This window comes from Thermomonas sp. (assembly GCF_020850895.1).
Lineage (GTDB): Bacteria > Pseudomonadota > Gammaproteobacteria > Xanthomonadales > Xanthomonadaceae > Thermomonas.
This window is the reverse complement of the sequence record NZ_JADZDS010000078.1, coordinates 1-57,671: the sequence shown is the minus strand read 5'-3', so window position 1 is coordinate 57,671 and position 57,671 is coordinate 1. Positions and strand designations below refer to the sequence as shown.

General features: G+C 65.3%; 46 protein-coding genes and 2 pseudogenes (1 of these 48 running past the window's edge). 16 read left to right on the top strand and 32 right to left on the bottom strand.

The window, feature by feature from the left end; translation table 11 throughout:
• Positions 1-298 carry the 5' end (the start) of a pyridoxal-phosphate dependent enzyme gene (locus tag IT472_RS07355; protein ID WP_297180434.1) on the bottom strand. Its footprint begins 671 nt before the window's first position, so the window shows 298 of its 969 coding nt (coding positions 1-298); it begins with the start codon at positions 296-298; its stop codon lies beyond the left edge, outside the window.
• Between the two features lie 513 nt (positions 299-811).
• Between IT472_RS07355 and mnmG the strand changes: the two genes are divergently transcribed.
• Both mnmG and IT472_RS07345 read left to right on the top strand, forming a co-directional pair.
• Positions 812-2,701, top strand: coding sequence for a tRNA uridine-5-carboxymethylaminomethyl(34) synthesis enzyme MnmG (gene mnmG / locus IT472_RS07350; protein WP_297180432.1), 1,890 nt, complete (start codon positions 812-814; stop codon positions 2,699-2,701).
• Positions 2,702-2,795: 94 nt separating this feature from the next.
• Positions 2,796-4,118 (top strand): sialidase family protein, encoded by a 1,323-nt coding sequence (locus IT472_RS07345; protein ID WP_297180430.1) that lies wholly within the window; start codon positions 2,796-2,798, stop codon positions 4,116-4,118.
• A 23-nt stretch (positions 4,119-4,141) separates the two neighbouring features.
• Here IT472_RS07345 and IT472_RS07340 read toward each other — a convergent pair whose 3' ends face one another.
• From IT472_RS07340 to glyQ, 4 genes are all read right to left on the bottom strand, one after another.
• Positions 4,142-7,975: a translocation/assembly module TamB domain-containing protein gene (locus IT472_RS07340; protein ID WP_297180428.1), complete on the bottom strand. Its 3,834-nt coding sequence runs from the start codon at positions 7,973-7,975 to the stop codon at positions 4,142-4,144.
• A complete protein-coding gene (locus tag IT472_RS07335; RefSeq protein ID WP_297180426.1) occupies positions 7,975-9,909 on the bottom strand; it encodes an autotransporter assembly complex family protein in 1,935 nt (644 codons plus the stop codon). Before IT472_RS07335 ends, IT472_RS07340 begins: the two co-directional genes overlap by 1 nt.
• Positions 9,910-9,977: 68 nt before the next feature.
• Positions 9,978-12,149 (bottom strand): glycine--tRNA ligase subunit beta, encoded by a 2,172-nt coding sequence (glyS, locus tag IT472_RS07330; RefSeq protein ID WP_297180424.1) that lies wholly within the window; start codon positions 12,147-12,149, stop codon positions 9,978-9,980.
• On the bottom strand, positions 12,146-13,057 hold the full coding sequence (gene glyQ / locus IT472_RS07325) for a glycine--tRNA ligase subunit alpha (RefSeq protein WP_297180422.1): 912 nt from the start codon (positions 13,055-13,057) through the stop codon (positions 12,146-12,148). Before glyQ ends, glyS begins: the two co-directional genes overlap by 4 nt.
• Before the next feature lie 188 nt (positions 13,058-13,245).
• On the opposite strand from glyQ, the gene IT472_RS07320 reads away from it, so the two are divergent.
• Positions 13,246-13,959 carry a glutamine amidotransferase gene (locus tag IT472_RS07320; protein WP_297180421.1) on the top strand — a complete coding sequence of 238 codons (714 nt, stop codon included), beginning with the start codon at positions 13,246-13,248 and terminating at the stop codon, positions 13,957-13,959.
• 42 nt (positions 13,960-14,001) lie between these two features.
• Positions 14,002-14,928 (top strand): hypothetical protein, encoded by a 927-nt coding sequence (locus IT472_RS07315; protein ID WP_297180419.1) that lies wholly within the window; start codon positions 14,002-14,004, stop codon positions 14,926-14,928.
• A 10-nt stretch (positions 14,929-14,938) separates the two neighbouring features.
• On the opposite strand, the gene IT472_RS07310 is transcribed toward IT472_RS07315, so the two are convergent.
• The 5 genes and pseudogenes from IT472_RS07310 to IT472_RS07290 form a co-directional block, all read right to left on the bottom strand.
• The gene (locus IT472_RS07310; RefSeq protein WP_297180417.1) at positions 14,939-15,643 is read right to left on the bottom strand and encodes an RDD family protein; all 705 of its coding nucleotides are present in this window, start codon (positions 15,641-15,643) and stop codon (positions 14,939-14,941) included.
• Complete coding sequence (gene tatC / locus IT472_RS07305; RefSeq protein ID WP_297180415.1) at positions 15,630-16,379, bottom strand: twin-arginine translocase subunit TatC; 750 nt, start codon at positions 16,377-16,379, stop codon at positions 15,630-15,632. The genes IT472_RS07310 and tatC overlap by 14 nt, the downstream gene beginning before the upstream one ends.
• Positions 16,380-16,503: 124 nt before the next feature.
• Positions 16,504-16,722, bottom strand: a pseudogene (gene tatB, locus IT472_RS07300) (Sec-independent protein translocase protein TatB); the annotation flags it as partial.
• A 51-nt stretch (positions 16,723-16,773) separates the two neighbouring features.
• Positions 16,774-16,959, bottom strand: a pseudogene (tatA, locus tag IT472_RS07295) (twin-arginine translocase TatA/TatE family subunit); the annotation flags it as partial.
• A 48-nt stretch (positions 16,960-17,007) separates the two neighbouring features.
• Entirely contained in the window at positions 17,008-17,814 is an 807-nt protein-coding gene (locus tag IT472_RS07290) for a lipid-binding SYLF domain-containing protein (RefSeq protein WP_297180412.1), read from the bottom strand.
• A gap of 109 nt (positions 17,815-17,923) precedes the next feature.
• Here IT472_RS07290 and hemH point away from each other — a divergent pair, with 109 nt between their 5' ends.
• Together hemH and IT472_RS07280 are read left to right on the top strand one after the other, a co-directional pair.
• Positions 17,924-18,892 carry a ferrochelatase gene (gene hemH, locus IT472_RS07285; RefSeq protein ID WP_297180410.1) on the top strand — a complete coding sequence of 323 codons (969 nt, stop codon included), beginning with the start codon at positions 17,924-17,926 and terminating at the stop codon, positions 18,890-18,892.
• On the top strand, positions 18,892-19,749 hold the full coding sequence (locus tag IT472_RS07280) for an alpha/beta hydrolase (protein WP_297180408.1): 858 nt from the start codon (positions 18,892-18,894) through the stop codon (positions 19,747-19,749). Before hemH ends, IT472_RS07280 begins: the two co-directional genes overlap by 1 nt.
• 31 nt (positions 19,750-19,780) lie before the next feature.
• Here IT472_RS07280 and IT472_RS07275 read toward each other — a convergent pair whose 3' ends face one another.
• The 6 genes from IT472_RS07275 to ttcA form a co-directional block, all read right to left on the bottom strand.
• On the bottom strand, positions 19,781-20,038 hold the full coding sequence (locus IT472_RS07275; RefSeq protein ID WP_297180407.1) for a hypothetical protein: 258 nt from the start codon (positions 20,036-20,038) through the stop codon (positions 19,781-19,783).
• A 72-nt stretch (positions 20,039-20,110) separates the two neighbouring features.
• Positions 20,111-20,626 carry a hypothetical protein gene (locus tag IT472_RS07270; protein WP_297180405.1) on the bottom strand — a complete coding sequence of 172 codons (516 nt, stop codon included), beginning with the start codon at positions 20,624-20,626 and terminating at the stop codon, positions 20,111-20,113.
• A gap of 81 nt (positions 20,627-20,707) precedes the next feature.
• A complete protein-coding gene (locus tag IT472_RS07265) occupies positions 20,708-21,505 on the bottom strand; it encodes a SprT family zinc-dependent metalloprotease (RefSeq protein ID WP_297180403.1) in 798 nt (265 codons plus the stop codon).
• A gap of 2 nt (positions 21,506-21,507) precedes the next feature.
• Complete coding sequence (locus IT472_RS07260) at positions 21,508-21,879, bottom strand: hypothetical protein (protein WP_297180401.1); 372 nt, start codon at positions 21,877-21,879, stop codon at positions 21,508-21,510.
• Between the two features lie 242 nt (positions 21,880-22,121).
• Positions 22,122-23,027, bottom strand: a complete 906-nt coding sequence (locus IT472_RS07255) for a recombination-associated protein RdgC (RefSeq protein ID WP_297180399.1) — start codon at positions 23,025-23,027, stop codon at positions 22,122-22,124.
• Between the two features lie 178 nt (positions 23,028-23,205).
• Positions 23,206-24,081: a tRNA 2-thiocytidine(32) synthetase TtcA gene (gene ttcA / locus IT472_RS07250; RefSeq protein ID WP_297180460.1), complete on the bottom strand. Its 876-nt coding sequence runs from the start codon at positions 24,079-24,081 to the stop codon at positions 23,206-23,208.
• Positions 24,082-24,171: 90 nt separating this feature from the next.
• Here ttcA and IT472_RS07245 point away from each other — a divergent pair, with 90 nt between their 5' ends.
• Together IT472_RS07245 and IT472_RS07240 are read left to right on the top strand one after the other, a co-directional pair.
• A complete protein-coding gene (locus IT472_RS07245) occupies positions 24,172-24,390 on the top strand; it encodes a YdcH family protein (RefSeq protein WP_343231818.1) in 219 nt (72 codons plus the stop codon).
• Between the two features lie 130 nt (positions 24,391-24,520).
• A complete protein-coding gene (locus tag IT472_RS07240; protein WP_297180397.1) occupies positions 24,521-26,209 on the top strand; it encodes a hypothetical protein in 1,689 nt (562 codons plus the stop codon).
• A 66-nt stretch (positions 26,210-26,275) separates the two neighbouring features.
• Here the strand turns inward: IT472_RS07240 and plsB are convergent, their stop codons facing one another.
• The 4 genes from plsB to IT472_RS07220 all read right to left on the bottom strand — a co-directional run bounded on the left by plsB (position 26,276) and on the right by IT472_RS07220 (position 33,032).
• Positions 26,276-29,023, bottom strand: coding sequence for a glycerol-3-phosphate 1-O-acyltransferase PlsB (plsB, locus tag IT472_RS07235; RefSeq protein ID WP_297180395.1), 2,748 nt, complete (start codon positions 29,021-29,023; stop codon positions 26,276-26,278).
• A gap of 77 nt (positions 29,024-29,100) precedes the next feature.
• Positions 29,101-30,057: a hypothetical protein gene (locus tag IT472_RS07230; RefSeq protein ID WP_297180393.1), complete on the bottom strand. Its 957-nt coding sequence runs from the start codon at positions 30,055-30,057 to the stop codon at positions 29,101-29,103.
• A 93-nt stretch (positions 30,058-30,150) separates the two neighbouring features.
• Positions 30,151-30,984, bottom strand: a complete 834-nt coding sequence (locus IT472_RS07225) for a DUF2608 domain-containing protein (protein ID WP_297180391.1) — start codon at positions 30,982-30,984, stop codon at positions 30,151-30,153.
• Between the two features lie 53 nt (positions 30,985-31,037).
• Entirely contained in the window at positions 31,038-33,032 is a 1,995-nt protein-coding gene (locus IT472_RS07220) for a UvrD-helicase domain-containing protein (RefSeq protein WP_297180458.1), read from the bottom strand.
• Positions 33,033-33,108: 76 nt separating this feature from the next.
• Here IT472_RS07220 and IT472_RS07215 point away from each other — a divergent pair, with 76 nt between their 5' ends.
• Complete coding sequence (locus tag IT472_RS07215; protein WP_297180390.1) at positions 33,109-33,732, top strand: thymidine kinase; 624 nt, start codon at positions 33,109-33,111, stop codon at positions 33,730-33,732.
• A gap of 252 nt (positions 33,733-33,984) precedes the next feature.
• Here the strand turns inward: IT472_RS07215 and IT472_RS07210 are convergent, their stop codons facing one another.
• The 3 genes from IT472_RS07210 to mutM form a co-directional block, all read right to left on the bottom strand.
• The gene (locus IT472_RS07210; RefSeq protein WP_297180388.1) at positions 33,985-36,852 is read right to left on the bottom strand and encodes a serine/threonine-protein kinase; all 2,868 of its coding nucleotides are present in this window, start codon (positions 36,850-36,852) and stop codon (positions 33,985-33,987) included.
• Positions 36,853-36,873: 21 nt separating this feature from the next.
• The gene (locus tag IT472_RS07205; RefSeq protein ID WP_297180386.1) at positions 36,874-37,455 is read right to left on the bottom strand and encodes an ECF-type sigma factor; all 582 of its coding nucleotides are present in this window, start codon (positions 37,453-37,455) and stop codon (positions 36,874-36,876) included.
• Positions 37,456-37,519: 64 nt separating this feature from the next.
• The gene (mutM, locus tag IT472_RS07200) at positions 37,520-38,347 is read right to left on the bottom strand and encodes a bifunctional DNA-formamidopyrimidine glycosylase/DNA-(apurinic or apyrimidinic site) lyase (RefSeq protein WP_297180384.1); all 828 of its coding nucleotides are present in this window, start codon (positions 38,345-38,347) and stop codon (positions 37,520-37,522) included.
• A 35-nt stretch (positions 38,348-38,382) separates the two neighbouring features.
• Here mutM and IT472_RS07195 point away from each other — a divergent pair, with 35 nt between their 5' ends.
• Together IT472_RS07195 and IT472_RS07190 are read left to right on the top strand one after the other, a co-directional pair.
• Positions 38,383-38,709 carry an EF-hand domain-containing protein gene (locus tag IT472_RS07195; protein ID WP_297180382.1) on the top strand — a complete coding sequence of 109 codons (327 nt, stop codon included), beginning with the start codon at positions 38,383-38,385 and terminating at the stop codon, positions 38,707-38,709.
• A 78-nt stretch (positions 38,710-38,787) separates the two neighbouring features.
• Positions 38,788-39,678, top strand: coding sequence for an FkbM family methyltransferase (locus IT472_RS07190; protein WP_297180380.1), 891 nt, complete (start codon positions 38,788-38,790; stop codon positions 39,676-39,678).
• A 111-nt stretch (positions 39,679-39,789) separates the two neighbouring features.
• On the opposite strand, the gene IT472_RS07185 is transcribed toward IT472_RS07190, so the two are convergent.
• A complete protein-coding gene (locus IT472_RS07185) occupies positions 39,790-41,892 on the bottom strand; it encodes a M13 family metallopeptidase (protein WP_297180457.1) in 2,103 nt (700 codons plus the stop codon).
• A gap of 163 nt (positions 41,893-42,055) precedes the next feature.
• Here IT472_RS07185 and acs point away from each other — a divergent pair, with 163 nt between their 5' ends.
• Positions 42,056-44,002 carry an acetate--CoA ligase gene (gene acs, locus IT472_RS07180; RefSeq protein ID WP_297180378.1) on the top strand — a complete coding sequence of 649 codons (1,947 nt, stop codon included), beginning with the start codon at positions 42,056-42,058 and terminating at the stop codon, positions 44,000-44,002.
• Between the two features lie 66 nt (positions 44,003-44,068).
• Here the strand turns inward: acs and IT472_RS07175 are convergent, their stop codons facing one another.
• The 4 genes from IT472_RS07175 to IT472_RS07160 all read right to left on the bottom strand — a co-directional run bounded on the left by IT472_RS07175 (position 44,069) and on the right by IT472_RS07160 (position 48,396).
• Positions 44,069-45,181 (bottom strand): HD domain-containing phosphohydrolase, encoded by a 1,113-nt coding sequence (locus tag IT472_RS07175; RefSeq protein WP_297180376.1) that lies wholly within the window; start codon positions 45,179-45,181, stop codon positions 44,069-44,071.
• A gap of 209 nt (positions 45,182-45,390) precedes the next feature.
• Positions 45,391-46,983: a hypothetical protein gene (locus IT472_RS07170; RefSeq protein ID WP_297180374.1), complete on the bottom strand. Its 1,593-nt coding sequence runs from the start codon at positions 46,981-46,983 to the stop codon at positions 45,391-45,393.
• A 97-nt stretch (positions 46,984-47,080) separates the two neighbouring features.
• Complete coding sequence (locus IT472_RS07165) at positions 47,081-47,476, bottom strand: hypothetical protein (protein WP_297180372.1); 396 nt, start codon at positions 47,474-47,476, stop codon at positions 47,081-47,083.
• 140 nt (positions 47,477-47,616) lie between these two features.
• The gene (locus tag IT472_RS07160) at positions 47,617-48,396 is read right to left on the bottom strand and encodes an SDR family oxidoreductase (protein WP_297180370.1); all 780 of its coding nucleotides are present in this window, start codon (positions 48,394-48,396) and stop codon (positions 47,617-47,619) included.
• 64 nt (positions 48,397-48,460) lie between these two features.
• Between IT472_RS07160 and IT472_RS07155 the strand changes: the two genes are divergently transcribed.
• Positions 48,461-48,703, top strand: a complete 243-nt coding sequence (locus IT472_RS07155; RefSeq protein WP_297180368.1) for a hypothetical protein — start codon at positions 48,461-48,463, stop codon at positions 48,701-48,703.
• A 15-nt stretch (positions 48,704-48,718) separates the two neighbouring features.
• Here the strand turns inward: IT472_RS07155 and sppA are convergent, their stop codons facing one another.
• Positions 48,719-50,614 (bottom strand): signal peptide peptidase SppA, encoded by a 1,896-nt coding sequence (gene sppA / locus IT472_RS07150; protein WP_297180366.1) that lies wholly within the window; start codon positions 50,612-50,614, stop codon positions 48,719-48,721.
• 87 nt (positions 50,615-50,701) lie between these two features.
• Entirely contained in the window at positions 50,702-52,087 is a 1,386-nt protein-coding gene (locus tag IT472_RS07145) for an MATE family efflux transporter (RefSeq protein WP_297180364.1), read from the bottom strand.
• A 55-nt stretch (positions 52,088-52,142) separates the two neighbouring features.
• Here IT472_RS07145 and IT472_RS07140 point away from each other — a divergent pair, with 55 nt between their 5' ends.
• Positions 52,143-53,309: a DUF3667 domain-containing protein gene (locus tag IT472_RS07140; protein WP_297180362.1), complete on the top strand. Its 1,167-nt coding sequence runs from the start codon at positions 52,143-52,145 to the stop codon at positions 53,307-53,309.
• Complete coding sequence (locus IT472_RS07135; protein ID WP_297180361.1) at positions 53,306-53,617, top strand: DUF4286 family protein; 312 nt, start codon at positions 53,306-53,308, stop codon at positions 53,615-53,617. The genes IT472_RS07140 and IT472_RS07135 overlap by 4 nt, the downstream gene beginning before the upstream one ends.
• A gap of 72 nt (positions 53,618-53,689) precedes the next feature.
• Here IT472_RS07135 and IT472_RS07130 read toward each other — a convergent pair whose 3' ends face one another.
• Entirely contained in the window at positions 53,690-55,048 is a 1,359-nt protein-coding gene (locus IT472_RS07130; protein ID WP_297180359.1) for a hypothetical protein, read from the bottom strand.
• Positions 55,049-55,622: 574 nt separating this feature from the next.
• On the opposite strand from IT472_RS07130, the gene IT472_RS07125 reads away from it, so the two are divergent.
• The gene (locus IT472_RS07125; protein WP_297180357.1) at positions 55,623-56,663 is read left to right on the top strand and encodes an RHS repeat-associated core domain-containing protein; all 1,041 of its coding nucleotides are present in this window, start codon (positions 55,623-55,625) and stop codon (positions 56,661-56,663) included.
• Positions 56,664-57,434: 771 nt separating this feature from the next.
• Here the strand turns inward: IT472_RS07125 and IT472_RS07120 are convergent.
• Positions 57,435-57,671: hypothetical protein (locus IT472_RS07120; RefSeq protein ID WP_297180355.1), on the bottom strand; the 237-nt coding region annotated here is incomplete at its 5' end.

The window sequence follows — 57,671 nt, the reverse complement described above, 5'->3', positions numbered from 1 at the left end:
AGGGAATTCCGCGCAACCGCGCCGCCAGTGCCAGTGCCGCGCCGTGGTTGCCGGAGGAATGTGTCACCACCCCGCGTGCAGCGTCGTGGTCGGAGAGCGAGAACACCGCGTTGCAAGCGCCGCGAAACTTGAAGGCACCGACCCGCTGCAGGTGTTCGGCCTTGAAGTGCAGCGCGGCGCCCGCGTCGGCATCGATCGAACGCGCCTGCAGGACCGGCGTCACCGTTGCATGCGGCGCGATCCGTGCCGCGGCGTCGAGCACGGACTCGGGGGCGAGCGTGTGGTCGGAGTCTGTCATCGGCAAATGCTAGCGCGGCGTCTGCACGGCAACAGCACGGATGAGGAGGGGGGCCTCCCATGCTGCATCCGGGTAAAATCGGAACGCCGTCACAGTCTGAACCGCAGCTTGTCGAAAACCTGACAAACGGCGTCACATCGCGTCGGAACGGGGTAATCTAAACCCGCCGGTGCCTGGCGGGACTTCCCGGATCCCCCCTGTTCCGCATGTCCTGCAGGCACCGGCACTTTCGGTCGCGGACCATTCGCAGACGAAAAAGAGGGCCGGCTGTCCCCCGACAACCGGCCCTCGGGCTTTCTCGATGTGCGCAGGATCGGCCCCTGTTCAGTCCGACCATCGCCCGGGGAGTACGGGCGTGCCACGTCGAGCGCTATCGGAGATTTCGCAGGAAGCGTGCCAAGCAACGTGCGAAAATCCCATCCGATCCAAGACAGTGTTTGAAACGTGACCAAGGCCACACCGGCGTCGGGATCGGGCGCACGAAATGGCCGACGCGGTCGGCAGGGCGATGCGATGAACAACGATTTCCACAGCCATGACGTGATCGTCATCGGCGGCGGCCACGCCGGCACCGAAGCCGCGCTCGCCTCCGCGCGCAGCGGTGCGCGCACCCTGCTGCTCACCCATTCCATCGAAACCGTGGGCGCGATGAGCTGCAACCCAGCCATCGGTGGCATCGGCAAGGGCCACCTGGTCAAGGAAATCGATGCGCTGGGCGGGATCATGGCCAAGGCCGCCGACGCCGCCGGCATCCAGTGGCGCACCCTCAATGCATCGAAAGGCCCGGCGGTGCGCGCCACCCGCTGCCAGGCCGACCGCAGCCTGTACCGCGCCTTCATCCGCCGCGCGGTCGAAGCCCAGGCCGGCCTGACCGTCTTCCAGGCCGCAGTCGATGACCTGCTGATCGAACAGGGCGCCGTGCGTGGCGCGATCACCAACACCGGCCTGCGCTTTCACGCGCCGGCGGTGGTGCTCACCGCCGGCACCTTCCTCGCCGGCAAGATCCACATCGGGCAGACCCAATACGCCGCAGGGCGCATGGGCGAACCACCGTCCACCACGCTCGCGCACAAACTGCGCGAAGGCCGCTTCGTGGTCGATCGGCTGAAGACCGGCACCCCGCCGCGCATCGATGGGCGCAGCCTGGATTATTCGAAAATGGACGTGCAGTCCGGCGACGATCCACGGCCGGTGTTCTCGTTTCTCGGCAGCCACGCCGACCAGCCGGCGCAGGTGAACTGCTGGATCGCCCACACCAACGAACGCACCCACGAAATCATCCGTGCGTCCTTGCACCGCAGCCCGCTGTATTCGGGGCAGATCGAAGGCATCGGCCCGCGCTACTGCCCGTCGATCGAGGACAAGGTGGTGCGCTTCGCGGAGAAAACCGCACACCAGATCTTCGTCGAGCCGGAAGGCCTGCACGTCACCGAGATCTACCCCAACGGCATTTCAAGCTCGCTGCCTTTCGACGTGCAGCTGGCGCTGGTGCGCAGTATCGAGGGCTTCGAAAACGCGCACATCACCCGCCCCGGCTATGCCATCGAATACGACTTCTTCGACCCGCGCGGTTTGAAAGCGTCGCTGGAAACCAAGGCGGTGGCCGGGCTGTTTTTCGCCGGCCAGATCAATGGCACCACCGGCTACGAGGAGGCCGCCGCACAGGGCCTGCTGGCCGGCGTGAACGCGGCGCGTTTCGTGCGTGAACAGGACGCCTGCACCTTGCGTCGTGATCAGGCGTATCTGGGCGTCTTGGTCGATGACCTGATCACCCACGGCACCAGCGAGCCGTACCGGATGTTCACCAGCCGCGCCGAATATCGGCTGCAGCTGCGCGAGGACAATGCCGATGCGCGGCTGACGCCGCTCGGGCGTGAACTTGGCTTGGTGGACGATGCGCGATGGCGGGCCTTCAGCCGCAAACACGAAGCGGTGGGGGCCGAGACCGCACGCCTGTCCGCCATCTGGGCCGCACCGAACAACGCGCTGGGCCAGGCCATCGCGCGCCAGTTGGGCGTGGAACTGACGCGCGAAAACAGCGCGCTGGACCTGCTGCGGCGGCCCGAGATCGACTACGCCGGTTTGATGCAAATCCCCGCGCTCGGCCCCGGCGTGGACGATGCCAAAGTGATCGAGCAGATCGAGATCGAAACCAAATACGCCGGCTACCTGAACCGCCAGCGCGAGGAAATCGCCCGCCAGCAGCGCAACGAAGACACCGCGATCCCCGGTGATTTCGACTACGCGCAGGTGCGCGGGCTGTCGGCCGAGGTGCAGCAGAAGTTCGAGCGCGTGCGTCCGCAAACCGTGGGACAGGCGCAGCGCATCCCCGGCGTCACCCCGGCGGCGGTCTCGCTGCTGCTGGTGCACCTGGAGCGCGCGCGCAGGGAGCGCGCTGCGTAAACCGCAGGACTCGAAAAGAGATTGATTCGCATTTGGATTGCCGCAGACTTGGCATCCGCGCGACAATGTCGGCATCCGTCCTGCAGGTACGCCCATGAACATCCGTATCGCCACCGTGCTGGCTGTCGCCGCGCTGTCGTTGGCCGCCTGCGGCAACAAGCCACCGGCCAAGCCAGCCAATGGAAAATTCACCGCGCAGGTGTGGCCGTTGCCGGCCGAGGCCGGTTCGATGGCGCCGGATCTGGTGCGTACGCCGGACGGACGGATCCTGCTGAGTTGGATCAACCGTCGCGAAGGCCGGCGCAACGTCCTTCAGTTTTCTTCGTATACCGAAGCCGATGGTTGGCAGAGCCAGCCGCGCACGATTGCCATCGGCAATTCGCTGTCTGCCAGCGCGGCGAACACGCCGCACCTGCTGGCCACCCGCGACGGCGCGCTGTGGGCGCAATGGCTGCAGTCGCGTCCCAACGGCGCCAAGCACGATGCCGACGTGGTGTTGGCGCGCTCGCGTGATGGCGGCATGACCTGGGCGCAGATGACCCGGGTCAATGACGATGGCGCACCGGCCGAGCACGGCTTCGCGGCGCTGTGGCCAACCGGCGATGACAGCCTCGGCATCGCCTGGCTGGATGGGCGTGCGCCAGCGGATGCGACGGAGACGCAGCCGGAGTCCGCACCTGCGGCAGCAGCCGACGCGTCTGCCACGCACGCGATGGCCGGCATGGGCCACGACGGCGGGGACGCAGGCAAAAGTACCCAACTGCGGGTCAACGGCTTCGACTTGAACTTGCAGCGCGGCGCCGATGTCGTGCTCGACCCGCACAGCTGCGACTGCTGCCAGGTGACGGTCGCAGCGACCGCCCGGGGCCCGCTGCTCGCCTACCGCGCGCGCAACGCGGAGAACGTCCGCGACATCGCCACGCTGCGGTTCGAGAACGGCGCCTGGAGCGCGCCGAAAATCGTCCATGCGGACGACTGGAAGATCGACGCCTGCCCGGTGGCCGGCCCGGCGCTGGCCGCGCAAGGCAACACCGCGATCGTGGTTTGGTACAGCGAGCGCGACGGCAAGCCGCTGCTGCAGCTGGCGCGCAGCACGGACGCCGGCGACAGCTTCTCGGCGCCGGTGGAGCTGGACGCGGGCGAGCCGGTGCTGGGCCGCGCCGCGGTCGCCTTCGACGGCCAGCAGGTGTGGGTGGCGTGGCTGCGCGAGAACGCGCCGGGGCAGACGCTGATGGTGGCGCGCTACAGCCCGGATCTGCAGCGCCGGCTGCAAACCATCGAAGTGGCCCGACTGGGCGCACGCGGGATGGCCAGCGGCTACCTGAAGCTGCTGGCCGGCGACGGCATGGCCTGGCTGGTGTGGACCGACAGCGTAAGCGGCGTGGCCCACCTGAAGGGTGCGCGGATCACGCGGTGAGCCACGCTGTCGAAGGCGCTGCCCTACTTCTCCATCCGCCAGTTGATCGAGCCGCGGTTTTGCACGCTGCTGGATTCCACTTGGATGTCGAAGCCTTTCTTCAACAGGTATTTCAGCGTGACCACTTGCCCGGTGCCGAGCAGCGAGACGCCGTAGCTGACGTACAGCCGTGGCGACAGGTATTTGCCGATGCCCAGTACCTCGCCGCCGAGTGCGCGCGATTGGCTGACGCCGGCATCATCGAGGCCGATGCGGTTGCCGAGTTCCGCCGCCAGCAGGCCGGCACCGGCATTGAGCGCGGAGCGTGCGGCGCCGAGTTGTTGCGCCTCGCGTCCGTTCAAGGTGGACAGCGGGCGGCCGAGGGTGAGGTAGGCCAGTGCTTCCGACTGGCTCATCGCCGGGTTGGAATACACGCTGGCCTGCGGCGCGTTGGCGCGCCCGGCCACGGCCACGCCTGCCACCACGTCGCCAACGTGGCGCTCAGCGCGGATGTCCAAGCGCGGATTGCCGATGGCGTCGTTCGACCAAGCCAGTCGACCACGGGTGATCTGCAGGTTCTGGCCATAGGCGCGGTAACGGCCTGCGACATCAAGCGTGCCGGTGGCACGGCTCTCGCGGCCGGGCGGCTGGAGCACGCGCAGGCCACCGGACAGGCTGCCGGTCAGCCCGTAGCCGTCGATGCGCACCTTGTCGCCGACGCGCAGGCCGAGGTCGAGATCGACCGCGAGCGGCGTCACTGCCGACGTCGGCTTGTCCGGATCCAGCACCACCACGTCGGGCGAGGGCGAAACACCGGACTGCAGGCGTTCCAAATGCAGATCGGCTTCCGGCACCAGCACCTCGCCGCGTACTTCGACCGGAGTACCGGAGCGCCAGCGCACGGTCATGTCGGGGGAAGCCAATAGACGCAATTGGCGGGTGTCGGCCAGCAACACCTCGTTGCCGCGGATCGACACTTGCAGCGGCGTGCTGTCGTCCAGCCAGCCCAGATTGCCATCGACATGCAACACGCCCTTGCCGGTCGCAAGGCTGCCGCTGATGCGGGCGCTGCCGTCCTCGCGCGCCTGCAGTTCGACCTCGCCCTGCTCGATGCCGATGCCCAGTGCCGGCAGCTCCGCACTGAAGGCCTGCAACTGCGCGCTGCCGCCGAGGCGGGGATGGCCGCGGCTGCCGGCAAGCTGCACATCCAGTGCGAGCAGGCCACCGGGTTCAGCCAGATCGGGGGAAAGCAATTCCAGCCAGGTCAGTTCCTTGGTGTTGGCGCGCAGGCTGCCGGTCAAGGGCGCAGCGGCATCCCAGCCGGTGGCCAGTTGCGCGTCGATCCTGCCACCACCACTCAGCGCGGCGGCGAGCTCGCCTTCGATGCGTTGCGGGTTGGCCTGCAGTGCGAGCTTCAAATCGCGATAGCCGAACAGCACGCGGCGTGCGCGTGCGCCGCTGCGCAAGCCGCCGCTGCTGGATTGCACGCGGGCGCTGGCCGTCCAACCCAGGGCAGCGGATGCGATGTGAGCATCGAGGTCGAGCGTGCCATCCAGCAACCAGCGACGGCCGTCCTCGCGTGCCGGCAGCCAGTCGGCCAGCAATGCCAGTGGCAGCGCATCGCCTTTCAGGGCGATGCCAGCACGTGGCCAAGCACCGCTGGCACACAGACTGCCGCCCAGCGTGACCTGCAGGCAGGTGTCGCTGATGCTGATGGCGTGACCATCCCACCCCCAACTACTGGGGGAACGCAAAGCCCATGCGCTGCCTTGTGTGGGTGTCAGCGACAGCCGCGTGAGCTGGCCTTGCCAACGTGTGCCTGTTTGACGCGCACTGCCGGCAATGTTGAGTGCACCTGCCTCGCCACGGGCGTCAAGTTCAACAACGAGCCGGCTCAATGCGCCGCGCAGATTTGCATGCAGGGATGCCAATACCACCCCAGCGTGCACATCCTCGGCCGCAACGGACAGCGTGCCGTCGCCTTGTGACCACGGCAGCTGGCCATGGAGCTGCAATGCACTTGCGCGGAATTCACGATAGACGAGGGACTGGCCCTGCAGATCGACGCGCAGGTCCGGCATCGCGGGCGTACCGCGCAGGGACACCTGACCCTGCAGGCGACCGCTTGCACCCGGCAACAGATCCTCCAGCTGCAGCGGATCGAAACGCGCATCGACCGCCAGTGTCGTATCAACCTTGCCCTTGGCTTCGATTCTGCTGCCACCCAAGCTCAGCGCCAGTTCGCCGGAATAACGCGCAGCATCGATGGCAAGCTGCGCATGTCCGGAGAGCGGGCGACCACGCAGCTGGCCGCCGAGATCGCGTGCATCGAAGCGTGCAGTCAGCGTGCCATTGCGTTGTTCGCCGCTGGATGTGACGCGGCCGCGCAGTGCGCCCGGCCAGTCCGGCAGGAAATTGCCGGGATCGAAGTCGCGCAGATTGGCATCGGCTTGCCAGCGCAGTGCGGGCGACCACGCCAGCATGCCGGTGGCGGAAAGTTTGCCGAGGTTGGTGCCGGCATCGAAGCGTTGCAGACGCATGCCGTTGCGGTCGCCGCTGCCCGTGAGATCGACCGTCGCACGATCCTGGTCGCGTGCCAGCCGCGCCTGGCCGCGCAGTGTCCATTGATCGAGACGTCCGCTGAGATGTAGATCGGCATCGCCGGCAACGAGGTTGCGACCATTGGCATCACTCCAGCGCAGCCCGCGCGCCGCCAGCGCCAGTGCCACGCTGGCTTGATCGGAATCCTTCAGTTCGACATGGCCATTGGCGGTGATACGCCCATGCAGCAGATCGACCACCAGCGGTTGCAGGTCGATGCGCTGGTCGTTGACGCGCAATTTCGATGGCTGCAACTGCGCGGTGAAATCGCCGGCACTGAATCTGCCGCGCAGGTCTGCCGAACCACCGATGCCGCTGGCGACGAAGCTGAATCGCAGTGGCGTTCCACTGGCCGTGTGGCCCATGAAAACATCCGGATCGAGCCCTTCGCTGCTGGCCTGCAACTGCCAGCGCGGAGCCGTGGTGTCGCCGCTGAGCGTCAGATTCAGGTGCGTGGCACCGGGCAAGCGACCTTCGGCAGTCGCCTGCAGGTTGGATAGATCGCCCTGCACGCGCAGCTTGAGTGCGGGTGCCGCTTGCCCAAGCTTGGCTGGCAATTGTGCCGAGGCGGTCAGGTCGGTGCGAAAGTTGTCGCGTGGTGCGTAATCGCCGTGGGCGTTGAAGACGCCGCGATCACTGTCGATCCGCAGCTGTTCGACATGCAGCGCGCCTTCACCCACGCGCAAGCCACCGCGCACGCTGTGCACGGCGATCAGGGCCTCGCCTTCACGGGCGATGCGGGCGTCATCAAGCACAAGCGCATCGGCTTGCACGGTCAGCGGAAGGTCGAGTGTCGGCAGCAGGTCTGGCCAGTGCGGCAGCTCCAGCGGGGTGTCGTCGCGCGGCAGGTCCAACTGCACGCCACGCACGGACAGCGTGTCCAATCGCAATCGACGCGCCAACAAAGGCAGCAGTGCCGGGTCGAGCTGGAGTTGCTCAATCTGCAGTCGCAAGGTGCCGGTGGCGCACTGTGCTGCGAGGGTTGGCTTGCAGTGCGCGTTGCGTTGCACCGGCGTTGCGAATTGCACGCCTTGCAGTGTCAGCGGCCCGGCGAGGTCGCCTTGTGCGGATTTCCATTGCAATGTGCTGCCGGTCGGCAGCCGTGCAACGAGTTGGCGTAACGCGAAGTCGCGACCGCTTGCGGTATTGAGCAGCCACAGCAGGCCAATGGCAGCGAGCAGCGCCACCGCAACAAACGCGACAAGAATCCTGCGCAGGCGTCGCCGCGTCGGCGCGGACTGTGGCGTGGTCGTGTTTGCGTCAGGCGTCTGCTGCATCACAGATCCGCCCCGATATTCAGATGCAGCGTCACCGGCGAATCCGGGTCATTCAGACCGTGCGCCAGGTCGATCCGCACCGGGCCGACCGGCGAGCGCCAGCGCAGGCCAATGCCTACACCGGTGTGCATGTCGGGCCTGCGGCCATCGAAGGCACTGCCGCTGTCGACGAATACGGCTGCGCCCCACGGGCCGTTGAAATAGCGCTCGTATTCGAGGCTGGCGGTCAGCAGGTTCGGCGCGCCGGTGAAGAAATCGCCACCGCTGGTGACGATGCGCGGGCCGATCTCGTGCCAGCCATAACCGCGCACGCTGCGGTCGCCGCCAGCGTAGAAGCGCAGGCTGGGCGGCAGGTCGAGCACGTCGTCGGTGAAGGTGTGGCCAAACTCGCCGCGCACGATCAGGCGACTGTCGGCATCGAAGCCATGGAACCACTGCGCTGACAGGTAGAGTTGGGCGAAGCTTGCATGGCCATCGCTGCCGCCTTGACCGCCACGCAGGATGGCACTGGCACCGAAGCCGCGGCGCGGTGCCATGCGATCATCGACGGCGATGTAGTCGGCTTGCAGTGCCGGATACAGGAAGCTGGCAAAACGGAAGTCCTCGGTGGGCTTGAGGATGGAACGATAGGCCCAGCGCTCGCGCAGCAGATGCAGCGAGGCGATCAGGTTGAGGTGGTCGTTGTATTGCCCGCTGCGGCTGGCCACGAATTCCAGCCGCCGGCTGTTGACGTAATCGGTCTGCTCGTCACTGGCCTGCAGGCTGGCGGTGTACCAGCCGTCCAGCCAGGCGAAGGCGGGGATCCGGTATTGCAGGGTGACGGCCTTGCGCAGGCGCGCCCAGTCGACCTGTGCCAGCGCCTTGTGCCCGCGGCTGTTGAGGTAGCGGCGCTCGACGCTGGCGCTGATGCCGGGGCCATCCAGCGTGCCGTAGCTCAGGCCGAGGGTGTAGATGCTGCGTTTGGCGGGGGTCAGTTCGACGGCGACGGGTGTGCGGTGGTCGCTGGCCTGATCGGGCTGGGCTTGCACATCGACCAGCGCGAAGTAGTCCAGTGCCACCAGCGAGCGGCGCAGCCGTTCCAGCTCGGCGTCATCGTAAGCCTCACCGACCTGCCACGGCACCAATTTGCGCAGCAGGTCGTCGCGCAGGAAGGGCGTTGGTGTCTGGTTGAAGCGTGCCTCACCGAGCGTGTAGCGTTGGCCGGAATTCCAGCGCAGTTGCAGGTCGGCGGCCTGCGCCTCGCGGGTCACTTCGACCCGGTGTTCGTCGAGGCTGGCATCGAACCAGCCATGCGCGGACAGCGCCCGACTGATCCTGGCTTTGCCATCCTCGTACAGCGCATGGTTCATGACCTCGCCGGCACGTGGCTGGAATTGCGCGAGCGCAGCTGCCACGGTCGGGTCGGTGCTGGCCGCGCCATCGACGCCAAGATCGAAGCCGCGCACGCGCACAGGTGGCCCCAGGTTGATCGTGATGGTGACGGTCAGGGCATCGCCACGGCTGCGGATCGTGCCCTTCGCCTCCGGATCGGGCGGGTCGACCGCGCTGTCGTCATCCTCGAGCAAGGGGCTGTCGGATTTTGCATCGCCGCTCGCCACGTCATCGGCGCTGCCCTCGTCGGCCTCATCGTGTGCAGTCGATGTGATGCCGCTGCGATCACTGCGCTGGATGGTGATGGTCGGCGCGTAATAGCCGAAGGGTTCCAGCGCCGTCCGGACTTCGTCATTGGCGGTTCGCAGCAAATAGGCCAGGCGGCGCGGCCGCAGTTCACGATCCAGCGCGTCCTGCAGCGACAGTGCGCTGCGCACATTGGCCTCGACGGCGGGATCGTGCAGGCCTTCGATCCGAATCTGACGCACCTTGACGGCAAATGCAGGTGCGCTGGCGATCAGGCAGGCGAGGGCGACGGTGATGCGATACCGGGTGTTCGGCATGCTCTCAGGATAGCGGGCTGCGGCGTAGGTCTGCCCGCCCGCTGCTGAACGCGGATACGGACGGGCGATCAGATCGACAGGAACTCGATCGCCGCCACGCTGCCCAGCCGCTGTGCCAACCGGTGCAGCAATGCGAGGCGATTGGCGCGGATGGCGGGGTCATCGGCGTTGACCATCACGCCGTCGAAGAACGCGTCCACCGGTGCGCGCAGCTGAGCGAGTCGCGTCAGCACACTGACGTAATCGCCCTGCGCCAGCGCCGGGCCGGTTTCGGCGTAAGCGGTTTCCACCGCCTCGGCCAGCGCCAGCTCGGCTGGCTCCCGCAGCAGGGCGGCCTCGTTCATCGCCGGGATGGTGATGTCGGCTTTCTTCAGGATATTGCCGATGCGCTTGTTGGCGGCGGCCAGTGCGGCGGCTTCGGGCAGCTGGGCGAACTGGCCGATGGCGTCGAGACGGCGGGCGAAATCGTGCAGTGAGGCCGGCTTGAGCTCGGCGACGGCGTTGAAATGTGCGGCGGGGACGCCACGGTCGGCGTAGTAACCGCGCAGGCGGTCGAGGATGAAGTCGTACAGATCAGTGGCCACGGTTTCCCCAACCGGCATCCACGTGCCTGTGCTCGCGCCCACTGCCTTGACGCCCTCGCTCTTTGCGGCAGCCAGCTTCGCATCCAGCGTGCGATGAATGACCGTCTGGATGGAGCCGATGGCGCCCTGTGCAGATGTTGCCAACAGTGCCTTCAAATCCAGTTCGAAACCGGATTCGATGATGGTGCGCGCCAACCCCAAGGCATTGCGGCGCAGCGCGAACGGGTCCTTGTTGCCGGTGGGCTTCAGGCCTGCGGCAAAGCCACCGGCCAGCGTGTCGAGCCGTTCGGCAATGGCCAGCAATTTTCCCAATGGCGAGGCCGCAATGTCGTCGGCGGCAAATCGCGGGCGATAGGCCTCGTCGATGGCCAGTGCCACCTCCGCGGATTCGCCCGCACGCTGTGCGTAATAGCGTCCTGCGATCCCCTGCAATTCCGGGAATTCGTTGACCATGCGCGATTGCAGGTCGTTCTTCGCCAGCATCGCCGCACGCTTGGCTTGCGTCGGATCGACGCCCACCTGCGCGGCGATGGTTTCCGTCAGCGCGGCCACCCGTTCCACCTTGTCGGCCACGCTGCCGAGCTTGGCTTGATAGGTCACGGCCTTCAGGCCCGCGCCCATCGCGGCCAGGCCTTGCTTCAGGTCTTCATCGAAGAAGAACTTGGCATCGGCGAAGCGTGGGCGAATCACCCGCTCGTAGCCCTTGCGGATCTCGCCCGGCGCCTTGGATTCGATATTGGCGATGCCGATGAAATGCTCGGTCAGGCGGCCGTCTCCATCGAGCACCGGAAAGAATTTCTGGTTGCTCTCCATGGTCTCGATCAAGGCTTCCTGCGGCACGCCCAGGAAGTCGCGTTCGAAGGCGCAGGCCACCGCTACCGGCCATTCGTTGAGGCAGTTCACCTGCGCGAGGTTGTCTTCGCTGATGCGTGCGCTACCACCGACCGCCTTGGCGGCGGCCTCGACTTCGGCGATGACCCGCGCGCGGCGTTCGCCCGGATCAACCAGCACGAAGGCGCTGCGCATGGCCTGCACATAGTCCTGCGGCTGGGCGAAGCTGATATCGCCCGGCGCATGGAAGCGATGGCCACGGGAATGGCGGCCTGCACGAATGCCCAGCACCTCGACGCTGGCCACGGTGCCGCCGAGCAAGGCCACCAGCCAGTGCAGCGGGCGTGCAAACCCGTAGGCGTGATCGCCCCAGCGCATCGGCTTGGGAATCGGCATCCCCGCCAGTGCGTCCTCCAGCACGCCCTGCAGCAGGTCGATGGTCAGCGCGCCCGGCGTGACCGCGCGATGCACGAAGCGCTCGCCCTTGGCGTCGGAGGTTTTCTCCAGCGCGGTCCAATCCACCCCGGCCTTGGCGGCGAAGCCCTGCAGTGCCTTGGTGGGATTGCCGTCGGCATCGAGCGCGATATTCAAGTACGGGCCCAGCACCTCGCTGCGCTGTTCCGGTTGTTGCATCGCCACGCCCGGCAGCAGCACCGCCAGCCGACGTGGTGAATACAGCGGCTTGGCATCGCCGCGTTCGATCACCACGCCGCGCTTGTCCAGCGCCGCGAGCACGCCATCGAACAGGGCCTGCGCCAGACCCGGCAGCGCCTTGACCGGCAGTTCCTCGGTGCCCAGTTCGATCAACAGCGGCTGCATGCTCATGCCTGTGCCTCCTTGGCTGCCGTCTTGCTGGCAACGGCGTCCAGCCGCTTGGCCTCGTACAGCTTCGCCACCGCCTGCGCCAACGTGCGCACGCGCAGGATGTAGCGCTGGCGCTCGGTGACGCTGATCGCGCGGCGTGCGTCCAGCAGGTTGAAGCTGTGGCTGGCCTTGGTGACCTGCTCGTAGGCGGGCAGCGGCAGGCCAGCCTCGACCAGCTTCATGGCCTCGGCTTCGCAGGCGTCGAAGCGATGGAACATTTCGTCGACATTGGCATGTTCGAAGTTGTAGGCGCTCTGCTCGACTTCGTTCTGGTGGTAGACATCGCCATAGGTCACCGGCGCGCCGTCGGGCCCGTAGGTCCAGACCAGGTCGTAGACGTTGTCGCAGTTCTGCAGGTACATGCAGAGGCGCTCCAGGCCGTAGGTGATTTCACCCAGCACCGGCCGGCATTCGAGCCCGCCGGCTTGCTGGAAATAGGTGAACTGGGTGACTTCCATCCCGTTCAACCACACTTCCCAGCCGAGGCCCCAGGCGCCCAGTGTCGGCGATTCCCAGTTGTCCTCGACCAGGCGCAGGTCGTGCACCAGCGGATCGATGCCGAGGCTTTTCAGCGAATCGAAATACAGCTCGACGATGTTGTCGGGGCTGGGCTTCATCACCACCTGGTATTGGTAATAGCGCTGCAGGCGATTGGGGTTGTCGCCGTAGCGGCCGTCGGTGGGGCGGCGCGAAGGCTGCACGTAGGCCGCGTTCCAGCTTTCCGGCCCGATCGCGCGCAGGAAGGTGGCGGGATGGAAGGTGCCTGCCCCGACTTCGAGGTCGAGCGGCTGGATCAGCACGCAGCCCTGCTCCGCCCAATAGGCGTTGAGGCGCGAGATGAGTTGCTGGAAGGTGATGGCGACGGTCATGGAGGTGGAGGTTGCAAAAGCAGCGAGAGAAGGATGGGCGGACGTGTGCGCGATGCCGACATCGGTCGGGCAAGGCCGATGATGCACGCAGGACATGGCCTGCTGCCATCTGCGCTCGAATGCGACGAGCGATTGTCTAGTATAAATGCGCCTGCCCCGCGCCCCGGCGGGAACCGGATGAAACGCCCATGCCCGCCCCGTTCCTGATCCTGCAGACCGGCCACCCGATCACCTCGATGCATCGTTATGGCAGCTTCTCGCACTGGATCCGGGTGGCCTCCGGGCTTGGTCGCGACGAGGCCATCGTGGTCGATGTCGAACATGGTGAGGCGCTGCCCAGCCGCGAAGGCTTCGCCGGCGTGCTGGTCACTGGCTCGGCGGCGATGGTGACCGATCGATTGGACTGGAGCGAACGCAGTGCCGATTGGCTGCGCGAGGCCGCACAGGCCGGGTTGCCGGTGCTGGGCATCTGTTACGGCCACCAGTTGCTGGCGCACGCCTTCGGCGGAGAGGTGGACTACAACCCGAAGGGACGCGAGATGGGGACCGTGGATATCGAGCTGACCGCGGCGGCGTCAGGCGATCCCTTGTTCGCCGGGCTGCCGATGCAGTTTCCGGTGCAGGCCACCCACATGCAGAGCGTGCTGAAGCCATCGGCCGATGCGGTGGTGCTGGCCAGCAATGCGCACGACGCCTGCCACGCGCTGCGTTGGGGGGATTCGACTTGGGGCGTGCAGTTCCATCCCGAGTTCGGCACTGCGCACATGCGCGGCTACATCAATGCCCGCGCTGACGACCTGGCCCGTGCCGGACGCTGTGCCGACAGTCTGCATGCGGCGGTCAAGGCCACGCCATTGGCGCGCCGCGTACTGCGCAGGTTCGTGCGCCACACCCGGCGTTGACGCGCCATCCGGTATCCTGTCGCGGTGATTTCGGGGCGTTGAATGGACATTCGCAGGTTGCCGGCCGGTCAAGGCCTGGTGTGGTTCCGGCAGGCCATCGACCTGGGGGCAAAGAACCCGCGGGCGGTGTTTGGTGCAGGCATGTTGCTGGTGTCGAGCTTGTACATGGCAGTGTCGGCAATGGCTCTGGTGTTGTCCTTGTTGATCGGCGACGAGCGTGCGGATGGACAACTTCCGGACATGAAGCTGTTGATGCTCGTCGCGCTGGCCTTGGCCCTGTTGATCATGTTCTTGGTGCCGATCCTGCTTGGTGGCCTGATGCACGTGGTGCGTGCGGTCGAAGCCGGGCATCCGGTGCGTGCGCGCGACCTGTTTGCGCCGCTGTGCAGCCAATCTGGGCAGGGCTTGGCTTGGCTGGGGCTGGTGCAGGTCGTGCTCGCCGTGGTGGGCGGGGGGCTGGTGGTGGCGCTGGCAGGAGTCGGGTACTGGCAGGACTACCTGAAGGCGGTGGAAGTGGTGATGCGGGGCGGGACGCCCGAGATGCAGGGTCCGGCGCATCCGGGACTGCTGTTCGTGGTGCAGATGGTCTTCAACTACTTCAGCTATGCGCTGTTGCTGTATTCCATCCCTTTGATGCTGTTTTCCGGGTGCCGCCTGCTTCCGGCACTCGGCTTGGCGTTGCGCGCAGCGGTATGCAATGCCGCGGCCAACCTGCTGGCTGCCACCTTGTTCGTCGGTGCGCTGGTCATTGGCGCACTGGTCGCGGCACTGGTGTCAGCACTGCTGGCTGTTCTAGGCGGAGCGATCCATCCGGTGTTGGGCAACCTGCTGGCGGCGCTGGTGATGCTGGGTTTTGCGTGCGCCGCGCTGGTGCTGGTGTCCGGCGCCGCCTTCCTGGCGTGGCGCGACACCTTCGGAGAGGGCGGATCGCCGGTGCCGAATTCCCCGCCGCATCAGATCGAAGCTTGATCTCAGTCCATCACGGACCGGTCAACGCCTGCCCCAACAGGGATTGCATCCAGGCGTACAGGGCCATCAACAGCCAGGCGCATGCAATGGTTCCGGCAACTGCCTGCACCAGCAGCCACAGCCGTGCCCAGGTTGGCAGCACTCGCCGCGTTGGATCGGCAAGTACGCGGGTGCGGCTGAAACGGTCGTGCAAGGCCAGGTGCGGCGCAAACAGGACCATTGCATGGCCGAGGTTGAGGGTGAGCCAGGACAGGCTGGCAGCGGCAAACCGTATCAGCGCTTGGGCGATATCGAGTCTTGCGCCCCCGGCATCAGTGACGCGTAGACCCAACGCGCGCTTGCCCGGCGTGGCCTGCCAGGACGAGCACTCGAAAGCCAACGACCACAGGCAGGCGAGTGCCGCGTAAAGCAATGGGGGCACGATGAGGAGGGTGGTCAATGCCGCCGACAGCTGATCCACGCTGGCATTCAGGCGTGGATCCCCAAGCAGGGTGAGGGCCATTTCCAGCGGCGTCTGTGCCTGTGCCACGGCGGTGTCCATGCCATGCGCCATGGCTGCGGCCAACGCGTGCAGTGCCGCCTGTGCGTTTGCCAGCGCGGCACCCAGCGGAGCCAGCCCTAGCAGGGCGGCAACCGGCAGCAGGCAGGCGGTGTCGAGTGACCATGCCGTGTAGCGCATCCAGAAGCCGGCTGGAATGGGTTCAGGGGGAGGCATCGGCGGGATAGCGTGGCGTGACGAACTGGGCGGCGAGGATACCGGCCTCGTACAGCAGGCACATCGGGATCGCCAGCATCAGCTGGCTGACCACGTCCGGCGGCGTCAGCACGGCGGCGACGATGAAGATGCCGACAACCGCGTAGCCGCGTCCCTCGCGCAGTTGCGCCGGAGTGATCCAGCCGAGCAACACGAGGATCACCAGTGCCACCGGCAATTCGAAGGCAAGGCCGAAGGCAAGGAACAGCACCAGCACGAAATCGAGGTAGGCGCTGATGTCGGTCATCATCGCCACGCCTTCGGGCGTCACCCGGGTGAGGAAACCGAACACCATTGGCAGCACCAGGAAATAGGCGAAGGCACAACCTGCGTAGAACAGCAGCAGCGCCGACGACAGCAGCGGCAGTGCCAGTCGCTTCTCGCGCTGGTACAACCCCGGCGCCACGAATGCCCAAGCTTGGTAGAGCAGCCACGGCATCGAGAGCAGCAGGGCGACGAAGAACGCCAGTTTCATCGGCGCAAAGAACGGGCTGGCGACCTGGGTGGCGATGATGTGGCTGCCCGCGGGCAATTTGGCCAGCAGCGGCTTGGCCAGTTCCGCATACAGCCGATTGGACAGGGGCAGCAGGCAGACCAGCACCAATCCCAGCCCGGCGATGCCGCGCAGCAAGCGCGAACGCAGCTCCAGCAAGTGGGCGATCAGCGGGCGTTCGCTGTCGCCGTCAGCCTCGGTCATCGCGACGGTCTCCGGCTTCGCTGACGACGACAGGCGGGGACGTGCCTGCAGGCGGGACCGCGGGCGAGGCAGCGTCCTCCAGCGCATCGCTGGCTGTGCTTACGGCCGCCAGCGTGCTTGCGTGCGATTCTTCGAGGGTCGTGCGGGCGTCGGCCAGGCTACGGCGCAATTCTTCGCTGGCCAGTTCCTGCTCCAGCTCGTTCTTCATCGAATACCACTGCGCACGCGCCTTGCGCACCCACAGGCCGGCAAAGCGTGCGGCCTTGGGCAAGCGTTCTGGCCCCAGGACCACGAGGGCCACCAGCGCCACCACCAGCATTTCGCCGAAAGAAAAATCGAACATCGGCGGTGCCTGAAAGGATCAGTGGGCGCTGTCGTCCGGCCCGCGCGAATCCGCTGCCGATGCGGACCTGTCGCCTCCGGTGGGCGCTGTCGGCTTGTCGTCGCCGTGGACGCCTTTCTTGAATTCGTTGACGGCCTTGCCGAGGTCGCGCGCGCCCGAGGTCAGGCGCTTGGTGCCGAACACGAGAAGGACGATGAGCAGCACGATCAGCCAGTGCCAGATGCTGAAACCACCCATGATTGCACCTGTGTGTGTGGACGCGGCGATTCTACCCCACGTGGTCGCTTACGGCCGTGTCGCCGGCTCCGGGAGTGGGGTGCTGGATGCCGGCGCCTGGGAGTCCAGCGGATGCGCGCTCGTGCTGCTGGAGGCTGCTGGCGGCGCAGAGCCGCGGCGCGAGTTCCGTGCCGCGGTCGTGGCTTCTTCCAGTTCGTCGCGGAAGGCAACGATCGGGGGCGAGGCGGCCTGCGGCGTGCGCCCCTCGAATACCATCCGTGGGGTGATGCCATAGCCGTAGGCACTGCGGTTGGCGCCGTGGTCGATCTGCAGGATCGCGCCGTCCAGTGCGACTCCAGCGAACAATCCGCGCGCGCGCGACCATGACCAGATCTCGGCCTTGAGCGAGCCATCGGTGGCGGCGGCGGCATTGCGGCCGACCGGGCCGGCGGCGACCGAGGCATCGGCGCCGAGGGTGACTTTGCCGTTGATGATGTTGTCCAGGCCGCGTTCGCTGCGGAACACCAGGATCACGTCTGCCGACTGCACACCGGCCTGGAAGCCGACGCTGGCGCCGGTGAGTTTGACGAACACCGGATTCGACCAACTGCCGTCCGGGTTCTTGACCGACATCAGCCCCAGCCCGCGGCGACCACCGATCACGAAGCCGGCCTTGATGGTGTCCGGAATCACGATAATCCCGCGGGCTTCATCGAGCAGGCGATCCGGGATCGAGTTGTCCGGAACCGCTTGGATCTCGCGCATGACACGCAGTGCATTGTCGGCGCGGTTGTCCTCGCGTTCGCCGGCAATGCCGCTCGTGGCGACCAGCAAGGCGGCAAGGGCGAGGGTCAGGCGCAAGGGACGTGCAGTCATCGTGGATCTCCGTCGAAAGCGGGCGGGGGATGCTGGCATCCTCGCGCGGTGGCCATGAATCGCAAGTTAAGCCGGGCTCCAGCCCGGCCATGCATGCGATTCTATGCGCATGTCCGCCCCTTCCGACGCGCCGCCGGCGCTGATCCTCGTCAATCTCGGTACGCCGGCGGCCGCCACGGCCGCTGCGGTGTCGGCCTATCTTGCCGAATTCCTGTCCGATCCGCGCGTGGTGCAGCTGCCGCGCTGGCTGTGGCAGCCCGTGCTGCGCGGGACCATCCTGCCGCGACGCAGCCCGAAGGTCGCACACAAATACGCGGAAATCTGGCTGGACGGCGGCTCACCATTGGCCGTGCATACGGCGGAACTGGCGCGGGTGGTGCAACAGCGCTTGCCGGAGCGAACCGTCGTCCACGCGATGCGCTACGGCACGCCGTCGCTGGCGTCGGTGCTGGCGCAGTTGCGCGCGGCCGGCACCCGCGCTGTGCGCGTGCTGCCGCTGTATCCGCAGTATTCGACCACCACCACCGCCAGCGTGGCCGATGTGATTTCGGCCCACGGCGACGGCTTGCGGGTGGAGATATTGCACGACTACCACGCCGACCCGGCGTGGGCGTCGGCGGTGGCGGCCTCGATCCGTGCGCATTGGGCGTCGCAGGGCCGCGGTGAGCGCCTGTTGCTCTCGTTCCATGGCATTCCCCAGCGGCTGGTGGACCAGGGCGATCCGTATGCCGCCCAGTGCGAGGCCAGTACCTGGGCAATTGCCGAGGCACTGGGACTGGACAGGGACGACATCCTGCTCACCTTCCAATCGCGCTTCGGTCGCGCGCGCTGGCTGCAGCCGTACACCTTGCCGATGCTGCAGCAGCTTGCTTGCGCAGGCGTACGCAACGTTGACGTGGCCTGTCCGGGCTTTGCCGTGGACTGTCTGGAAACACTGGAGGAGATCGCCATGCTGAATGCCGAGGCCTTCCGCGCGGCGGGCGGGCAGGCGCTGCGCTACATCCCCTGCCTGAATGCAAGCGCTGCGCATGCCGATGCTCTGGCCGCGTTGGCGCGCGCCGACACAGGATGGAACTGATGCGCGAGGTTTCCCTGCACACCGCGCTGGGCCCACTGGCTGCATTGCGCAATCACGGGCAAGGCCCGCGCGTGCTGGCGCTGCACGGCTGGCTGGACAATGCCGCCAGTTTCCTGCCGCTGGCGCCATACCTGGAGGACGTCGCGGTGGTGGCGCTCGATTTGCCCGGGCATGGGCGCAGCGCACACCTTGGTGCCGGCGGCGATTATTCGTTTGCCGGCAGCATTGCCGCCGTGCTGGATGCCGCTGATGCCTTGGGCTGGGAGCGCTTCCGTTTGCTTGGACATTCGATGGGCGGTGCGATTTCCTGCATGGTCGCGGCGGCCTGTCCGGAGCGGATCGAACGCTTGGTGCTGATCGAGGCCGTGGGCGTACTGACCGAAGCGCCGGCGCGTACCCACCTGCGCCTGCGCGAGGCGGTGACTGCGCAGCGTGTGCTGAAGGGCAAGCAGTTGCGCGTGTTCCCCGACATCGACACGGCCGTGCGTGCGCGCATGCAGGCCGGGCGCGTGCCGGGCAGCGGACTCGATGCCGAGCTGGTGCGGTTGTTGGTGGAACGCGGATTGCGCGAGGTGCCGGGCGGCTACGTCTGGAGCAGCGATCCGCGGCTCACCCTACCCAGCTTGGTGCGGATGACCGAAGCACAAGTGGACGACTTGCTGGCCGGCATCCAATGCCCCAGCCTGGTGTTGTTCGCCGATCCGGCCCAGCCGTATCTACCGGATGCAGCGCGTCGCCATCGGGTTGCGCAGTTGCAGGATGGGCGGATGGTGGTGCAGCAGGGCGGGCATCACCTGCACATGCAGCAGCCGGAACGGGTGGCCGCGGTGATCGCGCCGTTTCTGTACCAGGAATGATCTGCATCGGAGATGAGCCATTCGGCAACGCTCAAAGCAGGCCATGCTTGCGGGCGATGCGTCGGTGGAGCCAGACACTTAGCCCGCAAGCGAGTGGAAATGGCCCAATCAAGAACAATATCTGGCGCAGTGGCACCTTCGCGGAACCCTGTACCCACAGCACGACGCAGAAAAACGCGAGCAGCAGCGTCATCACGCCAAAGATCATGATCCACTGTTCGGACAGACGATACCAGCGCGCGTCACGCGGGCTCACTGCATGGATTTGCTCGAATCCGCCCTGGGACATCTGAGCCACCTGACACCTTGATCCTCGGGATGACCTTGCTGCAAGCGCAGAACGCATGCCGCGACCGTTGCCTCACTGCGCGCTGGAGATCGAGACGTTGATGTTCAGGTCGGTGCTGCCGTTCTCGTTCCTGGCGATGTAATACGCCACGTTGTGGTTGTCCTTGCTGAACGACAGCGCGCCGCCATCACTGGTCTGCGTCGCCAGTTCGCGCTTCCAGCCCTTGCCTTCCATGCCACTGGACAGCGAATTGAACAGCGTGTCCATGGTATCCGGGGTCGACAGGGAAACGATCTGCGCACCACCCACCTCCATCACGCTGTCGACCTTGTACTGGGCCGGCAACTGGACATCCTTGGGGAAGCTGGCCGGTAGTGCAACGCTGGCACCATTCTCGGCGGTGGCGAAATGCATATCGCCCTGTGCGGTCTTCACCGTGACTTCGTCGCCGTTGTGCTCGATCTCGGCGCCGGTGGCATGTTCGATCGCGGCATCGACCGCCGCATCCTGGGCTTTCTTGCAGGCGGGCAGGATGAGCATCAGGGCAGTCAGGGACAGGGCGATGGCAAGGCGGGGCGAGCGTGTCATGTGTGGGGTCTCGTGTTCGGAAATCTTGGTGGGGTTGGATCAAGCCGGAACCCGGCCGGTATCCCAACGCCGAAAATCGCATTATCCGGCCAGCAGGCCACGCAGGCGGGCTTTCAGGGCGCGTCCTTCGCCATGCAGGTAATCGCGTTCCCGCCGCCAGTCCGGGAAGCGGGCCTCGACTTCGCGCCAGAAGCGCGGCGAATGATTGGCCTGCAGCAGATGGCATAACTCATGCACCAGGACGTATTCGAACGCCGCAGGTCGCGCAAGGGGCAGCGCCAGGTCCAGCGCCATGGTGCCATCGGGTGCCATCGAGCCCCACAGTGACGTGGTGCGCTTGAAAACGATCCGGCCGGGCGCGCGCGGCAGGCCCGGCACGTAACGCGGCAGCCAACGCCCGATCGCTGCGCGCGCCTGGGCTTCGTAGAAATCCCTCAAGGCGCGACGCAGTGCGGGATCGCCGGCATGGGCGGGCGTGATGAAGTGCAGGCAGCCGTCATCGGCCAGGTCCAGCCGGGTCGTGCGCCCGCGTTCCCATCGCAATGGCAGTTCGGCGCCATGCAGGGGCAGTGACGATGTGTGATCGCGGCGCAGGGCCATGCCAGCAGCGATCGCTTGGGTGGCGAGCTGTTGGGTCAGCCAGTCGATGTGCGCATGCAGGAATCGCTCACCCGAGGCGCGGCTGGCGCGTTGTGGCAAGGTCAGCCGTGCGCCGCGTTCGTCCACGCTGAGCTTGATGCGGCGGGCGCGCGGATCGCGCCGCAGTGCCACGTCGACACGCTTGCCATCATCCAGCACGACATCGATGCGGTCGTGCTGGATGGTCGGGTGTCTCGGTGCTGCGCGTACAGCCCTCAACAAGCGCAACAGGGAATGCATTCCTAGCGTGAGCGACAACCACCGGTGGCGATGTTCTCGCGGTCACCATCGTCATAGAGGATGTCGATCCGCGTGCCATTCCTGCTGACGCCGGTGATCTTGCCCGCATACCAAATCGTGCCGCCTTGCCATCGACACTCTACGCGCGTGCCCAGTGTCCAGGTGTAGGGACGGACGAGTTTGCTTGACAGCGTTTCGCGCGTGCCGTCGTCATACAGGATGGTGATGTTGTCGCCCACGTGCGACTGCACCACGCCAGGGAACCAAAATTCGCCCCCGCGCCATCGCCCCAGCACCCAGTCACCACGCGATTGCGCCGCGGCCGACGCACAGGTCAGCACGCCGATTGCTACAGCCAGAAGTTTCACGTTCATATCACGTCTCCCCGAGTGCCGGAACGAGTGTCCAAAGGTGGACGTGGCCAGTGTATACCTGCCGCGGGCGTGGTCGCGGCGTGGATTAGGGCAACGCTGATGTAGTCGGCGTTGCCATGCCGACCATGGATGGTCGGCCGCGGATCGATCACCGAAGTGATTGATCCGCGTGAGCTGCGTCCGGGCATGCGCCGGACGCAGCGTGTGCTGACAAGTCCAGGAGGGACTTGTTCAGCACTGCCTCAGGCGTCGGCCTTGCTGAGCTTGAAGGCCGTCTCCAGCACCGTAAACAGGCGCTTGAACTCACCGGCCATCAATGCAAAGCGGGTCTCCAGTTCGGCGACGATGTCGTCATCGTTGCCGGCTTCGAGTTGATCTACCGCGCCGTCGAGCAATTTGAACTTGCGCACGATCAGGTCCTCGCCGATCACGAAGCTGACGTGGTCATCCAGGGTCAGCGCCAGCCGTGTTGCCTGCTTGCCGGATTCCAGGTGTTTGGCGATCTCGTCACCGGACAGGTCCATGCGCTGGATCTTCACCACCGCGCCGGTGTCGGTGGGATCGCGCAGTTCGCACTCATCGCCAAGCGCCAAGCCGTCGGGCAGCGGATCGCCGGCGATCCAGCCGGTCAGGATGGCGCGGGGCGCGACTTCGGCGTTCAGCGGCAGCGCGGGGAAGCTGCCCAGTGCGCGGCGCACTTCCGACACTGTGCCCTCCGCGCTCTTGCGTGATGAGGTGTCCACCGCGATCACGCCGAAAGCGGTGTCGATCAGCGCATCGGTGCGCACCGGCCGCACGAATGCACGCGGCAGCAGTTCGGTGACCAGATCATCCTTGATCCGCTTGCGGGTGCGGCCGCCGGGCTTGCGGCCTTCCTTTTCCTCGATCGCCGCCAGTTTCTTCTGCAGCAGGTCATTCACCACCGCGCCGGGCAGCAATTTGTCCTCGCCACCGACGGTCAGCCACAGCGCATCGTCACAGGCGTGCTGGAAGGCGGCGTGATGCTGGCCCATCGGCGGGATGAAGCCGCGCGAGGAAAGCTCCAGCGCGCCGACCGGCTTGAGCGCGCACTCGGTCAGTTGGGTTTCGAGGTCGGAAAGATCGAGCGAGGTGGGGAAACGGAACAGGGTGAGGTTGCGAAAGAACATTCGGGATTCCAGTATCGAGAGAGGCGCTGCGGACGCCTGAGGCTTGCCGCGACACGCCGTGAATCCATCCATGGAGGCTCATCGGCGACGTCCCTGTCGCCGATGGTCGCGGCAAGCCTCAGGCCTCCGCAGCACCCGCGGTGTCAGGCCTCCGCAGCGCCTGCGGTGATATCAACCTTCAGGCATCCACATCGCCTGTGGTCGAGGAGGACAGCCACGCATGCGCATCCGGCAGATCGCCGTCGCCGCGTTTGCCCAGCGCAAGAAAATCGAACAACTTGGGGTCGGAGAGTTGCGACGGGCGGATATCGCCCAGCGCCCGCGCCATGGTTTCGATGCGGCCCGGCGAGTCTTTCTCCCACTGCGCCAGCATCTTCTTGACCTGCTTGCGCTGCAGGTTGTCCTGCGAGCCGCACAGGTTGCAGGGAATGATCGGAAAACCCCTGGCCTCGGCGTACTGCTCGATATCGGCCTCGCGTACATAGGCCAGCGGCCGGATGACCACGTGCTTGCCGTCGTCACTCAGCAACTTCGGCGGCATCCCCGACAGCTTGGCGTGGAAGAACAGGTTGAGGAAAAACGTGTTGACCAGGTCATCGCGGTGGTGACCCAGCGCAATCTTGGTGTAGCCGTGTTCCTCGGCATAGGTATACAGCGCGCCGCGCCGCAGCCGCGAGCACAGTGAGCACATCGTCTTGCCTTCCGGGATCACCCGGGTGACGACCGAATAGGTGTCCTGCTCGATGATGTGGAAGTCCACGCCAATCGAATGCAGGTAGTCGGGCAGGACGTGTTCGGGGAACCCGGGCTGCTTCTGGTCGAGGTTGACCGCGGTGATGGAAAAATCGACCGGCGCCTTCTTCTGCAATTGCAGCAGCACGTCCAGCAGGGTGTAGCTGTCCTTGCCGCCGGACAGGCAGACCATCACCTTGTCGCCGTCTTCGATCATGCCGAAGTCGGCAATCGCACGGCCGACCTGGTGGCGCAGGCGCTTGGCCAGCTTGTCGGTCTCGCGCTTGGCTCGGGCGGCGGACTCCGAAGCGGACCGGGGCATGGAATCGAGAATCGGCAGAATGTTCATTCCCCGCCATTTTACCTGCGCCGGGCAAATGCCTGCGGTCGAAAGGCGCGCTATGCTCTGGCCATGGGCCGAATGCTCGAATCCAGTGAATTGGCCAAGCTGGCGCGGCTGGTGATGGAGCTGCGCGAGGAGCACCGCGATCTCGACGAGGCCATTGCCCGCCTGCAATCCGATTTGCAGTCCGATGAGCTGCTGCTCAAGCGGATGAAGAAACGCAAGCTGCGGCTGAAAGACCAGATCGCCTGGATCGACAACCTGCTGATCCCGGATGAGCCGGCATGATCCGGTAGCGGTGCGCTGATCGCCGCAAGCCGCATTCAGGTGCTTTCCACGGATGTGATGTCCTCTCGCCTCCTTGTTTCCCGCTAGACCTCGGGAAGCCGGCGTTCGCCGGTGTCAGCGAGAGTGGGTGATGAACAAGATTCCGTTGTGGAAAACCAGTCTCGGCGCCTTGTGGCTGGCCGTGGTGGGCTTGGCTTGGGCGCCGATGGCACTGGCGCAGACCAGTTCCGGCGCCATGCCGGACGGGCGTGGGCGGGTGGTGGCGTTGGCGACAGCGACTTATCACAGTTGCGCACTGCGCGCCGATGGCTCGGTGGCATGCTGGGGCGCCAATTGGGTGGGGCAGAGTTCGCCACCGACGCGCGGGTATTTCACCGCCGTGACGACGAGTTATGACCATAGCTGCGCATTGCAAGCCGACGGTAGCGCCGTTTGCTGGGGTAGCAATGCCTACGGCCAGTCCACGGTCCCTGCAAGAGAAACATTCATCGCGATCACGGCAGGCGATGGGCATACCTGCGGTCTTCGTGCTGCGGGCACCCTCTTGTGCTGGGGCCGGAATGACTATGGGCAAGCCACCCCGCCGTTGAGGGGGCGCTACGTCGCACTGGTCGCGGGCGACACCCATACCTGCGGCCTGCGCGCGGATGGCGTCGCTGAATGCTGGGGAAGCAACCTTGCGGGTGAATCCACGGTTCCCGGTGGTGAGGTGTTCACCGCGCTTGCTTCGACCTACATGCACACCTGCGGCCTGCGGGCGAATGGCACGTCGGTCTGCTGGGGCAATGCTGGCGGATACAATCCGCCTGCGACGCAGCCGTTCACCGCGCTGACCGCCGGCGGCAACCATACCTGCGGCCTTAGCCCCAGTGGCGCGGCGATTTGTGCTGGCGACAATACGTACGGTCAATCCCGCCCGCCCTCGTCTCGCATGAACCGCTTTACGGCATTGGCGGCAGGTTACCGACACACGTGCGCGCTCAATCAGAATGGCAATGTCGTTTGTTGGGGCGACAACAGCTACGGCCAACTCAATGTGCCGCGCGGTCCGTTCGGCATGGGCACCGTGGCTGCGGGCTACGCGCATGCCTGCGACCTGGATGCCGATGGCAGCCTGGTCTGTTCTGGCAGCAATGGCAGCGGCGAAGCCACGCCACCTGCGGGCAGCTTTGCCGACGTGGGTGCGGGCGGCGCTTTCAGTTGCGCCCGCAGTGCCGCCGGTACGCTCGCGTGCTGGGGCTTCAACGACAGCGGTCGCGCCAGCCCGCCCAGAGGCCAGTACGCTGACATGCGCGTTGGCAGCTTGGGTGGCTGCGCCCTGACTGGCGCAGGTGGCTACGGTTGCTGGGGGGCGAATACCTATGGACAAACCATGCCCTCGTACCTGCCGATCGGCATCGGTATGCATTACCGCCAACTCAGCCGGGGTTCTTTCCACGGATGCGGCATCGTCAATGATGGCAGCGCCCGCTGCTGGGGATACAGCGGCACGGGTGCCACTGCGGTGCCGGGTGGCAGCTGGCTTGCTATCGGCGAAGGCGACCAATTCAGCTGCGGCCTGCGCCCAAACGGCACCCTGGCGTGTTGGGGTGGCGCGATGGCGGCCACGCCGGTGCCCACCGGTGGCTTCAAGGCTCTGTCGGTCGGGGAGGAACACGCCTGCGCGATCCGCGACAGCGGCGAGTTGGCCTGCTGGGGCAGCAATACCTACGGGCAGGCAACGCCACCGGCGGGACGCTTCGTGCATGTCAGCGCGTCGTACAAGCAGACCTGTGCCGTGCGTGATGATGGCAGCCGGACCTGCTGGGGTGCGCCCTGAAGGAAGCGAGGTCGAGGCGCCAGCGGAAGGCACAAGGACGGGGCTTCGGCCCCGTCCTTGGCTTGTTCAATCCTCGGCGTCGACCGAGGTCATGGCCGGATGCTCGCCGGTGGTGCGCCCAGTATCCGGACTGATCTTCTCGATGGTGTGGCGCAGTTCGCGGCCCAGCACCACGCGGGCGTCCTTGACCCAAGCCTTCAGGCGATCGTCGAAGGCGAGCTTGCTGACTTCGTTGGACCAGACCAGTTTCATCTCACGCAGCTTCTGGATGAAGCTGCGGAACAGTGCCTTGTCGAAAAATTCCGGCGCGGTGTTGGCGTACAGCAGCGACAGTCGCTGCGCCGCAAGCTGGCACAGGCTCTCCAATTCGCCGGCGCCAAGCGTGCCGGAACCGTTCTTCACCAGCACGCTGATGGCGATGTAGTAGCGCTCGAAGGCCTGCTGCAGTGAATGCCCGATCGCGCGCAGGCGGAACACTTCATCAGTCTGGCCCGCGAAACGCTGCAGGATGCCGCCTTCATCGTCGCTGACCTGTTGCAACAAGCCTTCGCGGATGAACACCTCGATGGTGCGATCGATGCGCTCGGCAAACTCGTCTTCGTTCCAGGGCAGGAACAGCTCAGCCTGCAGGAATGGGTACAGCGAGCGACCGATCTGCTGCAGCTGGCGCCGGCCCATGCGACGGTTGTTCTGCAGGCAGACCGCGATCCACGCCGAGGCGGTGAACAAGTGCAGGACGTTGTTGCGGAAATAACTCAGCAGCACCGCCTTCTCGCCCTCCACCCCAAGCACGTCGCCGAGCGGGTGCGGGGTGCGCTCGATCAGGCCGATCTCCTCACCATGGGCGATGATCTGCTCTGGTGTGTGCGGCGTCACCGTCACCCAATCCGAATACGGCACGTCCGCCAACAGGGTCTTGGACAGCGCGATCTGCGCACGCAGGTCGGCTTCGCCCATCGCGTTCTTCGGCGTCGACAGCAGGGCCAGCGCCAGCAGGTTGATCGGATTGACGTCAGCGGCGCGGTTGACGTTGACCTGGATCCGCTGCGCCAGTGCGTCGATGGCGCTGGCGAACCAGCTCGGCTTGGCGTCATCGGGAATCGGTTGGCCGTCCCATTCGGCGGCGTGCTCGGCCAGCACGTCCTTGAGCTGGATGCGTTCGCCGAAGTTCACCACCACCTGGCCGTAGTTGCTGCGCAGCACCTTGGGGATGCCCAGCAGCACCCGCCAGATCGACTCCTTCTCCTTCGGCTTGCCGGACAGTTCGTCGAGATAACTGTTGCCCTCCATCAATTTTTCATAGCCGATGTAGACCGGCTGGAACAGCATCGGGCGGCTGGGTTGGCGCAGGTAGGCGCGCACCGTCATCGCCAGCGAGCCGCCCTTGGGCTGCAGCAGACGGCCGGTGCGTGAGCGCCCGCCTTCGATGAAGTATTCGATCGAATAGCCGCCGGCCACCAGCTGCGCCATGTATTCGCGGAATACCGCCGAATACAGCGCATTGCCCTTGAAGCTGCGACGGGCGAAGAACGCGCCGCCCTTGCGCAGCAGGGTGCCCAGCACCGGCAGGTTGAGGTTGATGCCGGCGAAGATGTGCGGCGCCACGATGCCGTGGGAGTAGAGCAGGTAGCTCAGCAGCAGGTAATCCATGTGGCTGCGGTGACTGGGCACGTAGATGACTTCGTGCCCGGGCGCGTCCCGCTTGAACTGGTCGAGGTGATGCACCAGCACGCCGCGGTAGATGCGGTTCCAGACCGAGGTCAGGAAGAAACTGGCCGAGCGCACCACCGTGTTCGAGTAATCGGCGGCGATTTCCCAGAAGTAGCCGTTGGCTTTCTTCCATGCAGCCGCTTGCTTGCCGCCCTCGCGCTTGGCCTGGTCGTCGATCGCCTCCTTGACCAATGGCGAGGACAGCACCTGGTCGGCCAACATGCGGCGGGTGGACAGGTCCGGCCCGATCACCACTTCGCGCACGCGCCGGAAGTGGGTGCGCAGCACGCGCGAGAGCTTGCGCACGGTGCGTTCGGCGTCGAGACCTTCGGCCACGCTGCTGCGCAGGGACACCGGCGCCGCGAACTGGACGAGGGTATCGCGGCCGTTCAGCAACACCGCCAGCAGGCGTCGGAAGCGGCCGACCAGGGCCCAGTTTTCCGAGAACAGCACGCTGAACCAGCCACTGGTGCGTTTGGGCGCCTGGCCCACGAAGATCGACACCGGCACCAATTGCACGTCCAGCGTCGGGTTGTCGCGATGCGCTTGCAGCAGCCGAGCCAGCGAGCCGGAATGGGTCCTGTGTTCGGCGCCCGGCAGCAGGCCCAAGGCATTGGAATGGCGGCGCGACAGCGCGACATACGCACGCTTGCGGCCCAGCAGATCGCCGGTGATTGGCTGCAGCGGTGCGGGCAGCCCGGATTCGCGGCAGGCGCGCTGCAGGATCAGCGCATTGGACAGGCCGTAATCTTCCAGCACGTAGCAGATCGGGCGTTCCGGATCGATCGTGACCTGCGCACCATTGCCGATATCGAGCTTGAGCCAGGGATCGAGCAGCCAACCCAACAGGCTCGCCCACAGGGGCGTGCGTGCCCTGATGGGCTGGGGTGCGGCAGCGTGCGCGGCGGCGGGATCTTCCGCGTTGCCAGTGCCTGTTGGCGGCGTGGATTCAGCGAGAAACCCGGGCAGCGGCAACGGCACCTCCGGTGTGGCCGGGGCGTTGGCCTCGCTTGCAGGGATCGTCTCGGTGCCGGACGACACTGGCGTCGTGGCGTTGGTCTGATCGAACAGACCCACCTGCTGGGGAGATTGGGGATCGGGCATCGTCTTCATTATGGCCGAGCGCCCCGCGTGGCGCTTCTGGCCGTGGGTTCAGGCCGCCACGGGAATTGCGACCGCGGTCACGGTTTTGGCGGTGGTGCGGCCGAGGGCACGGCGACGGCGGGCGGGCTGGCCAGCGAACGCCGCGCATCGGCCACGTAGTCGGCGAGGTACCAGTGCCCGTCGATGCGCACCACCGGGATGATGGCATCGACTGGCTGGCCGGCGAATTGGTATTGCAGGCGCAGCCGCGCGGTGTCACCGGTCTGCTGCAGCAGGCTCACCTGCGCGCTGCGCAGGCTGGCGTCGAAATCCAGGCCGTATTGCAGGCGCATCTGGGTAAGCAAGGTGGCGTAGAAGCGCGACAGCCGGGCGAGTCCGGCCGTCATTCCGAGCCGCGCAAGATCTGTCTTCGCGTGGCGACCGTCGATACCCGTGCGCGTGGCGGACGCAGCAAGTGCCGAGAACAGGTGTTGTGCGCGGTTCGGATCGGACAAGGGCGCGGCCAGCGCCCAATCGCCCAGTGCCATCATTGCCTGGTCGATGTGCTTGCGCTGTTCGTCGTTGTAGTCCGGGTCCTTTTGCAGGTAACTGCGACCGAACACGACCAGCGTCCGCACGGCTTGGTCGATGTCGCCATCGGCCCCAGCGAACTGGCGATGGAAGCTGTCCATCAGGCTGCGCGTTGCACCGGGCTCCTGCAATGCGGCAAGCATGCGCGGAATGTCGCCATCCAGCGGCAATTCCTCCAGTGGCCAGCGGCTGCGGCCAGCGCGCCAGGCGGTTTCCACCTGTGCGTGCAGCGCAGGCGGCAGGGCCACGTGCGCAAAGCCGGCACCGTCGCGCGCCAGCAGGCGGTCGCGCAGCACAAGCACGGCATCGACCGGGCGTTCGGCGGCGGCATTGCGCAGACCGGATGCATCGGTTGCGGCGGTTTCCGGCGTTGGTCGGCAGCCTGACAGCCAAGATAGGACCAACGCACCGCACAACAGCAGTGCAAATCGGGGCGCGGTTCGGAGGTGGTCCGGGCCGGTCATGCAAGCGAGTGTCGTGGCTGGGCGGGGCATCGCGCAAGCCGCTGCCGGATCAAGCAACGCACTCGGTGTTCAGCAGCCAAGGCTGGACGCCGCTCACTCGTTGCACTTGCCCTGCTCCATCGCCTGCAGGCGATGCGGGTAGTTGGCCTCCAGCAAGCTGCGCCAGTGTTGCCAGCCGGCGCGCGCAGCGGCGATCCGTTCGGGGGTAACGGATTTGTCGACGTGCACGTAGTGCAGGCCGAGATAATCGATGCCGGCGTTGAGCAGGGCGGCGCGCATATTGTCGATGTTCTGCTGGCCGTCATCGACCAGCACCACGCGGTCGTAGTGGATGCGCAGTTCGCGGAACAGATCGAGCAGGACCTTGCCCTTGTCCTGCCCGGTGGTCATGAACAGGCCCTGGTCGTAGACCACCCGCATCGGCTTGGCGTCGGGCGCTTTGCGGAAATCCCAGCTGCGACCTTCGCTGATGCCGCCAAGCATCGCCGGGAGTGCGTAGCCCGCGCTGGCCAGCGTGCGCAGGGTGCCACCGCGGTAGAACGCGCTGCGCGAGGTCAGCAGCAGCTTGTCGGCATGGATGGCATTGATCAGCGCGGGGCCATCGGGCTGGGTCGGCAACTGGGTGCCGGCTTCGTAATTGAGGGCGATCAGGGAAAAGATGCAGGGCAGCTTGTCCGGGTCGCTGGCAGGCAGTTTGCTCTGCCATTCGTACCAGGTGTCGCTGCCGTAGAAGCCCTCCGAGGTCAACAGGGTGTCGTCGATGTCGAGCACCAGCAAGGTGCGTGCGTGGCTTTCCGCAAACGCCGGTGCGACCGCTGCAAGATCGGTGATATCGCGCACCTCGGAGGCCGCGGCATCCGGGCGCAGCGCCGGCGCGGTACAGGCCGTGAGCAGGGTGACGAGGACGACGGCGAGCAGGCGGCGCATGGGTCGACTCCAGGGTTTGCTTCCCGCAGTGTAGCGAGTCGGCGCGGGCGGTCCTATTTGGCCAACAATGCGCGAATATCCTCGATCGCCATGCGCCGGCGTTCGTTTTTCTGTTCGGCGTCGGCCTCCGGATCGGCACCGTCACGCTGCAGTTCCGCGGCCGGCAGTTCGTCGATGAAGCGGCTCGGCTGCAGCCGCAGTTTGTCGCCCCAGCGCTGGGCTTCCTTCGCATGTGACAGCCACAAGCGTTCCTTGGCGCGGGTGATGCCGACGTAGAACAGGCGGCGCTCCTCGTCGAGGCGGCCTTCTTCAATGCTCGCCTCGTGCGGCAGGTTGCCGTCTTCCACGCCGACGATGAACACGAAGCGGAATTCCAGCCCTTTCGCCGCATGCAAGGACATCAGCCGGACCTGGTTGCCGGCATCGCCCTTGTCGGCATGCGACAGCAAGGCCAGCGCGGCGGCAAGGTCACCCGGTCCAGAGGTCTTCGGGCCATCGAACCAATCCGCCAGTTCGTCGAGATTGCGTCGACGTGATTGGAATTGCGCATCGCCCTTGCATTGCGCACGCAGCGCAGTCAACAAGCCGGAGTCTTCGTTGAGCTTGCGCACCAGTTCGGCAGGCGGCAACACATGCGCGGCCTTGCGCAGGCTGTGGACGATATCGTTGAAGCCTTGCAGGGCATTGCCCGTACGCGCGGGCAATTGCTTGCACAGGCTGATCGATTCGGCGGCGCGTGCCAGCGGCAGGTGCGCGTGCGCGGCCATTTCGCCGAGCTTGGCCAGTGTCGTGGCACCGACGCCACGGTTGGGCGATTGCACCGCGCGCAGGAAGGCGGCGTCGTCCTCGGGATTGGCCAACAGCCGCAGCCAGGCCAGCGCGTCCTTGACCTCGCCGCGGTCGAGGAAGGCGGTGCCGCCGGACAGGTGGTAGGGAATGCGCAGCAGTTGCAGCGATTTCTCCAGCGCGCGGCTCTGGTGGTTGCCGCGGAACAGGATGCAGAAGTCGCTCCACGGCGGAACGTCATCGACGACGGCGTGCTTGCGTGCAGTGAACTGGATCTCGGCGGCGACCTTGTCGGCCTCGTGGCCGGCATCGCGACATTCCCAGACGCGGATGCGCTCGCCGTCGGCGGCGTTGCTCCACAGGGTCTTCGGATGTTCGTGCGGGTTGTGCGCGATCAGCGCATTGGCGGCGCGCAGGACGCGGCTGGAGCAGCGGTAGTTCTGCTCCAGCTTGATGATGCGCAGCGCCGGATAATCGCTGCCCAAGGTCATCAGGTTGTCGGGATTGGCACCGCGCCATGCGTAGATGCTCTGGTCGTCATCGCCGACGCAGGTGAACTGGCCCGCCTCGCCCGCAAGCGCCTTCAGCAGGCGGTACTGGGCGTCATTGCTGTCCTGGCATTCGTCGACCAGCAGGTAACCGATGCGCTCACGCCAGCCGGCCCGCGCCTCGTCATCGGATTCGAGCAACTGCAATGGCAGCCGGATCAGATCGTCGAAATCCACCGCATTGAACGACGCCAGCCGCTGCTGGTAACGCGCATACAGCGCCGCTGCTTCACGTTCGCGCGGGCTGCGTGCGGCTTCGAGCGCCTGCTCGGGCGACAGCGCCGCGTTCTTGGCGCGGCTGATCAATTGCTTCATCGCCTCGATCACATCGGGCTTGCTGCCGGCGGGCAGCAGGTCCTTGATCTGGGCGCTGGAATCGTCGGCGTCGAAGATCGAGAAGCCGCGCCGCAGGCCGAGCTTGGCGTGCTCGATCTGCAGGATCTTCAGGCCCAGCGCGTGGAAGGTGCAGACAGTGAGTTCCTGCGCGGCCTCGCCCTTGATGCGCCGGGCCACGCGCTCGCGCATCTCGCGCGCGGATTTGTTGGTGAAGGTGATGGCGGCGATACGCTTGGCCGGATAGCGCCCGGACTGCACCAGGTGCGCGATCTTCTCGACGATGACGCGGGTCTTGCCGCTGCCGGCGCCGGCCAGCACCAGCAGCGGGCCTTCGACATGGAGGACGGCCTGTTGCTGCGGAGGGTTGAGGCCGTGCAGGGCAGCGTGGTGCATGCGGCCATTGTCGATGCTGGCTGGTCGCGGTTCCAGCCTTGTGCGCGGGTAGAATCCGTGCATGGCCAAGCTCTATTTCTACTTCTCGGCGATGAACGCCGGCAAGACCACGACCTTGCTGCAAAGCGCCTACAACTACCGTGAGCGCGGGATGCGGGTGGCGATCCTGACCCCGCGGCTGGACGACCGCGCCGGGGCCGGCACCGTGGCCTCACGGATCGGTCTGCGTGCGCCGGGCATCGTGTTCGAGCGCGAGACCGACCTGCAGGCGCTCGTTGAGGCCGACATCGCCGCCCATGGTCGTCTGCACTGCGTACTGGTGGACGAAGCGCAGTTCCTCACCAAGCCGCAGGTCTGGCAGCTCTCCGAAGTGGTCGATGTGCTGAAGATCCCGGTGCTGTGCTACGGGCTGCGCACCGATTTTCGCGGCGAGTTGTTCGAAGGCAGCCAGTACCTGTTGGCTTGGGCCGACGAGCTGTCGGAGATCAAGACCATCTGCCACAGTGGCAAGAAGGCCACCATGAACATGCGGGTGGATGAAAGCGGTCGTGCAGTGTGCGACGGTCCGCAGGTGGAGATCGGCGGCAATGAGCGCTACATCTCGGTGTCGCGTGCCGAATTCAAGAAGGCGCTACGCGGCGAAGGCACCATCGAGCCGCTGCAGGTGCCACTGCCCCTGGAATGAACGTCAGTCATGGGCTGCCTGTGGCCATGCACTGATCGACCGCTGGTGTCTGGAGCGTGTTGGCCAAGCTTGCTCACGGGAATCAAACACTTGGGTGATTGATTCCCGGTCGACCGTCCATGGTCGGCAGGCAACGCCGACGAATTCAGCGTTGCCCTAAATCAGCGTTGCCCGAGATTCCGGTCGAGCCCTCGTTGTGCGATCCAGTGGGTCGACGGTGCGGGCATTCGTACCTGCCCGGTGGGGTGAAGCTCAGCGCTGTGCGGGACGTGCGCTGCGCGCCGGATCCTGTCGCGCAGCGACCGGCTTCGGAGTGGCCGCCGACCGTGCGCAGGTATCGCGGATCTGCTTGATCTGGCGTGGCACTGCGCCACCTTCGGGCAGCGCACTGTGGACCTGGATCAGCAATGCATCCAATTGCGCGGTGGCAAGGACGGCGTCATCGTCGCGGCACTGCGCTTCGGCCGCATAGGCCCCGGCCAGCCAAGAGGCCTTGTGCTGTTCGATGTCACCTTGGTTGCGTTGGCTTTGCGTGACCAGTTGGGCAATGGCGGCACTGTCGCCGTCCTGTGCGCGCAAGCGTTCCAGCGAAATCTCGGCGCGGCGGGTATGGGAATGGCCGGTGCGGTAATCCCGGGAGGTGATCCTCACGGCCTGTTCAAGGGCGGCACGCGCCGCCGTGCGTTCGCCCAACGCAGCAAGGATCTCACCGCGCAGGCGCTCACCATCGCCGACCAGCCCGTTGTCCACGCCGAACTGACGGGCGCGCAGCTGGATCGATTCCAGCACCGGTTCCAGTGCTTCGCGTTCGTGTCGGGCATCGTGCAGGATCATGGCGAGGTTGTAGAGTCCATTGGCAATCGCCACGGGGTTTCCGGACTTGCGCCAGGCAGCCACGGCCTGCCGCTGGAAACGCAGTGCGCGCTCGATATCGCCACGCTCCCAGGCGACGATGGCAAGGCTGTTGTAGGCGCGCGCCATGTCGGGATGGTTGGGGTCGAGTCGAGTGCGCATCCAGGCCGTGGTGTCGAGGAAGATCACTTCCGCTTCGTTGAACCGGCCAAGGTCCACGTACAGCGCGGCCAGCTGGCGGCTGGCGTCGATGGTGGTGCGGTGGCTGCGTCCGTGCAATTCCTGGGCCAGCGCAAGTGAAGCGCGGCAATCGCGCAGGGCGTCGTCGAGTGCGTCGGTTGCGCGTTCCAGCATGCACAGCGCGCGACGCATGTCGATGGCCATCGGATGGTGGTCGCCGGCGCGCTGACGGAGCTGGTCCAGCGCCAACTTGAGCGTGCGGATTGCCTCCTCGGGCCGGCCGGCATCGGATTGCAGGATGGCCAAGTCGAGTCTGGCTTCGGCAACGCCGCCAACATCGTCCTCCTTGCGCCGCAATTCCAGTGCGCTGGTAAACAGCCGTCTTGCCGCGTCAGCTTCGCCTTGGTCGCGATGGCATCGTCCCAGCTGCGAGTAGAAGCCGGCCACCACCAGCGCAAGCTGCAGTTCATTGCGGCGTGCCGAGGGTTCCAGTGGCTGCATCTGGAGGGTGCATTGGGCGGACTCGCCCAACTGCTGGTGGACGTTTCCACGCAGGGTTGCGGCCTCCAGCCGCAGGCCGTCGGGCGCATCCGGCAGTTGCGCGAGCAGCCGAGATTGGCGCTCCAGCAAGTCTCCGGCTTCGCGGTAATCGCCCAGCCCCAGGCGCAGCCGTGCGACGACGCCATAGAGTTCGGCGCGAGCCTGCGGCTGCCGCGCGAGGCTGCGCTCGCCGCGCAGGATGCCCATGTCCAGCAGGCTGCGGACGTCAATGGGCGTGTTGGCCGAACTGCCGGCGTCCTCGAACAGTTCGGTGACGAAATGCTGCATGGCTTGTGCGCGATTGGCTTCGCGCAGGGCGCGCTGTGCTTGCCAGCTCACCAGGCCGAGCGCAGACACCAGCACGACGAGGATGGCTGCGGTGGTCGCCAGTCCCCAGCGATGCCGATAAATGTATTTGCGCATGCGGTAGCTGACGCTCTCGCCGCGTGCGATGACGGGCCGCCCATTCTGGTAGCTGAGCAGGTCCTGCGACAGTGCTTCGGCCGACGAATAGCGCTGAGAAGGTGCCTTGGCCAGCGCCTTGAGGACGATGTTGTCGAGGTCGCCGGACAGTAACTTGGCAAGCCGGGCCGGGGTGTATGGCCGAACCTGCTCGACCGCTGCCCGGGCGGCTGCCAGCGAAGGCCGCATGGGCTCGCCTTCGATGATCGCTTCTTCCCACTCGGCGTCGGTCTCGCGCTTGAGTCGATAGGGTTTGCTGCCGGTCAGCAGTTCGTAGAGCACGACCCCGAGCGAATAGACGTCGGTCATGGTCGTCACCGGCTCGCCCCGGATCTGTTCCGGCGCTGCGTAGTGCAGGGTGAAGGTGCGCACACCGGTGCGGGTCTGTTCGACCGGGACCGGCTCGGCATCCAGCAGCTTGGCGATGCCGAAATCGAGCAGGCGCACATGCCCGGCCGGGGTGACGAGGATGTTCGACGGTTTGAGATCGCGGTGGACGATCAGGTTGGCGTGGGCATGGCTGACCGCGGTGCAGACGTCACGGAACAGCGCCAGCCGCGCGGGGATATCGAGCTGGCGCGTTTGGCAGTAGCTGGCGAGGGGCTCGCCCTCGACATACTCAAGTGCCAGATAGGGTTGGCCGTCGGTTGCGCTGCCGGCGTCGAGCAGGCGTGCGATGTTGGGGTGTTCGAACCTGGCGAGGATTTCGCGCTCGCGGATGAAGCGCTGGTGCAGGCGTGGGTCGGCAAGGCCGGGACGAAGCAGTTTGAGCGCAACCTTGCGTTCGTACAGTCCGTCGGCGCGTTCGGCCAGCCACACTTGGCCCATGCCCCCTTCGCCAAGCAGGCGTTCCAGCCGGTAGGGTCCGATCCGCGATCCGGGGATTGGCCCGCAGGACATCGACAGGGCAGGTGTGCCGAGAAAGTCCGGGGTTTCAGCATCGAGCTGGAGCAGGTGTTCGAGTTCGGCCGCCAGCGTGGGGTCCTGCTCGGACAAGGTGCGCAAGTGTTCCGAACGCGCGTCCGGATCCAACTCGAGCAGTGCATCAAGCAGGGGAGAAAGGCGTAGCCAGCGTTCGCTGTCCATGCGCGCGTGCGCTGCCGGCGGTCAGGCCGCCGGCGCCTCCCCCAGCGAGGCGAGCAGGAACATGCGCGCCTTTTGCCAGTCACGCCGTACGCTGCGCTCGGAGCGCTCCAGCAGGGCCGAGATTTCAAGTTCCGACAGGCCGGCGAAATACCGCAACTCCACCACCTTGGTCAGGCGCGGATCGACCGATGAAAGCCGTTCCAGGGCGCGATCGAGGCCGAGCATGTCCTCGTCCAGGCTGAAGCCTCCCTCGATGTCATCCGGCAGGTCGGTGACGCGGTGAAGGTCGCCGCCGCGCTTTTGTGCCAGCCGCTGGCGTGCGTAGTCGACAATCACCGAACGCATCGCCGAGGCCGCGTAGGCGAAGAAATGCGAGCGGTCGTCGAACTGGATCGCGCCCGGCTCGCGGCCGATCAGTTTCAGGTAGGCCTCGTGCACCAGCGCGGTGGCATCCAGCGTATGCCCCTGCTGCTGGCCAGCCAGTTGTCGACGCGCCATCCCGTGCAATTCTTGGTAAAGCGTGGCGAGCACGCGATCCATCGCCTCGCGGTCGCCGCCGCGTGCGGCATCGAGGAGGACGGTGATGTCGCCGGAGGAAGTCATCAATGCTCGCGGTTTCGCCGGTGGATTGCGCGACTATAGCGAATGTGGCCGGATTGCGCCGGATTCAACGTTGGCAGCGCACGCACCAAACCGTCGCCCGCTGACTGATGCTGGCCTGCCTGAGCGCGTGGCCGCAGCGCGGGCAGGGCTGGCCGCCGCGGCCGTAGGCCAGCAATTCCTGTTCGAAGTAGCCGGGTGCGCCGTCGGGACTGATGAAGTCGCGCAGGGTGGTGCCGCCGCGGTCGATGGCGCGTTGCAGGATGCGCTTCACGGCCTCCGCCAGCGCCACGTAGCGTTCATGCGCGACCTTGCCAGCGGCGCGCACGGGTGAAATGCCCGCCATGAACAGGGCTTCGGCGGCGTAGATGTTGCCGACGCCCACGACCACCGATTGATCCATCAGGAAGGCCTTGACCGGCGCCTTGCGCTGCCGGCTCAGCGCAAACAGATAGTCGCCATCGAAGGCGTCCGAGAGCGGCTCCGGGCCGAGTTTGGTCAGCAAGGGATGCACGTCGCCGGCGGCTTGCCAGAGCAGGCAACCGAAGCGACGTGGGTCGTTGAAACGCAGCACGGGGCCGGCGTCACTCCGGTCCTGTCCGAGCACGATATCGACGTGGTCGTGCGCGCGGACCGGCGTGTCGGCCGGCAGGACCCGCAGGCTGCCGGACATGCCCAGGTGCAGCAGCGCACTGCCTGCGTTGGTGTCCAGCAGCAGGTACTTGGCACGCCGGCGCACGGCGGTGATGCGCTGCCCCGGCAGCAGGTCGGAGATTTCCTGCGCGATCGGCCAACGCAGGTCGGGCCGGCGCAACAGCACGCGGGTGACGCGGCGGCCTTCGACGTGCGGGCTCAGGCCGCGGCGGGTGGTTTCGACTTCGGGCAGTTCCGGCATGCCTGCATTGTCGCCCCTGTCGCTACAATCCGGGGATGAAGACGCTGCCGATGCTCCTGCTCCTGCTCGCCCTGCCTGCGTCCGCCCAGGTCACCCGCACCAGCGATTACCTCGCGCGCATGGATGCCGATGGCGATGGCAAGGTGTCGCTGGCCGAATACCAAATCTGGATGAGTTACGCCTTCGATGCCATGGACCGCAATCGTGATGGCCTGCTGACGCCGGACGAACAGCCGGGTGGCCGCGGCAAACCCATCACCCGCACCGAGCACCAGCAGGTCCTTGCTGCGCGTTTCCGCAAGCAGGACCTGAACCACGATGGTTTCCTGAGCGCGAGAGAGCTGGCGGCGCCGCCGCAGTAGCGCGAATCCAGTTGCTGCAAACTAGGCGGAATACAGCAACGTATTGATGAGATTACACGATCATGAGGTGGTCACGGGATGGCGGTAGTCGGCACATTCAAATTCATTGCAAGCCACCCACTTTCTCGTGGGCACATGTTGCGATCGATGGTTCGATTCCTCCGTTGGCAGCTCGGTAGTCGTCTCATCTCCGGAGCAGTGGTACACGAATGGGTCAATGGTTCGAAGTTTCTGGTGCGCAAGGGTGAAACCGGCCTGACCGGGAACGTCTACTGCGGGTTGCACGAATTTTCGGACATGGGGTTCCTGCTGCATTTCCTGCGCGACAGCGATTTGTTTGTCGATGTGGGCGCGAATGTTGGTTCATACACCATCCTTGCCTGTGCAGCGGTCGGTGCGGCAGGTGTGGCGTTCGAGCCAATCCCCGGGACGTATACTCGACTCGTCGGCAATCTGCGCCTGAACAACTTGGATGACCGCGTGACTCCGGTGAACATGGGCGTTGGTGCAAGCGCCGGCAGCCTCTTGTTCACAAGTGATCTTGACTGCGTCAACCATGCGCTCGCCGCGGGGGAAGTTCAGGAAGATGCAACACGCGTCGAAGTGACGACGCTGGATGCAGCGCTTGCGGACAAGGCACCGATCTTGATCAAGATTGACGTTGAAGGCTTCGAGACGCCTGTCCTGGAGGGTGCTACCGAGACCTTGTCCAGTCTTTCGCTGAAGGCCGTCATCATGGAATTGAACGGCAGTGGCGCACGTTACGGATATGACGAAGGGCGTATCCTGCGCTGGATGCTGGATGCTGGGTTCGAGACTTACACCTACGATCCAATCCGGCGCGAATTGAACGCGTTGGAGGGCAAGAATGCCGAGTCCGGCAATACTTTGTTCATTCGGGACTTGGAATTCGTCAAACATCGGCTGGCCACGGCACCTGCGGTGTCCTTGCAAGGTCGCCACTTCTGACTGGGCGCCAACGAGCTGGCCGCACCACCGCAGTAAGTTCTGCGCAAGTCTGTCGTGCAAATGAAATCGCCCGGCAGTGCCGGGCGATTCCTTATCCAGAACGCGAAGATCTCACCAGATCCGCACGCGGTCCTCGGGCTTGAGGTAGAGCTTCTGCCCCTCCTTCACGCCGAAGGTGGCGTACCACGCATCGAGGTTGCGCACGGTGAGTGAACGCCACTGGCCGGGGGCGTGCTCATTGCCCACCACCTGCGAGCGCAGCGCGGCTTCACGTGCCTTGGTACGCCAGGCCTGGGCAAAGGCAAGGAAGAAGCGCTCGTCACCGCTCAGCCCGTCGATCACCGGCGCAGGCTTGCCGCCCAGCGACGTGTGATAGGCGACGAACGCCGCCTGCAGGCCGGACAGGTCGGCGATGTTTTCGCCCAGCGTCTGCCTGCCGTTGATGTGCAGGCCCGGCAAGGGCTCGTAGGCATCGTACTGGGCGGCGAGGCGGTCGGCGGCGGCCTTGAAATGGGCGGCGTCTTCCGGCGTCCACCAGTTGTGCAGGCGGCCTTGGGCGTCGAATTCGGCACCGAGGTTGTCGAAGCCGTGGCTGATCTCGTGGCCGATTATCGCGCCGATCGCGCCGTAGTTCGACGCTGCGTCGGCCTTGGGATCGAAGAACGGCGCTTCCAGAATCGCGGCCGGGAAATTCATCGCGTTCTGCACCGGCAGGTTGACCGCGTTGACCGTCTGCGGGGTCATCCACCATTCGTTCGGATCCGGGGCCTTGCCCAACTTGGCGCGCTGGTGCTGGAATTCGAAGGCATCGGCTCGCATCATGTTGCCGAGCGCATCATCCGGCTTGATTTCGAGCGTCGCGTAATTGCGCCAAGTCTCCGGATAGCCGACGTTGACGCGCATGTTCTCGGCCTTTTCCTTGGCCATCTTCTTGGTTTCCGGGCTCATCCAGGTCAGCCCATCGACGCCGTCGCGGAACGCGGCGAGGATGTTGTGCACCATGTCTTCCACCTGCGCCTTGGAACTGGCCGGGAAGTACTGGCGCACGTAGAGCTGGCCGACGGCATCGCCGAGATCGCGATTGGTGGCGGCGAGCGCGCGCTTCCAGCGATCACGCTGGGCGGTGGTGCCGGAGAGTTGGGTGCCGTAGAAGCCGAAGGCGAGGTCGGCGTAGGCCTTGGGCAGCAAGGGCGCGTAATGGTTGATCGCATGGAAGCGCAGGTAGTCCTTCCATACCGCAAGCGGCTGGCTGGCGACCAGCGCGGAGAGCTTGCGAATGGCATCGGGTTGCCATGCCACCAGCGTCGTCTGGTTGGCGAGGCCGGCGGCGTTGAAATACGCGGCCCAATCAATCCCCGGTGCCTGCTTGCCGAAATCGGTCACCGGCCACGGGTTGTTGGCCTTGTGGATGTCCTGGGTATCGACGATGGTCGCCTGGGCATGGGCGATCTTCATTTCCAGATCGAAGATGGCCTTGGCCTTGGCTTCCGCATCGGCCTCACCGGCCTGCTTGAGCAGGGCCACCATGTAGGTCTTGTAGGCAGTGCGATGGGCCACCATCGCTGGATCGTTGGACAGGTAGTACTCGCGGTCGGGCATGCCGAGGCCGCCCTGCAGCAGATAGCCGACATTCCGCGAATGGTCTTCAAGGCCGGCGGCGACGAACAGGCCGAACAGGTTCTCGGTGTAGTAGTTGGTGGCATTGATCGGATCGACGTCGGCGCGCAGGGTGCTGCCGAGGTAGCGCGACAGACCGGACAGGTCCTGGATGCCAGCGACCGCATCGAGGCTGGGCTTGAGCGGCGTCAGTCCGGCCGATTCGATCGCCGATTCATTCATGAACGCAGCGTAGTAATCGACGATCCTGCGCTCGTTGCTGCCGGCGGCGGGATTCTCTTTCTGCAGCGACTGCATCAGGTCGGAGAGGCGCTTCTCGGCGCGCTCGAACACGGTGTAGAACACGCCGGTGCTGGCGCGGTCGGCCGGAATGTCGGTGGTTTGCTGCCAGTGGCCATTGGCGTAGGCGTAGAAGTCGTCGCCGGCGACGACGCTCTTGTCCATGCCGGCCAAATCGATGCCTGACGTCGGTGCGGGCGCGGGTGCCGCCTGCGCGGCAGGCGGTGCATTGCTTGCGGGCTGGCAGGCCACGAGGGCGAGGCCGGTGGCGGCGCACAGCAGGGCCAGCGCCAGCGGGGCGGGCCGGAGGGAAGTGATCTTCATGCGGGGTTCCTTGTCGAATGGAAGCCAGGATAGGGTGGCGGGCGGTCGCGCCGCGACCAGTGCAGGAAGTCAGGCGGCAAGCGTGACGCGATCTTAACCCCGTGATGCCACGCGCTGCGGCACACTGGGGCATACGGCAATCCCAAGGAGTTTCGGCGTGGACAAGGATTTTTACCCTGTCGATCCAGCAACCGCGGCGTGGGCCAACCTCGACCGCGCCGGCTACCAGCGCGATTACGCCGAATCGCTCGCCGATCCGGTCGCGTTCTGGACGCGGCAGGCCAAGCGCCTGGACTGGGACCGCTTCCCGACCCGGATCAAGGACGTGAGCTTCGATGCCTACGATTTCCGCATCCGCTGGTTCGAAGACGGCGAGCTCAATGTCAGCGTCAATTGCCTGGATCGTCATCTGGCGACGCAGGGCGACACGACCGCGCTGATCTTCGAGCCCGACGATCCGGCCGCGCCGGCCGAACGCATCAGTTATCGCGAATTGCATGCGCGGGTGTGCCGGCTCGGCAATGCGCTGCGCAACCTCGGCGTGGGCAAGGGCGACCGGGTGACGATCTATTTGCCGATGATCCCCGAGGCGGTGGTTGCGATGCTGGCCTGCGCGCGGATCGGCGCGATCCACATGGTGGTGTTCGGTGGCTTCGCGCCCAATTCGATCGCCGACCGCGTCGCCGACTGCAACAGCAAGCTCATCATCACCGCCGACGAAGGCTTGCGCGGTGGCAAGCACGTGCCGCTGAAGGCCAATGTCGATGCCGCACTCAAGCTGCCCGGCACGCAGGCGGTGGAAACCGTGCTGGTGGTGCGGCATACCGGTGCTGCGGTCGAGATGCAGATGCCGCGCGACCGCTGGTTTGATGCGGTGGTGGACGGTCAGCCGGAGACGTGCACGCCCGAGAACATGAACGCCGAAGACCCGCTGTTCATCCTCTACACCTCCGGCAGCACCGGCAAGCCCAAAGGCGTGCTGCACACCACCGGCGGCTACCTGCTGTGGAGCGCGTACACGCACGCGTTGAGCTTCGACCTGAAACCGGACGATGTGTACTGGTGCACCGCCGACATCGGCTGGGTCACCGGCCACAGCTACATCGTCTACGGGCCATTGGCGAATGGCTGCACCGGCGTGCTGTTCGAAGGCGTTCCGAACCACCCTGATTTCTCGCGCTTCTGGCAGGTGGTCGACAAGCACCAAGTCAGCATCTTCTACACCGCGCCCACCGCGATCCGCGCCCTGATGCGCGAGGGCGATGGCCCGGTCAAGGCGACCTCGCGCGCCTCGCTGCGGGTGCTCGGCAGCGTCGGCGAGCCGATCAATCCGGAGGCGTGGCGCTGGTATCACGACATCGTCGGTGAGGGCCGCTGCCCGGTGATCGACACCTGGTGGCAGACCGAAACCGGCGGCATCCTGATTTCACCGATACCCGGCGCCACCGACCTCAAGCCCGGCTCGGCCACCTTGCCCTTGCCCGGCGTGCGGCCGGCGCTGGTCGATGCCGAAGGCAAGCTGTTGGACGGCGTGGCCGAAGGCAACCTGGTGATGCTGGATTCCTGGCCGGGGCAGATGCGCACGGTGTATGGCGACCATCAGCGCTTCATCGACACCTATTTCAAGGCCTATCCGGGCATGTATTTCAGCGGCGATGGCTGCCGCCGCGATGGTGATGGCTATTACTGGATCACCGGCCGCGTCGATGACGTCATCAATGTCTCCGGCCATCGCATCGGCACCGCCGAGGTGGAAAGCGCGCTGGTGCTCAACGACAAGGTGGCCGAAGCGGCGGTGGTTGGCTTCCCGCACGACCTCAAGGGTCAGGGCATCTATGCCTACGTCACCCTCAAGGCTGGCATCGCGGAAAGTGAAGCCCTGCGCAAGGAACTGATCGCCTGGGTGCGCAAGGAAATCGGCCCCATTGCGACGCCCGATTTCCTGCAGTGGGCGCCAGGCCTGCCCAAGACCCGCAGCGGCAAGATCATGCGCCGGATCCTGCGGAAAATCGCCGAGAACGCACCCGACCAACTCGGTGACACCAGCACCCTGGCCGACCCGTCGGTGGTGGAATCGCTGGTGAAGCACCGACGCGAGGCCTGAGCCGCGCTGCCAGAGGCGCTGGCGTCGAGTTGAACCGTGGCGGAGGTTTGCGGACCCGGCGTGTGCTTACGCCGCCGGATGGACGGGGATGACCGGTGGCTCGTGGAAGCGTACGTAGATCCCTCGCCATTGCGCTTCACAGCGTTCCACGGCGGCCACGCAGCGCGGATCGAACTGGCTGCCGGCATGGGTGCGCAGGTAGTCGAACCCTTGGTCCAGCGACCACGCCTGCTTGTAGGGACGTGGGTTGGTCAGGGCATCGAACACATCGGCCACCGCCACGATCCGACCCGCCAACGGGATGGCTTCGGCCGCCAGTCCGCGTGGGTAGCCGCTGCCGTTCCAGCGTTCATGGTGGCAGTTGATCACGTCGCACAGCATTTGTGCATGGCGGTCGTGGTCGAGGTCGAATTCGCGCAGCATCACCGCGATCATTTCGCCGCCTTTCTGCACATGTGATTGCGCGAGGGCGTATTCCTCTGCGGTGAGCTTGCCCGGTTTCTGCAGGATGTGGTCCGGAATGGCGATCTTGCCGATGTCGTGCAGGCCGGCGAACTGGAACAGGAACTCGATGTCTTCATCGTCCAGCCCCGCGTCGGGGCCCAGCGCCGTCGCGATGGTGCGGGTGTAGTGGGCCACGCGGCTGACGTGGCCCGCGGTTTCCTCGTCGCGGTGGCGACCCAGTTCACGGGTCAATGCCACTGCGCTGCGCAGGGCACGGGTGCTGTACAGCTCGCTGGAAATCAGCGATGCGATGAGCTGCGCGTAGGTGTCCAGCTCAATCCGCATGTCTTGCCGGAAATAGCCCGGTTGGGCGGAGTCGAGGCACAGAAAGCCCAGCAATCGGTTGTGTGCATACAGGGGGCTGGTGTAGCTGGAACGGTAGCCGGCGGCGAGGCTGCGGCGGGCGCACTCGCCCGGCGGATCCGCCAGCGCGTCCAAGTCATCGATCGTGCGGCTCAGATGCCTGTGATGCAGGTCCATCAGGGAGGGCACGTCGGCCAAGTGCATCTGGAATCGATCCGGCGGCATTGTGCCGTCGGGGCTGAGCATGAACGTGTTGAGTTGATCGCTTTCGGGGTTGTATAGGGCGATCCCGATGCGATCCACGTTGCCCATCTGGCCCTGGATGCGGGTGTGCAGGTCTGCGATCTTCTTCCCCAGCGTGTCGTTCTGCATCCCACACCCTCCGTCCCCGCACGTGGGGACCACCTGACGGCCCTGGCGAGAGCATAGCGCGCCGGGGCGATCATGAACCTCGTCATATCAGCCCGATCTCGACGTCCCGAACCCTCCGGGTCGTGTGGACGCAGGGGCCGGCCAGGAGTTCTGCCTGACGGCACGACGATGTCCGGTTCCTTGATCGAGTGGAATCACCCGCTGCACACTCAATTGCCCCGGTTGGGGATCGTTGGCTGATAGGGATACTTTCCGTTGTTTTCCAGGGACCATTCGGAGGTCGTCCAGTCACGAAGAAATGAACCCGCTTCGACACGATCGGCCGGGCAAATCTCGCATTGGGCCAACGCCGGATAGGCCCGCTGGATTGCGTCGACGGAGCTGCCGCGGTCCCTGAACCTCCAGGCGTCGAGGAATTTTTCGCGGATGCTCTCAATGGAATAATCGTCAAGCTCCAGTTCGGCGATGTAGTTGCCGATCTTGTAGGCCGACCGGGAGGCGGGAGGATCGATCGAGCGATAACTGGCGAAGTCCGCGTAGTACCCTCCTGCGGTCTGAACTGGCCAAGGCAGGTTCAGCATGGTCGCCACGTACCCGTACATGATGTCGTTGCCGACATGTTTCGGAAAACAGTAGCCGAACAAGCGAAACGTCGGACCGCCGATCGGCGGGAGGTCTGCGCAGGGGCCGGACGGGCAGAGCACGTCAGATTCGGAGATTTCAGCATCCCTGCTGATGCCGGGTCGACGGGCAGGCCTTGCCATGAGGTCGATACTGCCGCCGTTGCGGGCCATGAACCAAACTGCATCCCAGAGGCCAGTTTCCGAGTCTGGAAGCTGGAGGACGCGATCGCGTGCACGCTTGATGGATTCGACATAGGCCGCCGTGACATCCGGACCGCAATAACATGGCGCGGTCGTACTCGAACTCGAACTGCCGTCGGGCGCAGAGTGTTCCGTGGTCGCGAGCTGGTTCGCTCGGTTCTGCCCCTCCTTGGTGGGCGCATCGACGACCGTCGTGCCGGCTTCAAGCCCATGGACGACCCGTGTCCCTGCGCCATCTGCCGCCTCGAGCAACACCACCGCGCCGGCGAAGGTGTCGTCTTGCGTCTGCTGCGGTCGTTCCTGACCGGGCTGGGAATCCCTGCGCCCCTGAGACAGCAGAGTGCCAAGCACGATGGCGCCACCGACACGGCCCAAATCACTGCCTTGCCCGGAGCGGCGATCGTCTTCACGACCATTGCCGTGGGTGGGCACTTCCCTGTCGTCGCGGGGGTGTTCTTCGGACGGAGGGTGGTGATCGCGGGGAGAGTCGTCGCCCGGATGCGGGCGTTCCTCTGCATGTTCATCCTGGTCACCACGAGCCCTGTCGCGGTCGCCGGCCAAGGCCAGTCCAAGGCCCAACGCCAGCGCGGCGCCACGGCGTCCTGACCGACGGTTATCGCTGGGCTCGATTCGCTCCAGCCGCTCCCGCTCCTCCGCGCCTACCGAGTCCATGACGTCGCCATACCTCAGGATGACGAGGCGCAGGAGGGGGAGATTGGGAACATCAAACAGGATGCGCTCCCCCGGGCGGAGCCGCGCGCTTCGGTAGTAATCCTCTTCGCCCGCTGCCCTTCGCGTGAGCGTGAGGATCAACTCGTCGGGGCCGACGTTGCGCAGGTTGACCCCGGAGAGCGCGGCTCGGTCGATCGGCGTGATCGGTATCGCCGGGTCATGCTCGCCGACGCGAATTGACTGGGCAAGGCTCCCTGAAGCCGGGAACAGCAGGAAGATTCCTAGCAGCGTGGTCTGGATGCGCACGAAACACCTCCTTGGGCGTGAAGGCGATCCAGGGAGCCACCTGCTGAAAGTGACCGAACCCCCGGCGACAGGCCAAGGGTTCGGCAGTTTTCTGGGTTCAGGTGCCGCCGTTGCCACCACCGCCGGTTGGCGGGGTCGTTGGCGGTGTCGTCGGAGGTACCACCGTCACGCGATGGTTCCGCGTGCTGGCATAGCCCCCGCTGACTGAAGCGCCCTGGGTCAGGAAGTCATAGCTCAATAGGGCACCGACGTTCGTTCCTTGATAGCCGAAGCCCACCGGGATGCCGATCTTCTGGTTGGAATTGGGATAGAAACTGATCCCCGCCGCAACGATGGCGTGGTCACGCCGTTGCGTCGAAGTGGCTTGGATCGTGAAGCCAATCCCGGCGTCGGAACCGAACCCATAGGTGATGCCGACGAAGGCGCCTACGTTTTCCGCGTGTGCTGTTGATGCCATCGAAGCCAGGAAAGCCAATGCGAGCCACTTCTTCATGCGGGAGGATCCTTGGGTCAGGTTGGGTTAGGCACGGGACAACCGTCCGAACGGACGTCCGACCCTGCCACAATAGGCTTGGAGGAGAACAGGTTTCAACCCGTCAATGGGCCCATGCGTTTTCCGGGCACAGGGTGGATTCAGAATCCGTAGCGCAGGAACCCGCCGTCCACCGCGATGCATTCGCCGGTGACGTAGCTGGACGCCGGCAGGCACAGGAAGGCCACCGCCGCGGCCACCTCCTCGGGTTCGCCGACGCGGCCGATCGGCGTGCGCAGCAGCACTTCGTCGAGGTAATCGGGATCGGCCAGCTTGCTGCTGGTGCGGCGGGTGCGGATGTACCACGGCGCCACCGCATTGACGCGGATGCCGTCTTCAGCCCATTCGATGGCGAGGTTGCGGGTCATCTGGTGCAGCGCGGCCTTGCTCATGCCGTAGGGCGCGCCGGTGCGGACATGGATCAAGCCGGAGACGCTGCCGACATTGACGATGCTGGAGTTGGCGTGTTTCGCCAGCAACGGGTGGGCGAGGCGACTCAGTTCGAAGGCGGAAAACACATTGGATTCAAAGATCCCGCGCCACTGGTCTTCGCCGTAGTCCAGTGCCGGGCGGGTGAGGTTGCCGCCCGCGTTGTTGACGAGGATGTGCAGCCCACCCCGGTCACTGGCCCAGTCGATGATTTCGCTGCGCTGCTCCTCGTCGGTGACATCGGCCGGCAATGCCAGCACCGCATCCTCGGGGCCGGGGAATTCGTCCTCCAGTTCGGCACGCGCCGTTTCCAGTGCTTCGGCATCACGCGCCACCATCAGGACTTGTGCGCCGAAATCGAGCAATTCGCGGCAGATGGCGAAACCAATCCCGGCACTGGCGCCGGTGACCAGCGCGCGCTGGCCGGAAAGAGTCCAGCGGTGTGATTGCATGGGGCTTGCGCTCCGGACGTGGCAATGGACGTAGGATAAGTTACTGCCTGCCAGGAGAACGGCCGTGCGAATCCAGTGGATGCTCCCGTTGCTTTGCCTGTCGCTGGTTGCCTGCAGCCCGGAGCCGGCGCCGCAACCGGCCCGGACTCCGGAACCACAGGCGGCGTCCCCGGCTGCAGAAGCCGACACGACGTCGCCAATCAGTGAAACCGCCAACGGCTACAAGGACGCGGCGCGCAATGCCGCCGCGCAAACCGAAGATGCGGCGGCGCAAGAGAAGGCGCAGCTGGATCAGGCAGCGCAGTAATCCTTGGCGTGCGGCTTACTGCGGCAAGCTGCAGAAGCAGTACGCCAATGCAGTGACGTGGCCACGGCCTTGCTGCGCAAGTGCGTTGCGGACGAAGTGCAGCAGCGCGGGCTCCCGCGTGCGCGCGACCAGCAAGGAGGCCAGCGGGCCGGTGTCTGCGAGCAGGTTCGCACCGACCCGGCTCTCCAGCATGGTGTCCAGCCACTGCGGCAAAGCCTTTCCGCCGGCTTCGATCCAGCGCGTCTGCCATGCGTTCGGTTTGCCGAGCTTGGCGCGTGCAGCGGCGTCGGCCACGGCTTCGCGCAGGCCGCCGAAGGCATCCACCAGCCCGCGTTCCTTCGCCTGCGCACCTGACCACACGCGTCCCTGTGCCACCGCCTCGATCTGCGCCAAGCTGCGCCCGCGCGCCTTGGCCACGCGCCCGGTGAAGTCGCGGTAGCCCTTGTCGATCACGGCCTGGATGGTGTCGGCCATGGCCGGATCCAGCGGCCGGGTGATATCGAACGCGCCGGCGAAGGGCGCGGTGGCCACGCCGTCGGTGTGCACGCCGACGCGGTCAAGCGTGCGGTCGATGCTCGGGAACAGGCCGAAGATGCCGATCGATCCGGTGATCGTCGACGGGTCGGCATAGATGCGGTCGGCATTCATGCTGATCCAGTAGCCACCGGAGGCGGCGACATCGCCCATCGACACCACCACCGGCTTGCCGTCCGCCTTCAATGCCGCCACAGCACGGCGGATCTGCTCGGAGGCGAAGACTTCGCCGCCTGGCGAGTTCACCCGCAGGACCACCGCCTTGATGGCGTCGTCAGTGCGCGCCTGCTCGAGCAGGTCGACGGTGGAATCGCCGCCGATCTTCCCCGGCGGCAGCGTGCCGCCGGCGATCTCGCCTTCGGCGACCACCACGGCCACCGCCGGCCGTGCGTCGGGCCGGGCGCTGTCGACTGCAAGGCGGGCGACGTAATCGTCCAGCCCGATCTGCCGGAAACCGCCTTCCGCATCGGTATCGGCGGCACCGCGTTCGCCCAGAAGGGCATCGACTTCCTCGCGCGTCTTCAGGCCTGTCACCAGCTTGTGGTCCAGCGCGAGCCGGGCAAGATCGCCCTGCGCGGCCACCGCGTTTTGCGGCAAGGTGTCGGCGTAGGCCTTCAAGGCACTGGGTGGAAGCCCGCGCGCCTTGCCGACGTCGGCGAGCATGCGCTGCCAGATGTCGTTCATCCAGAACAGGTCGGCTTCCTTCGCCTCCGGTGAGGCCGCGTCGAGGATGAAGGGCTCTGCGGCGGACTTGAATTCGCCGACCTTGAACAGGCGGACATCGACACCGAGCTTGTCCTGCAGTGCGGTGCGGAAATACTGCCGGTAGGAGGCCAGACCCTCGAGCATGACCCCACCCTGCGACATCGGATCGAGGTAGATTTCATCGGCCTGCGCGGCCAGCATGTACTGGCCTTGCGTGTAGTTGTCGCCGTAGGCGATTACCTGCTTGTGTGCCGCGCGCACGGCGGCCAGCGCAGCGGCCACGTCGCGCAGCGAGGCGAAGCCGCTGGGGCCAAGCTCATCGAGATACAGCGCAACGCGTTTGATGTTTGGATCGGTGCGGGCGGCGTCGAGCGCGGACAGCAGGTCGCGCAGGCGCACTTCCCGGCAGCCATCGGATTCACTGTTTCGCGCCATGAATCGGCTGAACGCATCACAGGTGAATTGCTCGACGATCTGGCCACGCGGGGCAATCACCAGGGTGGTGTTCGCCTCGATCGACGCCAGTTCGCGGTCGTGCAGGAGTGCCGCCAGCAGGATCACGAGGACGAGCAGGAAAAGCAGGTTCAACACCAGTCGACGGGTGAAGTTGACGGCGTTCCAGACACCGATGACCAAGCTGGCGATCGGGCCGTGGCGGCGGGGTTCGTTCATGGCGGGTTCCCGGCGGCGGGAGCCGCTGGCAGGCAAAGGATGGCGTGGATTTTAGCGGTTTGCGGGCCGCGGCTCATGCGGCATCGGTCATGGTGACGATCCATCCGGTGATGCCGCCTCCGGCAGCACGATGGTGCGGCTGCTGTTCCGGAAGCGGAAGGCGAGCAGGACCGCCGCCATGCTGAGACCAGCGGTCAGGCCCAGCCACATGCCACGGGGTCCCCAGCCGAGGCCCAGGCCCAGGCCGGCGCCAATCGGCATGCCGACACCCCAATAGGCGATCACCGCCAGCCACATCGGCACGCGGGTGTCCTTGAGTCCGCGCAGGGCACCGGCAGAGACCACCTGCACGCCATCCGGGAACTGGAACAGCGCGGCGTACAGCAGCAGCGAGCCGCCCAGGGCAATCACCGCGGGATCGGCGCTGTAGAGGCTGGCCACCGCGCCGTGGCCAAACAGCAGCAGCAAGGCCGAGGCGGTCTGCGTGCACAGCATCAGCGCGAAGCCGGCGAAGGCCGCACGGCGCAGCCCGTCGCGGTCGCTGCGTCCGAATGCGTGGCCCACCCGCACCGTGGTGGCTTCAGCGATCCCGAACGGCAGCATGAAGCACATCGACGCCACGTTCAGGGCCACTTGGTGTGCGGCCACCTGCACTTCGCCGAGACGGCCGATCAGCAGCGCGGTGACGGCGAACAGCCCGCCTTCCATGGTGATGGTGACGCCGATGGGCAGCCCGGTGCGCAGCAGCTCGCGCTGCGTGTGCCAGCGCGGCCAGTCCCATTGCGCGAACAGGCGCAGGCCGGCGAAGCGCATGCTGCGCGCCAGATACAGCGCGAAGCCCAGCGCCTGCAGCCAGAACATCAGGCTGGTGGCGAGACCGATGCCTTCTGCGCCCAACTCGGGGAGCCCGAACAGTCCATTGGTCAGCACGTAGGCGACCGGCGCCAGCACGCACAGGCCACCGAAGCCCAACAGCATGGTTGGCAGCGACCAGTGCATGCCGTCGCTGAGGTAGCGCATGCACAGGTACAGGGTGAAGGCGGGAATGCCCCAGCGCACGGCGTTCAGGAAGGCGGTGACCTCCGGCACGATCGCAGGCGTGATCCCCATCAGGCCCAGCAATTGCGGTGCCAGGCTGAGCAGGGCGAACAGCACCAGCCCAAGAAACACCGCCAGCCACAGCGCCTGTCGGAACAGTGGTCCAATGTCGGCGCGCCGACCTGCACCGTCGAGTTGCGATACCGCCGGCGGCAAGGCCATCAAGGTGCCCATCGGCGCCAGCATCGGCAGCCAGAACAGCGCCGTGCCCACCGAGACCGCCGCCAGCGTGGCGGTGCCGTGGTGGCCTGCGATCAGCGCGTCGACGAAGCTCACCAGTCCGGACGAGAGATGCCCGGCCGCAAGCGGTCCGGCAAGGCGGGCCGTCCGGCCCACTTCGCGGCGGAAGTGGGAGCGAGTTTCAAGGGTATGCATGATTCGAAGACATGGCGCGCTGGCGCGGCCGCGCGCGGCCTGTCATTTTATCCGCATGCAGACCGAAGCCGAATCGACACCTGCGCCCACAGCGGAACCACAGCCGCGTTGCCGCAACTGCAATGAGGTGCTGCATGGCCCGCATTGCCATGCCTGCGGGCAGCCGGTCAAAGGCCTGATGCGTCCGCTGGGCAGCGTGCTCGGCGACCTGCTGGACAGCGTGTTCGATTTCGATGCGCGCATCGTCCGCACGCTGCTGCCCTTGTACCTGCGGCCTGGCTTCCTGAGCGTGGAGTATTTCGCGGGTCGGCAGGTGCGCTATGTCACCCCGTTCCGGTTGTTCTTCTTCCTCGCCGTGCTGGCGTTCTTCGTGGCGCGGATGACGGTGCAAGTTGGCGGCCCCGACAAGAACGCCGGCATGCAGGACGCCTTCGCGCAGGTGAGCACGGTGGCAGCGGTGGTGAAGCTGCGTGACGAGCAATTGGCGCAACTGGAACAATCGCGACGGGACATGGCCGGTTCGGCCAGCGCCATCGGTGCGGCCGGCATCCAGGTTGCCGAGCAGCACATCCGCGATGCCGCCGATGCACGCATTCGTGCACTTCAGGGCAACAGGGCTGGAGCCGCATCACCCTCGCGTTCGGCACCGGAACACGAACCCGCCGTGGTGGTCGGCGGCAAGCCGTGGGACGCCACCAAGAACCCCATCGCCATCGCCTGGCTGCCGGGCTTCGCCAACCGCTGGCTCAACGCGCAGGCGCAGCGCGGCAGCGACAACGTGGCCCGCCTCGAACGCGATCCGGGTGCGTTCAAGGATGCGGTGCTCTCGGTCATTCCCACCGCCTTGTTCGTGCTGGTGCCGGTGTTCGCCCTGCTGCTGAAGTTGGCCTACCTGTTCAAGCGGCGGCTGTACATGGAGCATCTGGTCGTGGCCCTGCACAGTCACGCCTTCCTGTGCCTGTCCTTGCTGCTGATCCTGTTGGCCACGGTGCCGGCATCCACCTTCGCGCCGGACGGTACCTGGCTGAACACCCTGTTCGGCGGCGTGATTGCACTGTTGCTGGCGTGGACGCTGGTCTACCTGCTGCGCATGCAAAAGCGGGTGTATGCGCAGGGCTGGCCGATGACCCTGCTGAAGTTCGGTGCCCTGGGTGCGGTCTACACCATGCTGCTGGGCGTGGCGGTGACGGCATCGGCCCTGGTTGGATTGGTGGAAATGTGAGCGCCGTCGTCGTCTACGAAGTCAACATCGATCTGGACGCGATGATCGCGAGCGAATACCGCAACTGGTTGCGGGCCCATGTCGATGACATCCTGGCGCTGCCGGGCTTCATCGATGCGCGGGTGTTCGATGTGCCCGATCCCGCCCCGGCCGCAGGCCGCATCGCGCTCTGCGTGCACTACCGCTTGCGTGACGCCGCCGCCTTGCAGGATTACTTCGACCAGCACGCGGCGCGCCTGCGTGCCGACGGCATGGCGCGCTTCGGTGGCGGCTTCACCGCCACCCGGCGGGTGCTGCAACCAGCCTGATCGAAATTGCAAAAGTGTGCTCTGGCTGGGCAAGGCCAATTCGGAGTCCAGCGCCTCGTTCTGCAGGATGCATCAACGCAGCAGGCGATCCTTCAGCCACGCGCTGCGCTGCGACGACGGCAGGGCGAGCAATTGCTTGCGCAGTCCGGCGCGGTCCTGCGGTGGCGTGGACTGCGCCAGCCGTGAAAGCGTGTCGATGTCTTCCGGCGTCGCATGGCGCAGCAACGCAAGCAGAGCGTCGCGCTGGGATGGCTCGTCGAAGGCGAACAGTGGTGCGACCTTCGGCCACGATGGACCCAGCGTGGGCCCGAGGTGCCAGCCGCGCTGGGCGTCGAAGGATTGGCTGGCGTAGCGCGCGGTGAGTGCGTTGCGTTGCGGGTCCGGTAACGCGTCGAACCGCGACGCGGTTTCACGCAGCGTGTTGCGTTCCGTCTCCGTCAGCGCCTGCCATTCGGCCCAGGCCCCGCGCTCGTCGCTGCGCTGTGTCGGTGACTCCAGGATCGGCGTGCTTGCGGCGGGCGGCGCAGTGGTGCCGTTCATGGGCGCTGCCGGCAACGGCTCGCCGCTGGCGGCCAGCCACGACAGCAGGGGCAGGCGATGGGCCAACGCGAGATCGACCGGATCGGCGTGCAGGGCACGATCGGGATCGAGCGCGGCATCATTCGGATCGAAGCGTGCCTTCGGCGGCGCTGCCGCGGGCAGGGCTTCGGCATGGATGCGGCCGCGCCAAACGTCCAGCAGGGCGCGGCCACGCGGGTGCAGCCACAGGCCCGCGGCCATGCCGGCGATGAGCAGGAGGACGAACAACGCCCGCCAGGCTGCACGTCGACGTGGTGGCTTGGTGGCGGCAACATCGACCGTCCGGTTTGCGGTGGCGGCCGGTTCGCTGCGTGGCTCGCTGCGGTTCTGCTCGATCGGTGGAGAGGCCGCTTCGCCGGCTTCGGGAAGCTGCTCCAATGCCTGCTGCGTGGCATCGCGCCAGCCGCGCCAGATCGCCAGGTCGAGTTCACCTTGCGCATCGCGTGGCAAGGCGCTGCGGATGCGTTGTTGGTAGTCCTCGACACCGAGGCCGAGGGCGGTGGCTGCATCGGCATCCTCCAAGCCCGCGGCCAGGTGCAGCAGCACCGCCGCACGCTGCGACGGCATCAGCCGTGCGATCTCAGGCAGCACGTCGCTGCGGTCGCCATCGCTGCGGCGCTGGCCCATTGCTGGCACCGACAGCAGCAGGCGCCAGTATTGCATCGGCCATTGCGCGATCGGCCATTGCCCGGCCTCCGATGCGAAGACCTTCGCCGCGACGATCAGGGCGGTCTGCGCCGCCCCGGAGTCGCCGGTCTGCACCAGTGCCAACAGTCGGCCACGCCGATCCACCCCGCGCAGGAAGGCGGTGACGGCCGCCGGTGGTGAGGGGGCGGAAGGACTCCGGTTCATGGCGAACGGGTGGGCACGGGCCATCTTATAGCGGCCTCGGCCGTGTGAAGAAAAGGCTTGACAGTCCACCCGCAGGCGGCTCCGCAAGCACTGGCGCGGGTTGCGGGCCGAACCAGTTGTGCACAGCCGCATGGATCGCGTGCAAGGGCGGGGGTTTCACGCCAGAAGTCGCATTCGTAAAGTCTGTTTCACACTTAAGTTATTGATTTTTAATAAATCACCCGGGTTGGCGTTTTTTTCGCCAGTCGACACGTGAAGACCATGACGTGCGCCTCCCGCAACCGGATCGGATTGGAATGCACAGAGTTATCCACAATTCGTGTGGATAAAGGGCTTTTGCTTGTCAAGACAATCACTTGGCGATGATTCGTGAGCAAGTTCGCAGCAACGTAGTGCAACCGGGCGGCTTTGGTCGCCAGCCAGTTCACCTACGGCAACGGCATCGTGCACACGATGACCCAGAACGCCCGGCAACTGCCCAGCAAAGAACAACGCCAGCTACGCCTTCGACTACGGCAACCGGCTGCGCACCACCGCGAACCAGAGCTACCGCTACGACGCCCAAGGCCGCCGCGTGCGGCAGGACGTGGCCGGCGGGCAGCTGCAATACAGCCAATACGCCGCCGACGGCCGGCTGGTCTGGCAGCGCGACGAAACCACCAACCAGCGCATCGCCAACGCCTATCTTGCCGGCAGCCTGCTGGCCGTGATCAGCCGCCCGCTGACCGGCAACACCACCACGATCCGCTATCTGCACACCGACGCCCTGGGCTCACCTATTGCCAAGACCAGCGCGAGCGGCGCTATCATCGAGATCAGCGAATACGAACCCTATGGGAGGTTGCTGAACCGGGCCAACGACAACCGTGCGGGGTATACCGGGCATGTGATGGATGCGGTGAGCGGGCTGACGTATATGCAGCAGCGGTATTACGATCCCGCTATCGGACGGTTCCTGAGCGTCGATCCTGTCACCGCCAACAGCAATCCGGTGGGGGCGTTTAATCGGTATTGGTATGCCAATAACAATCCATATCGATTTACCGATCCGGATGGGCGGAAATGCACAACAACAGATGGTAAGGACAGTTGCACGTTTGATGAATTTAGAGACAAGGAAGAGAGAAGGGTCACTAGAGACGAGGCGCTGGGCGGAAAGCTTTCCCAAGTTTTTGGCCGAGGGCGTAGGATACTCAGTGCAGAACGGGCCATGACCGCGAAATATTCTAGAGCCAGAGCTCTAGCTGCTCAAAATGGCGCGGTTACCATCAAGGGAAGTCCTTCTCTAGGGATTGCTGACAGAATGGTAAGTGGGACTGCGATTGTTCGAAGCATGGAAACAATCACCACTATTACATACGCAGGGCCGTCGCCTGACGATACCGCCAACGTAAGGGAAGATGGTGGCGTACCATCGACGCACGACGGATCCCCTTCTCCGGGCCCGATGATATTCTGGAACGACGGAGCTAACGTAAATGTTGGGACATTGTTTGGCCATGAAATCCTTCACACAATCTACTCTGGCATTGGTGAGCCAAATCGTGGTTGGGCAAACCCGGATTATCTATTGGAGCATCAGGTTCCGTTCAACGATGCGGCCAATAGCTTTTGAAAGGCGCCAGGGAGGGAGCGGGTATTTCACTTTGCGCGCGCTCCTTTTTGGCTCGATCTTGGCTTCAACGAGCTGCGCGTCGCTTGGCGGATTCAACTGGAATTATGAGCCTTCGTCGTTTGCTGACAAAATGGGAATGAGTGGCTGTGCAATATCAATCCCTTTAACTTCGAATCAAGTTATAGAAGGCTCCAAGCTAATGGGCAACCCCTCTCCAGAAACGCACGGCGGGTGGATAAACATGATGGCCGAATTTCGGGAAGGAGATCAATTGCGGTATGTGAATTGCTCCGGAGTCAAGGGTACGATCGGCACTGTATTTTATGCCTTGATTCGAAATAACGTGGTTATTCTTAAGTTTGCCCCAATGCTCTATTAACCGGAAAGAACAGGGAGCAGATCAATGGTGTCTGGATCAATGGGGTCAGAGTCATTGATTTCGGCGAAATCAATGACTCTGACCCCATTGATCCGGGCGTGAGAGGTTAAGAAATTTAACGCCAGAAATCTATAGATCTCAAGATCTGCTTTTAAACAACGCATATGATTGGGTTTTCAGGGAGGGCAAATATGTCAAGACTGAATAATCCCATAATTGCAATATCGAAACTGTTCTTAGTATGGGGCGTTGCATATGCGTTCGGATGGACAGCTGCCTACTCCTGGATTATGGGTGCTGATTATAAATTCTATTTTTCATATTTGAAGCTTGTTTGGTTTGGCGGGGGGCTTGAGATACCATCATTTGTTCAACTAATTGCGTTAATAATTTCAATTGCGCTTACAGTCGGTATTATCATTACTTCTTTTTATCTTAAAAAACGCACAAGAACCTAAAAATACAAAGACGCCCGGAGGATCAATGGAAAAATAGAAAAAGGAAAAAACTAAGGACACCCACAATTTCTGCGCGATTCTTGATAGCCACCGAGTCTTCCCCTGAGTTGCTCCGTTTCGTGCAATAGCAGCGCCCGCATCAGCGGTGCCGAAAACCCGTCGCCCACGCTT

What these genes read in the sequence shown, in the direction of transcription:
- IT472_RS07260 (WP_297180401.1), bottom strand. Translation starts at nt 21,879, where the DNA reads ATGAACGTGAAACTTCTGGCTGTAGCAATCGGCGTGCTGACCTGTGCG.
- glyS (WP_297180424.1), bottom strand. Translation starts at nt 12,149, where the DNA reads ATGAGCATGCAGCCGCTGTTGATCGAACTGGGCACCGAGGAACTGCCG.
- IT472_RS07190 (WP_297180380.1), top strand. Translation starts at nt 38,788, where the DNA reads ATGGCGGTAGTCGGCACATTCAAATTCATTGCAAGCCACCCACTTTCT.
- mnmG (WP_297180432.1), top strand. Translation starts at nt 812, where the DNA reads ATGAACAACGATTTCCACAGCCATGACGTGATCGTCATCGGCGGCGGC.
- IT472_RS07345 (WP_297180430.1), top strand. Translation starts at nt 2,796, where the DNA reads ATGAACATCCGTATCGCCACCGTGCTGGCTGTCGCCGCGCTGTCGTTG.
- IT472_RS07265 (WP_297180403.1), bottom strand. Translation starts at nt 21,505, where the DNA reads ATGCATTCCCTGTTGCGCTTGTTGAGGGCTGTACGCGCAGCACCGAGA.
- sppA (WP_297180366.1), bottom strand. Translation starts at nt 50,614, where the DNA reads ATGAACGAACCCCGCCGCCACGGCCCGATCGCCAGCTTGGTCATCGGT.
- tatC (WP_297180415.1), bottom strand. Translation starts at nt 16,379, where the DNA reads ATGACCGAGGCTGACGGCGACAGCGAACGCCCGCTGATCGCCCACTTG.
- IT472_RS07310 (WP_297180417.1), bottom strand. Translation starts at nt 15,643, where the DNA reads ATGCCTCCCCCTGAACCCATTCCAGCCGGCTTCTGGATGCGCTACACG.
- IT472_RS07255 (WP_297180399.1), bottom strand. Translation starts at nt 23,027, where the DNA reads ATGTTCTTTCGCAACCTCACCCTGTTCCGTTTCCCCACCTCGCTCGAT.
- IT472_RS07320 (WP_297180421.1), top strand. Translation starts at nt 13,246, where the DNA reads ATGCCCGCCCCGTTCCTGATCCTGCAGACCGGCCACCCGATCACCTCG.
- IT472_RS07160 (WP_297180370.1), bottom strand. Translation starts at nt 48,396, where the DNA reads ATGCAATCACACCGCTGGACTCTTTCCGGCCAGCGCGCGCTGGTCACC.
- glyQ (WP_297180422.1), bottom strand. Translation starts at nt 13,057, where the DNA reads ATGACCGTCGCCATCACCTTCCAGCAACTCATCTCGCGCCTCAACGCC.
- IT472_RS07165 (WP_297180372.1), bottom strand. Translation starts at nt 47,476, where the DNA reads ATGAAGAAGTGGCTCGCATTGGCTTTCCTGGCTTCGATGGCATCAACA.
- IT472_RS07130 (WP_297180359.1), bottom strand. Translation starts at nt 55,048, where the DNA reads ATGAACCGGAGTCCTTCCGCCCCCTCACCACCGGCGGCCGTCACCGCC.
- hemH (WP_297180410.1), top strand. Translation starts at nt 17,924, where the DNA reads ATGTCCGCCCCTTCCGACGCGCCGCCGGCGCTGATCCTCGTCAATCTC.
- IT472_RS07280 (WP_297180408.1), top strand. Translation starts at nt 18,892, where the DNA reads ATGCGCGAGGTTTCCCTGCACACCGCGCTGGGCCCACTGGCTGCATTG.
- IT472_RS07335 (WP_297180426.1), bottom strand. Translation starts at nt 9,909, where the DNA reads ATGCCGAACACCCGGTATCGCATCACCGTCGCCCTCGCCTGCCTGATC.
- IT472_RS07215 (WP_297180390.1), top strand. Translation starts at nt 33,109, where the DNA reads ATGGCCAAGCTCTATTTCTACTTCTCGGCGATGAACGCCGGCAAGACC.
- IT472_RS07210 (WP_297180388.1), bottom strand. Translation starts at nt 36,852, where the DNA reads ATGGACAGCGAACGCTGGCTACGCCTTTCTCCCCTGCTTGATGCACTG.
- mutM (WP_297180384.1), bottom strand. Translation starts at nt 38,347, where the DNA reads ATGCCGGAACTGCCCGAAGTCGAAACCACCCGCCGCGGCCTGAGCCCG.
- IT472_RS07315 (WP_297180419.1), top strand. Translation starts at nt 14,002, where the DNA reads ATGGACATTCGCAGGTTGCCGGCCGGTCAAGGCCTGGTGTGGTTCCGG.
- IT472_RS07245 (WP_343231818.1), top strand. Translation starts at nt 24,172, where the DNA reads ATGGGCCGAATGCTCGAATCCAGTGAATTGGCCAAGCTGGCGCGGCTG.
- ttcA (WP_297180460.1), bottom strand. Translation starts at nt 24,081, where the DNA reads ATGCCCCGGTCCGCTTCGGAGTCCGCCGCCCGAGCCAAGCGCGAGACC.
- IT472_RS07225 (WP_297180391.1), bottom strand. Translation starts at nt 30,984, where the DNA reads ATGCGCCGCCTGCTCGCCGTCGTCCTCGTCACCCTGCTCACGGCCTGT.
- IT472_RS07145 (WP_297180364.1), bottom strand. Translation starts at nt 52,087, where the DNA reads ATGCATACCCTTGAAACTCGCTCCCACTTCCGCCGCGAAGTGGGCCGG.
- IT472_RS07275 (WP_297180407.1), bottom strand. Translation starts at nt 20,038, where the DNA reads ATGTCCCAGGGCGGATTCGAGCAAATCCATGCAGTGAGCCCGCGTGAC.
- IT472_RS07240 (WP_297180397.1), top strand. Translation starts at nt 24,521, where the DNA reads ATGAACAAGATTCCGTTGTGGAAAACCAGTCTCGGCGCCTTGTGGCTG.
- IT472_RS07270 (WP_297180405.1), bottom strand. Translation starts at nt 20,626, where the DNA reads ATGACACGCTCGCCCCGCCTTGCCATCGCCCTGTCCCTGACTGCCCTG.
- IT472_RS07290 (WP_297180412.1), bottom strand. Translation starts at nt 17,814, where the DNA reads ATGACTGCACGTCCCTTGCGCCTGACCCTCGCCCTTGCCGCCTTGCTG.
- IT472_RS07175 (WP_297180376.1), bottom strand. Translation starts at nt 45,181, where the DNA reads ATGCAGAACGACACGCTGGGGAAGAAGATCGCAGACCTGCACACCCGC.
- IT472_RS07195 (WP_297180382.1), top strand. Translation starts at nt 38,383, where the DNA reads ATGAAGACGCTGCCGATGCTCCTGCTCCTGCTCGCCCTGCCTGCGTCC.
- plsB (WP_297180395.1), bottom strand. Translation starts at nt 29,023, where the DNA reads ATGCCCGATCCCCAATCTCCCCAGCAGGTGGGTCTGTTCGATCAGACC.
- IT472_RS07140 (WP_297180362.1), top strand. Translation starts at nt 52,143, where the DNA reads ATGCAGACCGAAGCCGAATCGACACCTGCGCCCACAGCGGAACCACAG.
- IT472_RS07230 (WP_297180393.1), bottom strand. Translation starts at nt 30,057, where the DNA reads ATGACCGGCCCGGACCACCTCCGAACCGCGCCCCGATTTGCACTGCTG.
- IT472_RS07340 (WP_297180428.1), bottom strand. Translation starts at nt 7,975, where the DNA reads ATGCAGCAGACGCCTGACGCAAACACGACCACGCCACAGTCCGCGCCG.
- IT472_RS07205 (WP_297180386.1), bottom strand. Translation starts at nt 37,455, where the DNA reads ATGACTTCCTCCGGCGACATCACCGTCCTCCTCGATGCCGCACGCGGC.